51 protein-coding genes (1 of these 51 running past the window's edge) are annotated in these 57,671 nt (G+C 61.7%); 21 read left to right on the forward strand and 30 right to left on the reverse strand.

Features of this window, described 5'->3' with window-relative positions; all coding sequences use genetic code 11:
• Window positions 1-5,043: VCBS domain-containing protein (locus tag Q9Q94_RS00005; protein WP_305977964.1), on the forward strand; the 5,043-nt coding region annotated here is incomplete at its 5' end.
• Between the two features lie 225 nt (window positions 5,044-5,268).
• On the opposite strand, the gene Q9Q94_RS00010 is transcribed toward Q9Q94_RS00005, so the two are convergent.
• Window positions 5,269-6,249 carry a phospholipase A gene (locus Q9Q94_RS00010; protein ID WP_305977965.1) on the reverse strand — a complete coding sequence of 327 codons (981 nt, stop codon included), beginning with the start codon at window positions 6,247-6,249 and terminating at the stop codon, window positions 5,269-5,271.
• 264 nt (window positions 6,250-6,513) lie between these two features.
• Between Q9Q94_RS00010 and Q9Q94_RS00015 the strand changes: the two genes are divergently transcribed.
• Both Q9Q94_RS00015 and Q9Q94_RS00020 read left to right on the forward strand, forming a co-directional pair.
• A complete protein-coding gene (locus tag Q9Q94_RS00015; protein WP_305977966.1) occupies window positions 6,514-11,649 on the forward strand; it encodes an alpha-2-macroglobulin in 5,136 nt (1,711 codons plus the stop codon).
• A 69-nt stretch (window positions 11,650-11,718) separates the two neighbouring features.
• A complete protein-coding gene (locus Q9Q94_RS00020; RefSeq protein WP_305977967.1) occupies window positions 11,719-12,312 on the forward strand; it encodes a PleD family two-component system response regulator in 594 nt (197 codons plus the stop codon).
• Window positions 12,313-12,381: 69 nt separating this feature from the next.
• On the opposite strand, the gene pgeF is transcribed toward Q9Q94_RS00020, so the two are convergent.
• From pgeF to Q9Q94_RS00085, 13 genes are all read right to left on the reverse strand, one after another.
• Entirely contained in the window at window positions 12,382-13,119 is a 738-nt protein-coding gene (gene pgeF / locus Q9Q94_RS00025) for a peptidoglycan editing factor PgeF (protein ID WP_305977968.1), read from the reverse strand.
• Window positions 13,120-13,236: 117 nt separating this feature from the next.
• On the reverse strand, window positions 13,237-14,541 hold the full coding sequence (gene hisD / locus Q9Q94_RS00030; RefSeq protein WP_305977969.1) for a histidinol dehydrogenase: 1,305 nt from the start codon (window positions 14,539-14,541) through the stop codon (window positions 13,237-13,239).
• A complete protein-coding gene (gene hisG, locus Q9Q94_RS00035) occupies window positions 14,538-15,191 on the reverse strand; it encodes an ATP phosphoribosyltransferase (protein WP_371929802.1) in 654 nt (217 codons plus the stop codon). Before hisG ends, hisD begins: the two co-directional genes overlap by 4 nt.
• 11 nt (window positions 15,192-15,202) lie before the next feature.
• A complete protein-coding gene (gene murA, locus Q9Q94_RS00040; RefSeq protein ID WP_305977971.1) occupies window positions 15,203-16,453 on the reverse strand; it encodes a UDP-N-acetylglucosamine 1-carboxyvinyltransferase in 1,251 nt (416 codons plus the stop codon).
• 10 nt (window positions 16,454-16,463) lie between these two features.
• Window positions 16,464-16,715, reverse strand: a complete 252-nt coding sequence (locus Q9Q94_RS00045; RefSeq protein WP_305977972.1) for a BolA family protein — start codon at window positions 16,713-16,715, stop codon at window positions 16,464-16,466.
• Window positions 16,716-16,717: 2 nt separating this feature from the next.
• The gene (locus Q9Q94_RS00050) at window positions 16,718-17,476 is read right to left on the reverse strand and encodes an ABC transporter permease (RefSeq protein ID WP_305977973.1); all 759 of its coding nucleotides are present in this window, start codon (window positions 17,474-17,476) and stop codon (window positions 16,718-16,720) included.
• Window positions 17,473-18,384 carry an ABC transporter ATP-binding protein gene (locus Q9Q94_RS00055; RefSeq protein WP_305979456.1) on the reverse strand — a complete coding sequence of 304 codons (912 nt, stop codon included), beginning with the start codon at window positions 18,382-18,384 and terminating at the stop codon, window positions 17,473-17,475. The genes Q9Q94_RS00050 and Q9Q94_RS00055 overlap by 4 nt, the downstream gene beginning before the upstream one ends.
• On the reverse strand, window positions 18,380-18,688 hold the full coding sequence (locus Q9Q94_RS00060) for a lipid asymmetry maintenance protein MlaB (RefSeq protein ID WP_305977974.1): 309 nt from the start codon (window positions 18,686-18,688) through the stop codon (window positions 18,380-18,382). Before Q9Q94_RS00060 ends, Q9Q94_RS00055 begins: the two co-directional genes overlap by 5 nt.
• A 21-nt stretch (window positions 18,689-18,709) precedes the next feature.
• Complete coding sequence (locus Q9Q94_RS00065; RefSeq protein WP_305977975.1) at window positions 18,710-19,318, reverse strand: phospholipid-binding protein MlaC; 609 nt, start codon at window positions 19,316-19,318, stop codon at window positions 18,710-18,712.
• A 20-nt stretch (window positions 19,319-19,338) separates the two neighbouring features.
• Window positions 19,339-20,151, reverse strand: coding sequence for a VacJ family lipoprotein (locus Q9Q94_RS00070; protein WP_305977976.1), 813 nt, complete (start codon window positions 20,149-20,151; stop codon window positions 19,339-19,341).
• 16 nt (window positions 20,152-20,167) lie between these two features.
• Window positions 20,168-20,641 (reverse strand): outer membrane lipid asymmetry maintenance protein MlaD, encoded by a 474-nt coding sequence (mlaD, locus tag Q9Q94_RS00075; protein ID WP_305977977.1) that lies wholly within the window; start codon window positions 20,639-20,641, stop codon window positions 20,168-20,170.
• A gap of 1 nt (window position 20,642) precedes the next feature.
• Complete coding sequence (mlaE, locus tag Q9Q94_RS00080) at window positions 20,643-21,461, reverse strand: lipid asymmetry maintenance ABC transporter permease subunit MlaE (RefSeq protein ID WP_305977978.1); 819 nt, start codon at window positions 21,459-21,461, stop codon at window positions 20,643-20,645.
• Window positions 21,427-22,248, reverse strand: a complete 822-nt coding sequence (locus Q9Q94_RS00085; RefSeq protein ID WP_371929803.1) for an ABC transporter ATP-binding protein — start codon at window positions 22,246-22,248, stop codon at window positions 21,427-21,429. The genes mlaE and Q9Q94_RS00085 overlap by 35 nt, the downstream gene beginning before the upstream one ends.
• Before the next feature lie 336 nt (window positions 22,249-22,584).
• Between Q9Q94_RS00085 and Q9Q94_RS00090 the strand changes: the two genes are divergently transcribed.
• Window positions 22,585-24,048 (forward strand): sigma-54 dependent transcriptional regulator, encoded by a 1,464-nt coding sequence (locus Q9Q94_RS00090; RefSeq protein ID WP_305977979.1) that lies wholly within the window; start codon window positions 22,585-22,587, stop codon window positions 24,046-24,048.
• A 10-nt stretch (window positions 24,049-24,058) separates the two neighbouring features.
• A complete protein-coding gene (locus tag Q9Q94_RS00095) occupies window positions 24,059-25,561 on the forward strand; it encodes an ExeA family protein (protein WP_305977980.1) in 1,503 nt (500 codons plus the stop codon).
• Window position 25,562: 1 nt separating this feature from the next.
• Here the strand turns inward: Q9Q94_RS00095 and Q9Q94_RS00100 are convergent, their stop codons facing one another.
• The 4 genes from Q9Q94_RS00100 to Q9Q94_RS00115 form a co-directional block, all read right to left on the reverse strand.
• Complete coding sequence (locus Q9Q94_RS00100) at window positions 25,563-26,117, reverse strand: C40 family peptidase (RefSeq protein WP_371929804.1); 555 nt, start codon at window positions 26,115-26,117, stop codon at window positions 25,563-25,565.
• A 202-nt stretch (window positions 26,118-26,319) separates the two neighbouring features.
• Window positions 26,320-27,741, reverse strand: a complete 1,422-nt coding sequence (locus tag Q9Q94_RS00105) for a PhoH family protein (protein WP_305977982.1) — start codon at window positions 27,739-27,741, stop codon at window positions 26,320-26,322.
• A gap of 57 nt (window positions 27,742-27,798) precedes the next feature.
• Window positions 27,799-28,257 carry a peroxiredoxin gene (locus Q9Q94_RS00110; protein WP_305977983.1) on the reverse strand — a complete coding sequence of 153 codons (459 nt, stop codon included), beginning with the start codon at window positions 28,255-28,257 and terminating at the stop codon, window positions 27,799-27,801.
• A gap of 109 nt (window positions 28,258-28,366) precedes the next feature.
• The gene (locus Q9Q94_RS00115) at window positions 28,367-28,738 is read right to left on the reverse strand and encodes an Mth938-like domain-containing protein (protein WP_305977984.1); all 372 of its coding nucleotides are present in this window, start codon (window positions 28,736-28,738) and stop codon (window positions 28,367-28,369) included.
• A 129-nt stretch (window positions 28,739-28,867) separates the two neighbouring features.
• Between Q9Q94_RS00115 and Q9Q94_RS00120 the strand changes: the two genes are divergently transcribed.
• The 4 genes from Q9Q94_RS00120 (at window position 28,868) to thrC (ending at window position 33,479) form a co-directional block, all read left to right on the forward strand.
• Window positions 28,868-30,160 (forward strand): pyridoxal phosphate-dependent aminotransferase, encoded by a 1,293-nt coding sequence (locus tag Q9Q94_RS00120; protein ID WP_305977985.1) that lies wholly within the window; start codon window positions 28,868-28,870, stop codon window positions 30,158-30,160.
• 5 nt (window positions 30,161-30,165) lie between these two features.
• Entirely contained in the window at window positions 30,166-30,624 is a 459-nt protein-coding gene (locus tag Q9Q94_RS00125; protein ID WP_305977986.1) for an N-acetyltransferase, read from the forward strand.
• Window positions 30,621-31,931 (forward strand): homoserine dehydrogenase, encoded by a 1,311-nt coding sequence (locus Q9Q94_RS00130; protein ID WP_305977987.1) that lies wholly within the window; start codon window positions 30,621-30,623, stop codon window positions 31,929-31,931. The genes Q9Q94_RS00125 and Q9Q94_RS00130 overlap by 4 nt, the downstream gene beginning before the upstream one ends.
• A 117-nt stretch (window positions 31,932-32,048) precedes the next feature.
• A complete protein-coding gene (gene thrC, locus Q9Q94_RS00135) occupies window positions 32,049-33,479 on the forward strand; it encodes a threonine synthase (protein ID WP_305977988.1) in 1,431 nt (476 codons plus the stop codon).
• 186 nt (window positions 33,480-33,665) lie between these two features.
• Here the strand turns inward: thrC and rplI are convergent, their stop codons facing one another.
• From rplI to rpsF, 4 genes are read right to left on the reverse strand one after another with little or no spacing between them, the layout of a single operon-like run.
• Entirely contained in the window at window positions 33,666-34,115 is a 450-nt protein-coding gene (rplI, locus tag Q9Q94_RS00140) for a 50S ribosomal protein L9 (protein ID WP_305977989.1), read from the reverse strand.
• A 15-nt stretch (window positions 34,116-34,130) separates the two neighbouring features.
• Window positions 34,131-34,406 carry a 30S ribosomal protein S18 gene (rpsR, locus tag Q9Q94_RS00145; protein WP_305977990.1) on the reverse strand — a complete coding sequence of 92 codons (276 nt, stop codon included), beginning with the start codon at window positions 34,404-34,406 and terminating at the stop codon, window positions 34,131-34,133.
• Window positions 34,407-34,408: 2 nt separating this feature from the next.
• Window positions 34,409-34,717, reverse strand: coding sequence for a primosomal replication protein N (gene priB, locus Q9Q94_RS00150; protein WP_305977991.1), 309 nt, complete (start codon window positions 34,715-34,717; stop codon window positions 34,409-34,411).
• Between the two features lie 5 nt (window positions 34,718-34,722).
• Window positions 34,723-35,115: a 30S ribosomal protein S6 gene (gene rpsF / locus Q9Q94_RS00155; protein WP_305977992.1), complete on the reverse strand. Its 393-nt coding sequence runs from the start codon at window positions 35,113-35,115 to the stop codon at window positions 34,723-34,725.
• A 202-nt stretch (window positions 35,116-35,317) separates the two neighbouring features.
• On the opposite strand from rpsF, the gene Q9Q94_RS00160 reads away from it, so the two are divergent.
• From Q9Q94_RS00160 to Q9Q94_RS00195, 8 genes are all read left to right on the forward strand, one after another.
• Window positions 35,318-35,896 carry an ANTAR domain-containing response regulator gene (locus Q9Q94_RS00160; protein ID WP_305977993.1) on the forward strand — a complete coding sequence of 193 codons (579 nt, stop codon included), beginning with the start codon at window positions 35,318-35,320 and terminating at the stop codon, window positions 35,894-35,896.
• Between the two features lie 316 nt (window positions 35,897-36,212).
• Complete coding sequence (locus tag Q9Q94_RS00165; protein WP_305977994.1) at window positions 36,213-37,472, forward strand: CmpA/NrtA family ABC transporter substrate-binding protein; 1,260 nt, start codon at window positions 36,213-36,215, stop codon at window positions 37,470-37,472.
• Window positions 37,473-37,530: 58 nt separating this feature from the next.
• Complete coding sequence (gene ntrB, locus Q9Q94_RS00170; protein ID WP_305977995.1) at window positions 37,531-38,472, forward strand: nitrate ABC transporter permease; 942 nt, start codon at window positions 37,531-37,533, stop codon at window positions 38,470-38,472.
• An 11-nt stretch (window positions 38,473-38,483) separates the two neighbouring features.
• Complete coding sequence (locus Q9Q94_RS00175) at window positions 38,484-39,275, forward strand: ABC transporter ATP-binding protein (RefSeq protein ID WP_305977996.1); 792 nt, start codon at window positions 38,484-38,486, stop codon at window positions 39,273-39,275.
• 2 nt (window positions 39,276-39,277) lie between these two features.
• Window positions 39,278-41,728: a nitrite reductase large subunit NirB gene (gene nirB / locus Q9Q94_RS00180; RefSeq protein ID WP_305977997.1), complete on the forward strand. Its 2,451-nt coding sequence runs from the start codon at window positions 39,278-39,280 to the stop codon at window positions 41,726-41,728.
• A 150-nt stretch (window positions 41,729-41,878) separates the two neighbouring features.
• Window positions 41,879-42,190: a nitrite reductase small subunit NirD gene (nirD, locus tag Q9Q94_RS00185; protein WP_305977998.1), complete on the forward strand. Its 312-nt coding sequence runs from the start codon at window positions 41,879-41,881 to the stop codon at window positions 42,188-42,190.
• A 99-nt stretch (window positions 42,191-42,289) separates the two neighbouring features.
• The gene (locus Q9Q94_RS00190) at window positions 42,290-43,111 is read left to right on the forward strand and encodes a type IV pili methyl-accepting chemotaxis transducer N-terminal domain-containing protein (RefSeq protein ID WP_305977999.1); all 822 of its coding nucleotides are present in this window, start codon (window positions 42,290-42,292) and stop codon (window positions 43,109-43,111) included.
• Between the two features lie 11 nt (window positions 43,112-43,122).
• A complete protein-coding gene (locus Q9Q94_RS00195; RefSeq protein ID WP_305978000.1) occupies window positions 43,123-45,849 on the forward strand; it encodes a nitrate reductase in 2,727 nt (908 codons plus the stop codon).
• Between the two features lie 95 nt (window positions 45,850-45,944).
• Here the strand turns inward: Q9Q94_RS00195 and Q9Q94_RS00200 are convergent, their stop codons facing one another.
• From Q9Q94_RS00200 to Q9Q94_RS00210, 3 genes are read right to left on the reverse strand one after another with little or no spacing between them, the layout of a single operon-like run.
• On the reverse strand, window positions 45,945-46,967 hold the full coding sequence (locus Q9Q94_RS00200; protein ID WP_305978001.1) for a TerC family protein: 1,023 nt from the start codon (window positions 46,965-46,967) through the stop codon (window positions 45,945-45,947).
• 36 nt (window positions 46,968-47,003) lie between these two features.
• Window positions 47,004-47,519, reverse strand: a complete 516-nt coding sequence (locus Q9Q94_RS00205) for a hypothetical protein (protein ID WP_305978002.1) — start codon at window positions 47,517-47,519, stop codon at window positions 47,004-47,006.
• A 35-nt stretch (window positions 47,520-47,554) separates the two neighbouring features.
• On the reverse strand, window positions 47,555-47,911 hold the full coding sequence (locus Q9Q94_RS00210; RefSeq protein ID WP_305978003.1) for an HPF/RaiA family ribosome-associated protein: 357 nt from the start codon (window positions 47,909-47,911) through the stop codon (window positions 47,555-47,557).
• Between the two features lie 116 nt (window positions 47,912-48,027).
• On the opposite strand from Q9Q94_RS00210, the gene nhaR reads away from it, so the two are divergent.
• Complete coding sequence (gene nhaR, locus Q9Q94_RS00215; RefSeq protein WP_305978004.1) at window positions 48,028-48,930, forward strand: transcriptional activator NhaR; 903 nt, start codon at window positions 48,028-48,030, stop codon at window positions 48,928-48,930.
• A 323-nt stretch (window positions 48,931-49,253) separates the two neighbouring features.
• On the opposite strand, the gene Q9Q94_RS00220 is transcribed toward nhaR, so the two are convergent.
• Together Q9Q94_RS00220 and Q9Q94_RS00225 are read right to left on the reverse strand one after the other, a co-directional pair.
• Window positions 49,254-49,646: a hypothetical protein gene (locus Q9Q94_RS00220; protein WP_305978005.1), complete on the reverse strand. Its 393-nt coding sequence runs from the start codon at window positions 49,644-49,646 to the stop codon at window positions 49,254-49,256.
• A gap of 22 nt (window positions 49,647-49,668) precedes the next feature.
• Entirely contained in the window at window positions 49,669-51,447 is a 1,779-nt protein-coding gene (locus Q9Q94_RS00225) for a M61 family metallopeptidase (protein ID WP_305978006.1), read from the reverse strand.
• A gap of 227 nt (window positions 51,448-51,674) precedes the next feature.
• Between Q9Q94_RS00225 and pelA the strand changes: the two genes are divergently transcribed.
• Window positions 51,675-53,267, forward strand: a complete 1,593-nt coding sequence (pelA, locus tag Q9Q94_RS00230) for a pectate lyase (RefSeq protein WP_305978007.1) — start codon at window positions 51,675-51,677, stop codon at window positions 53,265-53,267.
• A gap of 107 nt (window positions 53,268-53,374) precedes the next feature.
• Here pelA and Q9Q94_RS00235 read toward each other — a convergent pair whose 3' ends face one another.
• Complete coding sequence (locus Q9Q94_RS00235; RefSeq protein WP_305978008.1) at window positions 53,375-54,700, reverse strand: chloride channel protein; 1,326 nt, start codon at window positions 54,698-54,700, stop codon at window positions 53,375-53,377.
• A gap of 111 nt (window positions 54,701-54,811) precedes the next feature.
• Here Q9Q94_RS00235 and Q9Q94_RS00240 point away from each other — a divergent pair, with 111 nt between their 5' ends.
• Together Q9Q94_RS00240 and Q9Q94_RS00245 are read left to right on the forward strand one after the other, a co-directional pair.
• Entirely contained in the window at window positions 54,812-55,492 is a 681-nt protein-coding gene (locus tag Q9Q94_RS00240; protein ID WP_305978009.1) for a glutathione S-transferase N-terminal domain-containing protein, read from the forward strand.
• 136 nt (window positions 55,493-55,628) lie between these two features.
• Window positions 55,629-56,564, forward strand: a complete 936-nt coding sequence (locus Q9Q94_RS00245; protein ID WP_305978010.1) for a dihydroorotate oxidase — start codon at window positions 55,629-55,631, stop codon at window positions 56,562-56,564.
• Window positions 56,565-56,729: 165 nt separating this feature from the next.
• Here Q9Q94_RS00245 and ispF read toward each other — a convergent pair whose 3' ends face one another.
• Window positions 56,730-57,221, reverse strand: coding sequence for a 2-C-methyl-D-erythritol 2,4-cyclodiphosphate synthase (gene ispF, locus Q9Q94_RS00250; protein ID WP_305978011.1), 492 nt, complete (start codon window positions 57,219-57,221; stop codon window positions 56,730-56,732).
• Window positions 57,218-57,671, reverse strand: partial view of a 2-C-methyl-D-erythritol 4-phosphate cytidylyltransferase gene (gene ispD, locus Q9Q94_RS00255; protein ID WP_305978012.1) — the 3' portion only. It continues 239 nt past the right edge of the window; 454 of the gene's 693 nt are visible here — the last part of the coding sequence; its start codon lies off the right edge, out of view; its stop codon occupies window positions 57,218-57,220. The genes ispF and ispD overlap by 4 nt, the downstream gene beginning before the upstream one ends.

Raw genomic sequence — 57,671 nt, forward strand, 5'->3', positions numbered from 1 at the left:
AATGGCACGGATTTCACCGGCACCACCACCGTCACCATCCCGGCCGGCGCAAGCTCTGCGGCGTTCTCCATCCCGGCTATTCAGGACAGCCTTGGAGAGGGCAACGAGAGCTTCAATGTCTCGATCACCTCTGCGAGCGGTGGCTACTTCGAAAATCTGGCCGTAGCAAGCAGCAATTCGGTCACAACCACGATCATTGACGACGACATTCCGGTCGTCTCTTCCGTGAGCTCAGGTTCAGTGGCTGAAGGTAGCTACAACACTTTCACTGTCACGCTGTCCAATGCGTCAACCACCACTACGACAACCACACTGGCCCTGACTTCGGGCACCGCCACTGTCGGCACGGACACCAGTACGGTCGAGTACTCCACGAATGGCGGTACGAGCTGGAACACCTATTCCACAGGGGTGTCGGTTCCTGCAGGCGCGACCTCCTTCCTGGTACGTGTAGCCACTGTTGCCGACTTCATTCATGAGGGCAATGAAAGCTATACGCTTACCGCGACGGCCAACAGCGGCTCGGCCGTTGGCGGCGGTACGATCACCAACGTCAACCATGCTCCGACGGCGCTTGCCGATACGGTGCCGGTGAATGAAAACGCAAGCGTCACCGCAACGGCGACAACCGGCGTACTAGCCAATGACACGGATGTCGACATCGGCGACAGCAAGACGGTTTCGGCGGTGAGCTTCGGCGCTACAACTGGCACAGTCGGGTCGGCGCTCACCGGCACCTACGGCACCCTCACGCTCAACGCCAATGGTTCGTACAGTTATTCGGCCAACACTGCCGCCGCGGAAGCTCTTGGCAGCGGCGTAACCGCTACCGACAACTTCAGCTACACGGTTCGCGACGCCTCTGGTGCAACATCGACCACCACGCTGGGCTTCACCGTAACCGGAGTGAATGATGCACCGAGCACTACAGGTGCTTCTGTGACCAGCAGCGAAGATACGGCGAAAACCCTGAGCTGGGCCAACTTCAACATCACTGACGTGGACGGCGGCCCATCCCAGGCCATCGTCATCACTTCGCTACCTGCCAACGGAACCCTGCAGTACTCCACCAACGGCGTAACCTGGACCACCATCAGCGTCGCCGGGCAAACCGTCCTGAAGTCCAACATCGACGCAGGCTATCTGCGTTTCGTCCCTGCCAGCAACGAGTCGGGCATCGACGCTTATGGCGGTACCGGCACGGGCAACAAGCAGGCCGACTACGCCAGCTTCACCTATCAGCCCGTCGACGGTGCCAGCAGCAACGGCACCGGCAATACCGGAACGATGACCATCGACATCACTCCGGTCGCCGATGCGCCCAACCTCTCGCTGGCCGTCGGCACGCCGGCCTACACCCAGACCTCGACCTCCTCCGGCACGTCTATCGGCTACGACACCTACTCGGTGAAACTCAGCTCCGCACTGACCGACACGGATGGCAGCGAAACTCTTTCGAGCATCACCCTGACCGGCGTGCCCTCGGCTGTCAGCTTCAGCGCCGGCACCAAGCAGGCAGATGGCTCCTGGACCCTGACGCAATCCCAATTGTCTGGTCTGACCATGACAGTCGCCAGTGGCACGCCCGCTTTCGACCTGACAGCCAGGGTCACCAGCGCGGAAACCGCCAATCCCGGCAGCACATCCACCAGCACAAGCACGCTTCATGTCGACACGAATCACGCCCCCGTCGCGGTTGCCGATACGGCTATTGCTGTCGAAGCTGGAGGCACAGGCAATGGCACTGCGGGGACCAATCCGAGCGGCAACGTCCTCACCAATGACCTGATCATCGACACAGGCGAGGCCAAGGCGGTCGCCAGTGTCGCCTACGGCAGTACAACCGGCTCTGTCGGCAGTGCGCTCACAGGCGCTTATGGCTCACTGGTTCTGAATGCAGACGGCACGTACACCTACACGGTAGATAACACCAACACGACGGTTCAGGCCCTGCGCACCAGCAGCAACACACTGACCGACACCTTCACGTACACCGCCAAGGATGCGTCCGGCACGACTTCGGCTCCTGTGTCTTTGACGGTCACCATTCAGGGGGCCAATGACGCACCGGTTGCTAATCCAGACGTCAACCTGGTCACCCGAACCGGTTCAACCAATGTCTCCGTCGCTACCACAGTCGCCACGGGAGTACTGGCTAACGACACTGATGTGGATAACGGTGATACCGAGCGTGTCTCGGCCATTACCAAGGGAGCCACGACCCAGGCCATCAGCGCAGGAGGCTCCACGACAATTGCCGGCACTTACGGCAATTTGACGATCTATTCGGACGGGCATTACACCTATACAACGACAGGATCAAGGCCCAGTTCCAACGTTCAGGACACGTTCACCTACACCGTACGGGATTCAGGAAATCTGGAATCTCAAGCCAATCTGGTCATCACCGTGGACCGCGCCAACGCTGCGCCAACAGCGACCGCGGGAGTTGTGACAGGCACGGAGGACACCGCACTGGTCTTCAGCTGGAGCAACTTCAACATCAACGATGCCGACGGAGTGAGTTCCGCTCTGGGCGTCAGCATCCGATCCGTACCCACGGACGGGCTCCTTCAGACGTCCACGGATGGTGTGACCTGGACCACGATCACCGCCGCGAGCGACGGTTCTCCTGTCACTGTGTCCAAGAGCACTATCGATGCTGGTTATTTCCGCTTCGTGCCGGATACCAATGAATCCGGCAGCGATGCGTATGCAAACAGCGGAACTGGAAACATGCTGAAGGACTATGCGACCTTCAACTATCGGGGCACGGACGGAATCACCACCAATGGCACGAACGTGAGTATGAGCATCAACATCACGCCTGTGGCCGACGACCCGATCATCAAGGTCGGCGGCGTATCGGTGATCGACGGCACCGTGCAGATTGCCACGCCACCAGCAAGCGAAGGTCTGACAGTACGCCAATACAACAACGTCAGCACGGTCTCGACAGGAGACGTCGATACGGCCACAGAAGTCCTGAGCTTGCTGACCAGGCTCGATAGTGCCACCGTAACTTCGAGCACTGTTTCAACGGCGCCCCAGAATTACACGGCGGGCAGCGGCTCTCCATCAGGCATTCCGACCGATGGAGCCTATCGCACAACGGGCCTGATCTACATGGAGGCAGGCCACACCTACACCTTCAGCTCCTATCAGGACGACACGGCCTTGCTGAGCATCGGCGGCACGGTCGTGCTGGCCAAGGCCTACAACAGCTGGGGCAACATCACTGCCTCCACTTACTCTCCGACGGTCAGCGGCTACTACACCATTGACTGGGCGGTCTATAACGGGGACAGCGTCGGTGCATTCAAGCCTTACCTGAGCGTCGACGGCGCCACGGCGCAGGATCTCACCGCCGGCAATTTCAAGATTTACGGCTCGATCGCCTCGCTCGAAGCGGCGGGCGGCACGCTGCACGGCGACTATTTCGCCGTCAGCGGTTCGGGCGGCTACTATCCGGTCAACAACACTTCGGTCGAAGACACCGTCATCAAGCTGTCGCCGATCACCGTCACGTTGGCTGACTCCGATGGGTCGGAAGTGCTGGCCAGCGTGGTCGCCCAGAATCTTCTCGTCGGGAGCGTCCTGTCGGATGGCACGAACAGCTTCACAGCCACCGCCGGCACGACCTCGGTGGACATCACCAGCTGGAATCTGGCTACGCTGACGATCAAACCACCGCTGAACTTCTCCGGCGATTACGCTTTGAGCCTGGTGGCGACGAGTCGGGAGACTGCTACCAACGCCACGTCCAGCAATACAACCACGATCACCATTCCGGTCGCGGGGGTGGCGGATGCCCCGACCGCCGTTGCAGATACCGCGAGCCTGACCGAAGACTCGGGGACTTACCTGGCCAGCGGTAATGTGCTGGCCAACGACAGCGATCCGGATGGTGACGCGATCAGCCTCAGCGCGGTCAACAACCAGACCGCCCTGCTAGGAGTCGATGTCGCTGGCGCCTACGGCTACTTCCATCTGAATGCCAACGGCAGCTATACCTACTCCTTGCTCAACGACAACGCCCGCGTCAATTCGCTGAACAGCGGCGAAAGCCTGACCGACCAGGTCAGCTACACAGTGACCGATGCCACAGGCCTGAGCAGCAGTTCGACACTGACCGTGACGATCATTGGCAGCACTGACAGCTACACCACCGCCAATACCATCACCGGCACCATCGGCGCAGACAGTCTCACCGGCACGAGCAGCGCGGACCTGATCCACAGTCTGGCAGGCAATGATTATGTCGAAGCCGGTGCCGGCAACGACGTGGTTCGCTCCGGAGACGCGGCCACAACCGCGACACAGGCTCAGCTGGCTGCATCCACATTCATGACCACCGCCGATGCCGGCATGACCAGCAGCACCGGTCTGCTGAACGTCGCCGACGCAAGCAACAAGGGGCACGGTGATCTGGTCAACGGCGGGGACGGCAACGACGCGCTGATCGGAACCGGCAGCGGCAGCCATCTGTTCTATGGTGGCGCCGGCGACGATTATCTGATCGGGGGCAGCGCCAGCGATGCGTTACGTGGCGGCGCCGGCAGCGATCGCATTGACGGCGGCGCGGGCAGCGACGTGATGCGCGGCGATCTGGGCGCGGACGTATTCGCCTGGTCGCTGGGCACGCAGGCGGCTACGGCCGGGACCACATTGGCAGGCGCCGGCAACATCTACGGCGTGGCAGACGGCGTCAATCTCGCCGGCACGTCCGATCTGGTCACCGACTTCAGCAAGGCGGAAGGCGATGCGCTGGATCTGCGCGATCTGCTCGTCGGCGAAAGTCATCTGGGGCTGGACACCGGCAACCTCAGCAACTACCTGCACTTCGAAGTATCGAACGGCAACACGGTGGTTCATGTCAGCACGAGTGGCGGCTTTGCGAACGGCAACTACGACGCCACCCGGGAAGATCAGACCATCGTGCTGCAAGGCGTCAACCTGCTCAACGACGGCGCGGCGACCCTGCTCAACGACAACGCAGTCATTCAGGACATGCTGAAAAACAACCGTCTGATCGTTGATTGACGCTAACGCCCCTTCTCTCAAACCCGGCCTTGTGCCGGGCTTTTTTCTGGCGTGAACAGCAACTCACACAAACAGACTGAAAGACCATGACCTTGAAGACCCGCATGCAGACTTGATCTTCAGGCATACGTCCCGTTAACGCCCACCCAGCATGGCTTTCAGGCAAGCATGGCTGAAGATTCAATCCACAAGCGGCTCTTCAGGCAGGCATTCTCTGACCCGCAATCACCAGTCTGCCAGCTGCACGCCGACGCCCAGCGTATTCTGGTGAATGTTGTAATCCATCAGGCTCTCCCCGTAGCCGTTGAACCACTGCACGTACCCACGCATGCGTGGCGAATTCGGCAGCGGAAAACTCCAGCCGAGCTGGATCGCCCCCCGGTTGTCACGGCCCTGCAGGTTGTTGCGCAGGAGCAGATCCAGGCTGTGGCGACCAAATTTTCGGCCGATGGAAAGGTCGAAATTCCCCATATAGTGGTTGATGTCAGGGTTGTCGTCGGTGCCCGGGTCCTCCTTGATGCGCAGCCAGGGACGCAGCATCGCGGCATACTCGCCGCGTTCGAACACCAGCCCGCCCATCACCCGGTTCCAGCTGCGTGAAAATTCCTGGCCACGGCCATTCGACTGATGATTCAGGCCGACGCTGGCACCCACCAGATTCCAGCCCAGCACGGATTTGTTCACGGGATACTGATACCAGAGTTCCGGCTCGTAATTGGTCTCGCGAAACGGCTTCGAGGCCGGAGCGTTGTAGAGTTGCCAGAACGAGCGCTGGGTATAGCCCGCCATCAGGTCTCCATCGGAACCGAAGGCATCCAGCAGCAGGGGAAACTTGAAGCTCAGCTGAAACTTGGCTTCAACTTTCTGTGCATGGTCGCCCGACGCATCGACATCCTGACTGAACGGGGCGCTGCTCGGCCGACGCTGATCGTAACTGAGCGGCAGCAGGTAATTGATCCGGTGCGGAGTCAGTGCGTAGCGCTTGCCATAGCCGCTTTCCTCCTCCTGCAGACGTCGTGTGACGACGGCAGGTGGCTGTGCCGGAGCAGTCGCCGGCACTTTCTCCGCACAGGCCGCCTTGATCTCACCCACCGTGGTTGCCTCACTGGACGTAGCCAGATGTTCCAGCAAACACCGCTCCCTCGTGTCATCCGCAGTCGCCAGGCTCGTCACCAGCAACAAGCCAAGCCCCAGCCAATATTTCATGTTCACTCCTGTTCCTAGTCGATGTCCGGTCCATCCACCCGCTCCTGGCGAAGCGTCTTGCTGCTGCCGTGCAGACAGCCTCCGCTGCGACCCCAAACCACAGCGTGATGGATGTCACACTGCCCGAACCGTCCGTCCCGGCCTGCTGCCGCTGCCCTTCCGGCCCGCGATTATTACGTAACGAACTGGCAGAATTTCGGGATTGAGATAAAAGTCGGTAAAACAGGCAGGCACTGTTTTCTTCGACCGCACCGGGGATTGGTCATGTCAGCAAGCAAGAAAATACTCGTCGCTGCCGCAGCAGCTGTCATTGGCTTGGCCGCAGCAGGTGGCTGGTGGTGGAAAAGCCATCATGCCAGCACCTCGAGCGCAGGGGGCGATGCCGTCATCGCTCAGGCTGACGGCCCCTTTTCCGCCACTGCATGCCAGCCCCGCCTGTTTGAAGATCAACCTGCGCTGGCCGTTGTGTTCTCCGAACCACTTGAACGCGGCCAGTCCTTCGACAAGATCCTGCAGGTGGTGGATCTGGGCCGCATTGATGGTGGCAAGGACAGCAGCGAAGAAAGCGCCACCAGCAAGATTGATACCGGCAAGAATGCCGCCCAGCCGGGTGACAAAATCGTGCAGGGCAGCTGGGTCATTGGCGACAACCCGCGCGTGCTGGTCTTCCCTTACATAAAGCCCCAGCGCAATTACCGCATCAAGGTTGCCGACAGCCTGAAGGCAGCCAGCGGCGCCAGGCTCGCCGAGGCCAGAGATTGTCAGGTGGCCACCGAAGAGATGCCTCCGTCCTACTACTTCGCCAGCAAGGGCACCATCCTGCCAGCGAAGCAGAACGGCGGCCTGCCGGTAGTGACCGTCAACGTGCCGGAGGTAGACGTCCAGTTCCTGCGCGTGGAGCCGGCACAACTGCCCCGCTTCATCGAAACCGTCGTTGGCAGCCGTTCCAGGCCAAGCGACGAGGAGAGCGAAAACAATGGCGAGGGCGAATATGAAGGCGACTACTGTTACGACTGCTACGGCAGCGACAACAAGAAACTGCAAGGCCAGACCTACAACTGGCAGCTGGACAAGCTGCGCGAGCTATCCAGCAGCGTTTATGCCGGCCGTTTCCTGACCAGCGACAAGCAGAATGCACGCAAGGTCACGCATCTGCCGGTGGAAAGCATCAAGGAACTGCAGGAGCCGGGCATCTACATCGCCGTGATGAGCCAGCCGGGCCGTTTCCGCAATGATTATCAGGTCACCTACTTCTACGTGACCGACATCGGATTGCATGCTCACCGCAATGGCCAGCAGATGGATGTGTTCGCCACCTCCCTGACCAGCGGCAAGGCAATCGGCGATGCCGAAATCGAGGTCATCGACGCCAATGCCAAGAGCCTCGCCAAGGGCAAGCTCGACGGCGATGGCCATGCCCTGCTGAGCGGCGTGGCGGACAGTGCCCACCTGCTACTGGCGCGGCGTGGCAAGGAACTGGCCATCGTAGCCCTGCAGGCTCCAGCGCTGGACCTTTCCGAATTCGACATCGGCGGGCATCTGCCGCGCGATGCAAAGCTCTTCCTGTACTCCGGGCGCGATCTGTACCGCCCCGGCGAGAAGTTTGAGGTTTCCCTGCTGGCCCGCGATGCCGCCGGCCACGTGCTGCCCCCCGCACCAATCCAGGCCATGCTCAAGCGCCCGGACGGCAAGAACGTCGCCACCATGAGCTGGTCTGCCGACAGCAAGATCCCTGGCTACGTGCGCCGCACCATCAGCCTTCCCGCCGATGCCCAGACCGGACGCTGGTCAATCGAACTGCGTGCCGACCCTGCCGCAAAAGCGGCCGACACGGTATGGACCTTCCAGGTCGAGGAGTTCCTGCCCGAGCGCATGAAACTGGACTTGAAAACCGACAAGGGGCCGCTGACCGGCACGGCGGAGTTCAGCGTCAAGGTTCAGGGAGACTATCTGTTCGGCTCGCCTGCGGCGGGCAACCGCCTGCTTGGCAGCGTGGCGGTTGAGCGCGCAATCAATCCACTGGCCAGCCAGTGGCCGGGCTTCATCTTCGGTGATTTCGCTGATGACAGCCGCAAGGGACGCAGCGAAATGGAGGAGACCGCCCTCGATGAACAGGGCCGAACCAGCGTCGCCATCCCCTTTGACGCCAAGGGAGCGCGCTCCCCATTGAACATTCGTGCAGCCCTGAGCCTGCTCGAGTCCGGTGGCCGGCCGGTAGTGCGCTCCATCGAACGCGTGTGGTGGCCGGCTACACAGCTGATTGGCGTGCGCCCCGAATTCGATAGTCATGTCGCACGGGAAAACGCCCCTGCCAGCTTCGAGCTGATCCGTGTCGGCACGGACGGCAAGCTTGCCCCACTGAATGAGGCCGCCTTCCGCCTGTATCGTGAAGACCGCCAGTACTACTGGCGCTTTGATGATCAGAAAGGCTGGAATTCCGGCTTCACGGAAACCGAGGAACTGGTGCAGTCCGGCAAGGTGGCACTGAAGCAACGTGGCAAGCTCGCCCTGCCCGTGGGATGGGGGCGCTACCGCCTCGAAATTGCCGACGCGCAGACCGGCCAGACCCTGCGTTACCGCTTCTACGCGGGCTGGAACGCGCAGGATGCCGAGAGTGTCGGCAATCGCCCGGATCGTGTACAGGTCAAGCTCGAAGGGGCCCCGGTCAAACCGGGTGACAGCGTCAAACTCAACATCGTGCCACCGCATGACGGTGAAGCGCTGGTTGTGGTCGAAGCCGACAAGGTGCTGTGGACCAAGCGCATTTCCGTTTCCACGTCCGGCACCAGCGTGACGATCCCGGTCGACAAGAGCTGGAACCGCGCCGACATGTACATCTCGACGCTGGTGTTCCGTCCCGGCAGCCAGGGCGACCGCGTCACTCCAGCACGCGCGCTGGGCCTGGTGCATCTGCCGCTGCAACGTGAGGATCGTCGCCTGAAGGTACAGGTCACAGCACCCGACAAGGTCCTGCCCGAGAAGAAAACCACGGTGAAGGTGAAAGTCGACAACATCGCCGGCAAGCAGGCCATTGTCACTCTCTCGGCGGTAGATGTCGGCATTCTCAATATCACCCGTTTCAAGACGCCCGACCCGTTTGACTTCTTCTTCGGCAAGCATCGCTACGCACCGGAACTGGTCGACCTCTATGGCAAGCTCATCGAGAAGATGGAAGGCGACAAGGGCAAGCTCAAGTGGGGTGGCGACGCCGGCATGCGCGACAGCAAGAGCATGCCCAAGAAGGTCAAACTGGTCGACCTGTTCTCTGGCCCGGTCGCCCTGAACGACAAGGGTGAAGCCGAAATCACGCTGGACATCCCGGACTTCAACGGCACCCTGCGTCTGATGGCTGTCGCCTCGACACCGGACAACTACGGCGCCGGAGATCGCGAAATGGTCGTCGCGGCCCCCATCGTAGCGGAACTGGCAATGCCACGTTTCATCGCGCCGGGCGATCAGGCCACCATCGCGCTGGACGTGACCAATCTCTCGGGAAGCCCGCAGGAAATCAGCATCCGGCTCTCAGCGGAAGATCCGCTGAAGATCCGTGATGGTGAGCGCACCGTATCGCTCAAGGACAAGCAACGCAGTACCCTGCGCTTCACCGCCGAGCCGACCGATGCCTATGGTCTGGCACGCATCCGTCTGGAGGTGAAGGGCAGCGGCGCCAAACCGGTCAGCATCGTGCGCGAATCGGCCCTGCAGGTACAGCCGCCAATCCCGCTGGCCCGTGAAGTACGCCGGGCAAAGATTGAAGCAGATGGCAGCTTTAAACTTGATCCGACCTTGGCTGACAAGTACTTCAAGGCCTCCAGCACGGTGTCGGTCACCGTCTCCAATAAACCGCCGCTGAATGTGAACAGCATCGTCAAAGGGCTGCTCAACTATCCCTACGGCTGCCTGGAGCAGACCACCAGTGCGGCCTATCCGCACATCTACATTGATGAGGCCGCCGCCAAGGCCATGGGTTTCGAGGGGCGCACGCGTGAGCAACGCGCCCAGTTCATCGAAGGAGCCATCGGCCGTATCGCCGGCATGCAGGGCGCCAAGGGCGGCTTCATGCTGTGGGGAAGCGGCTCCTACGAAACCTGGCTGACGCCGTATGTAACCGGTTTTCTGATGGATGCCCGCGCACAGGGCTTCAACGTACCGGATGCCATGGTCAAGCGCTCACAGGAATGGATGCTGGCCACACTGCAAACCGCCCCCAACAGCTTCCCCAGCGTGCCCGCCACGCTAAAGCCGGATGAGCAGGGCCGCTACAAGTATCAGGATGCCGATCTGCTGCGCAACGGCCATCAGCGCTTTGCCGAGATGGCTTACCTGGGCTTCATGCTCGCCCGCGACCAGAAGGCGCCTCTGGCTACGTTGCGCATCCTCCATGACCAGTTCCGGAATCGCGCCAGATCGCCACTTCCCCTGGTGCACCTCTCGCTGGCCCTGCAGATGATGGGAGACTCGGCCCGCGCCAAGGTGGCGCTGGAAGACGCCATGACCCGCCATTACGGTATCCAGCCCGAGGGCAGCTATTACTGGGGCGAATGGCTGGGCGACTACGGCAGCCGTACACGCGATCTGGCCTTGTCCTACGCCCTGCTGACCCAGTACAAGGTCAAGCATCCGCGTGTTGAAAATCTGCTTTTCGAACTGGCCGACGGGCTGGGCAATCGCTCATGGCTGTCCACACAGGAGCGCCTGAGCCTGTTCCTCGCTGCCAATGCGCAGGGCGTGGGGGATGCCAAGGCAGAATGGACGGCAATCCTTAAACAGGGAGAAACCGCTGCCACCCTGACTTCACGCAGTAGCGAGATCCGCAGCATCAGCGTCGCAGCATTGGCCAAGGGTGTCAGTCTCGACAACAAGAGCGGCATCCCGCTCTTCGTCGAGATCGAAACCAGCGGCTACCCGCTCAAGCCGCCGGTACCGAAAAACGACGTGATCGAACTCTCGCGCGACTGGTTCAATACTGATGGTTCGGCCTGGCGCGGCGGGCCGCTGAAGGTCGGTGACATGCTGATCGCCCGCGTCACCGCCACGGCCAAGCAGGCCATTGAAGACGGCATGATCGTCGACCACATCCCGGCCGGGCTGGAAGTCGAAAACCTGAACCTGTCGCAAGGTCCGCAAGCCGGCGAATTCACGATTGGCAACGTCAATGTCGGTCAGGCCATGAGCGACGAACGCATCAAGCACCGCGAGTACCGCGATGACCGTTTCGTGGTGGCAGCCAAGCTCGGGCCACAAAAACTGACCCTGTTCTACATGCTGCGCGTCGTCACGCCAGGCACATTCACAGTGCCAGCCAGTTTCGCAGAAGACATGTACCGCCCGGAATTGCGCGGCGTAGGTAGCCTCCCGTCGCCTATAACGGTTGTAGACCCCAAGGGCACAGGAAAATAAAATCCATGATTACGGAATGGGCTTTTACTCTTGAACGCCCTTCCGTCTCTCTGCAGAAGGAAGAATGAAATGGGAATCCTTGACCAACTTCGCGCCATTCTCGGCAAAAATGATGCGGCTTCAATTGAAGCAGACATCACACCACTGCCACTGGAACGCCGCGCACGACCGCGCGTGAATGCACGCGAAGGAACACGCGTACTGGTGATCGACGACTCTCCGACTATCGTCGCGGTATTCCGCAAGATCCTGCGTACCGCCGGTTACGTCACGCTGGAAGCCATGGATGCCGAGCGCGGAGTGGAAATGGCGCGCACCGAGCGGCCAGACCTGATTTTCCTGGACATCGTGCTACCCGGCATGAATGGTTTTGCCGCCCTGCGCCATCTGCGCCGCGACCCGCAAACCCGCGACATTCCAATCATCATGATCAGTGGCAACGAGCAGGCAACCGAACAGTTCTTCGGCACCCGCATCGGTGCGGATGACTTCATGAAGAAGCCCTTCTCACGTTTCGAGATTTTCGCCCGCATCGAACGTCTACTGGATGAAAACCAGATCCCGCGCCGCATGCCGATGAATCACGACGCTCCGCCCCCAACACCGGCAGGTGCTCCCTCGCCCGCCCCGGCCAGCGCCGACTTCAAACAACAAAGCGCCTGAAACCAGGCAGACGAACAGACCGTGCAAAGCGGGGCGACGAGCCCCGCTTTTGCGTTCACGCGAGAGGAATCATTCCAGCCAGATCAGTGACGCCTGTCGGCCGGTCTGTGTGCCATCGCGCCGCGCCGAGAAGAAATCAGCCGTCTCAGTAAAGGTGCAGCGATCTCCACCATACACTTGGGTCACTCCAATGGCCGCCAGACGCTGGCGCGCCAGCAGATAAAGATCCGCCTGCCATTTGCCCGGCGCCTTGCCGGAAACGAAGGCTGCCTCGGCTTCGGGCAGATGCGCCACGAAAGCTGTGCGCACTTCCTCACCCACCTCGAAAGCAGGCTGCGAAATGGCCGGGCCAAGCCAAGCCATGAGCGTATCGGCTCGCGCCTGCATGGCTTTGACTGAATTTTCCAGCACACCTGCGGCCAGACCCTTCCAGCCTGCATGGGTAGCTGCCACAGCCGTGCCCTGCGTATCGCAGAACAGCACCGGCAGGCAGTCCGCCGTCATCACCGTGCAGATCCGGTAAGGCATGCGCGCCACGGCCGCATCGGCCTGCGCATCAGGGCAGGTACACGCGGCGTTGACCACCGTCGCACCATGCACCTGCTCCAGCCACAAGGGCTCCATCGGCAACTGTTCGGCGAGCAAGGCGCGATTCTTCAGCACAAGCGCCAGATCATCACCGACATGCTTGGCGAGGTTCAGCGCGGCATATGCGCCGGTGCTGACACCGCCGTGACGGGTCGTGAAAATCGCCCGCACATTCTTGGGCGCGGGCCAGTCGGGGGTGATGAGTTGCAGATCGGGCATGAGACCAATCCCCTGTGATTGGGTCTGTGGGAGCGACGTCCTCGTCGCGAAGCAGTCTTTCGCGACGAGGACGTCGCTCCCACACAAGACGGATCGCGGCCAGAGGCCGCTCCTGCATTATTTGCGGTACTCAGCCGAGCGCGCGTGCGCCTGCAGGCCTTCACCATAAGCCAGCGTGGCCGCCACCGGTGCCAGTGCTGCGGCGCCGAGAGGCGACATATGAATGATGCTGGTGCGTTTCTGGAAGTCGTAAACCCCCAGCGGCGAGGAGAAACGCGCGCTACGCATGGTCGGCAGCACATGGTTAGGCCCGGCACAGTAATCGCCCAACGATTCGACCGAGCAGTGCCCGACGAAGATCGCGCCTGCGTGGCGGATTTTGTCAGCCCAAGGTCCGGCGTCTTCGATGGCCAGTTCAAGGTGTTCCGGCGCGATGTGATTGGCAATCGCGCAGGCCTCATCCAGATCGGCCACCTTGATCAGCGCGCCGCGGTTGGCCAGCGAGGCGGCGATGATGTCGCGGCGCTGCATCTCCGGCAGCAGCTTGATGATGGAAGCCAGCACCGCATCAATGAAAGATTGGCTGGTGCACAACAGGATGGACTGGGCGATTTCGTCGTGCTCGGCCTGAGCAAAGAGATCCATCGCCACCCAGTCCGGATTGCCCGTGCCGTCCGAGATGATCAGCACTTCGGATGGGCCGGCCACCATGTCGATACCCACCGTGCCGAACACGCGGCGCTTGGCTTCGGCCACATAGGCGTTGCCGGGGCCGACGATCTTGTCGACCTGCGGAATCGTCTGCGTGCCGTAGGCCAGCGCGGCGACGGCCTGCGCGCCGCCGATGGTGAACACGCGATCCACGCCGGTAATTGCCGCAGCAGCCAGCACCAGCGGGTTACGTTCGCCCCACGGCGTCGGCGTGACCATGATCAGCTCGCTCACACCCGCCACCTTGGCGGGAATCGCGTTCATCAGCACCGAGCTTGGGTAGCTCGCCTTGCCCCCGGGCACGTATAGCCCTGCGCGATCCAGCGGAGTGACTTTCTGACCCAAGCGCGTGCCGTTGGCTTCGGTGAAGCTCCATGACTCCAGCACCTGGCGCTGATGATAGCTGCGCACCCGATCGGCCGCACACTCAAGTGCAGCGCGGCTTTCGGAAGGGAGGCCGTCGAGAGCGGCTTGCAGCGCGGCTCTCGGAAGCTCCAGCGCGGAAACATCCGCCACGCCCAGCTGATCGAAACGATTGGTGTAGCTCACCACGGCCTGATCGCCATGCGTACGCACTTCACGCAGGATCTCCATGACGGCCTGTTGCACATCGTTTGAAGTACTCGTGTCGTAACGCAGCAGCGCGTTGAGCGCTTCACCGAAGTCCGGCGCGCCCGCATTCATGAAGCGAATGGTATTGGCCTGGCTCATGGCTTCACGGCCCCCGCGAAGGCCTCGATCACGGGCTGCAGCAGTTCGCGTTTCATCTTCAACGCGGCCTGATTCACGATCAGGCGCGAGCTGATCTGCATGATTTCTTCTACTTCCACCAGCTTGTTGGCGCGCAGCGTACCGCCAGTCGACACCAGATCGACAATCGCATCCGCCAGCCCAACCAGCGGCGCCAGCTCCATCGAACCGTAGAGCTTGATCAGGTCGACGTGCATGCCCTTGGCGGCAAAGTGCTCGCGGGCGATCTTGATGTACTTCGAGGCCACGCGGATGCGCGCACCGCGCTGCACGGCGGCGCTGTAATCGAAATCAGCCCGCACGGCCACACTCATCCGGCACTTGGCAATGTTCAGGTCCACCGGCTGATACAGGCCGGCACCGCCATGCTCGATCAGGGTGTCCTTACCGGCAATGCCCAGGTCGGCCGCACCGTATTGCACATAGGTCGGCGTATCCGAGGCGCGCACGATCACCAGCCGCACTTCCGGGCGATTGGTGTCGATGATCAGCTTGCGCGAGGACTCCGGATTCTCGGCCGGTTCGATCCCCGCAGCCGCCAGCAGCGGAATGGTTTCTTCAAAGATGCGGCCTTTCGACAGGGCCAGGGTAATGCCGTTGAAAGTACTCACGCTCGCCATCCTCAGTTCATGCGACGCACACGGGCGCCCAGTGCTGCGAGTTTCTCTTCCAGCTTCTCGTAACCACGATCCAGATGGTAGATCCGATCCACAATGGTTTCGCCTTCCGCCACCAGCCCGGCGATCACCAGACTGGCCGACGCGCGCAGGTCGGTGGCCATCACCGTGGCGCCCTGCAGCTTGGCCACGCCGGTCACGAAAGCGGTGTTGCCGTCGATCTTGATGTCCGCGCCCAGGCGCTGCAGCTCCACCGCATGCATGTAGCGGTTTTCGAAAATGGTTTCGCGGATGATCGCCGAACCCTCGGCCACACAATTGAGCGCCATGAACTGGGCCTGCATGTCGGTCGGGAAGGCAGGATACGGCGATGTGCGCAGGCTCACCGCCTTCAGCTTCGCCGGCGCCTTAATGTGAATGGCATGACGCTCGGAAACGATGTCACATCCGGCGTCCATCAGCTTGTCGATCACTGCATCCAGATAGGCGGATGAGGTATCCACCAGACGCACGTCACCGCCCGTCACGGCCGCAGCGCAAAGATAGGTTCCGGTCTCGATCCGGTCGGGCATGATGCGATGCGTCGTGCCGTGCAGGTGATCAACGCCCTTGATGCGGATCACGTCGGTACCGGCACCGGAGATCTGCGCACCCATGGCGACGAGGCAGTTGGCCAGATCGACCACCTCCGGCTCACGCGCGGCGTTCTCGATCACCGTCACGCCCTCGGCCAGACAGGCCGCCATCATCAGGTTCTCGGTGCCGGTCACGGTCACCATGTCGGTAAACAGACGCACGCCCTTCAGGCGCGGCGACTTGGCCAGCACGTAACCATGCTCGACCGACACTTCCGCGCCCATCGCCTGCAAGCCCTTGATATGCTGATCCACCGGGCGCGCGCCGATGGCGCAGCCGCCGGGCAGGCTTACCTTGGTTTCGCCGCAGCGCGCCACCAGCGGGCCGAGCACGAGGATGGCTGCGCGCATGGTCTTCACCAGCTCGTAGCTCGCCACCGGATTGCTGATCTCGGCCGCGTGCAGCGTCACCGTATCGGCATTGCGCTCAACCTTCACACCCATGTCGGCCAGCAGATGCAGCAAGGTAGCGATATCCTTGAGTTGCGGCACATTGGTGAAAGTCACCGGCTCGGCCGTCAGCAAGGCGGCACACAGGATTGGCAAGGCCGCATTCTTGGCACCGGAAATGCTGACTTCACCACTCAGGCGGGCACCGCCTGCAATCAAAAGCTTATCCATGACGACTCAATCAAAGGGTTTTCTGGAACTCGGCCCATTGGGCCGGGGTATAGGTGGTGAGCTGCAGCGCGTGAATCTCGTTACCCATCAGGCTGCCAAGCGTGGCATACACGGCCTGATGCTGGCGCACGCGCAGCTTGCCTTCAAATTCTGGACTGACGACGATGCCGGAGAAATGCACACCATCCTCGCCTTCGATGATCACCGTCTCACAAGGCAGCCCCTGCTCGATCAAACGCTGGATTTCACTGGCCTGAAACATTTTCAACCTCTCAATTTGTAACCGCGCCGCAGCATCTGCAGGCTCAACACGGTCAGCGCCAGCCAGGCGCAGCCGACGATGGCAAGACTCAGCCAGGGTGAGGCATCGGACTGACCGAAGATGCCATAGCGGAAGCCGTCAATCATGAAGAAAAACGGATTGATGTGCGACACCTGCTGCCAGAACACCGGCAGCGAGTTGATCGAATAGAACACGCCGGAGAGCATGGTCAGCGGCATGATCAGGAAATTCTGGAAGGCCCCGAGCTGATCGAACTTGTCGGCCCAGATGCCGGCCACCAGACCCAGCGAACCCAGGATTGCCGCCCCCATCAGCACGAAGGCCAGCGCCCACAGCGGATGGGCGACGCCAGACCAGCTGAAGAACAGCGAGGCCAGCCACACGCCAAAACCCACGACCAGCCCGCGCACGATGGAAGCCAGCACGTAGGCGGCGTAGAACTCGCGATACGAGATCGGCGGCAGCAGCACGAAAATGATGTTGCCGTTGATCTTGCTCTGGATCAGCGACGAGGAACTGTTGGCAAACGCGTTCTGCAGCACGCTCATCATCACCAGTCCGGGGATCAGGAAGCTGGTGTAGCTCACGCCCTCGAAGGGCTGCAGGCGCCCTTCCAGCACGTGGCCGAAAATCATCAGATACAGCACCGAACTGAGCACCGGCGCAGCTACGGTCTGGAAGCTGACCTTCCAGAAACGCAGCATTTCCTTGTACAGCAAGGTCAGAAACGCCGTGCTCATGCGCCTTCTCCCTCCATGATCTCGATGAAAGCCTGCTCCAGATCGGGCTTGGCGATCTCGACCTCAAGGATTTCAGCGCCCGCTTCACGCACCGTAGCCAAGAGGCCTTCGACCTGAGAGTGGCTTGCGAAGGGAATCTCCAGCCCCCCTGCCTGAAGAACCGCATCCCGCGCGGCGAGCGAGGCAGGCAGGCTGGAGAGGCCCGCTACGCGCAGCTTCAGGGCATGGTGGCTGACGCGACTCAATAGGTTGGGCGTGGAGTCCAACGCCACGACGCGACCGGCCTTGAGCATGGCGATGCGCCCGCACAACTCTTCAGCCTCTTCAAGGTAATGGGTGGTCAGCACAATGGTGTGCCCCGCCTCGTTGAGCTTGCGGATGAAGGCCCACAGGGTCTGGCGCAGCTCGACATCGACGCCGGCGGTAGGCTCGTCGAGCACGATCACCGGCGGCTTGTGCACCAGCGCCTGCGCCACCAGCACGCGGCGCTTCATGCCGCCGGAGAGCTGGCGCATGTTGGTATCAGCCTTGGTGGTCAGATCGAGGCTGGCGAGCAGTTCGTCGATCCAGTCGTCGTTCTTGCGGATGCCGAAGTAGCCGGACTGGATGCGCAGCAGCTCGCGCACCGAGAAGAAGGGGTCAAACACCAGCTCTTGCGGCACCACCCCGAGGGCGCGACGCGCCTCACGGTAATCGGCGATCACGTCGTGACCCATCACTTGGATCGAGCCTGCGGTCAGACGCTGCAGGCCGGCCAGGCCGGAGATGAGCGTGGTCTTGCCGGCGCCGTTGGGGCCCAGCAGACCAAAGAATTCGCCCTGCCGGATTTCGAGGTCTACACCAGCCAGAGCCTGCAGCGAGCCAAATTGCTTGACCGCCCCGCGCACCTGGATGGCGGGGGTATCAATGCTCGGCACTTGCTGCGTTTCCGGCTTCAGGGAAGAGAAGAGGCGTTACCCCATACAGGCTGGCCAGGCTGACGAAGGCTGTCGGAGCGTCGGCAATCTGCAGCGTCTTGCCGGCAGAGCGGGCCGCCCGCATCCAGCCCAGCACGACCGCCAGCGCAGAAGAGTCCACGGCCTCGATGCCCCCAAGATTGATGACGCGATCCGCCGCACTCACCCACGGCTCCCCCTCCAGCAGCAGCGCGGCGGCTGTCTGCTGGTTCATGGTGCCACTGACGAAAAGTTGGCCATCGCGTTCGCTGATCATCCTGAAATGCCTGTCAAATACTTACTTCTTGCCAGCTTCGAGCTGCTTGTTCTTCTCGCGCAGGCTCTTGATCAAGCCATCAATGCCACCGGCCTTGATTTCCTGCGAAAAGGTTTCACGGTAATTGGTCACCAGGCTTACGCCTGCCACCATCACGTCGTAAACCTTCCAGCCATCGGCCTTCTTTTCCATGTCGTAATCGATCGCCACCGGCTTGGCCCCGGGCTGCTTGATCTCGGTACGCACGATCACATCGGTGTCGGCCGCTTGCATGCGCAGGGGCTTGAAATCGATGGTCTGGTTCTTGTACTGCGCCAGCGCGTTGGAATAGCTGCGCACCAGCAGGGTCTGGAACTCGGCCGCCAAGGCGGTTTTCTGCTCCGCCGACGCACTCCGCCATTCACGCCCCACCGCCAGTGCAGTCATGTGCTGGAAGTCGAAGTGCTTGACCACCTTGGCTTCTACCAGATCGATGATGCGTTTCTGGTCGCCCGCCTGAATGGCCTTGTCGGTCTTGACGATCTCCAGCACATCCGTCATGACGCTGCGTGCCAGCACGTCCGGCGCTTCCTGCGCCATCGCCTGCACCGCAAACACACTCAACACCACGCACAACAGGGACTTGAACATTGCAACTCCTCTTTCAGGTTTCATTCGCCGTCGACCGGCATCGGTGACGAGGCATCCACCAGCACCAGATCAAACAGCCCGCGTTGACTGAGCATGCCCGGACCTTGTGGCTCCACCAGCGGGGCGGCACTGAAATCATCCTCGCGCGGCGGGCGACCGTCGTAAATCAGACTGCGACGGCGCTGCAGGTGAAAATTGCGCATGAATACATATTTGTCGAGAGCCGCCTCATCCAGCGCCCGCTCGGCACCCAGCAACTGGGCGCGCAGGTTGACCACCTTGGTTGCAGTCAGCCCGTTACGCACGGGGATGCGCTTGATCAGCGAATTCGGGTTATACGTCAGGCGATCCACGATCATGCCGCCGGTGTCACGCACCGTGCTCGATCCGAACAGCGGCAACACCATATAAGGACCGTCGCCCACGCCCCAACGGCCCAGAGTCTGGCCGAAATCCTCGTCGTGCTTCTCCAGTCCGATCTCGCTGGCAATATCAAAGAAACCGAGAATGCCAATGGTCGAATTCACCGCAAAACGGCCGAAATCACTGGCGCCATCCTTGGGTTTGCCTTGCAGCAGATTGTTCACGCCGATCCACACATCTTCGACATTGCCGAAAAAGTTGGAAATATTGGTGCGTGCCGGCAAGGGAGTCACGGCCTGATAGCCCTGCGCCACAGGCTTGAGGGCATATGTGTCAAGCTTGTCGTTGAAGACGAAAACCTTGCGGTTAACGCCCTCCCAAGGATCTGTCGGGTTGCCGCCCGTCGAAGCGCAACCGCTCAGCACCAGCAGCAAGCTCAGCAACAGGAAACCCGATTCACGAATTTTCACGTACCTATCCTCTGTATTACTTGTCGCCAGCGTTGCCTTTTTCGGCAGCGCTGAACATGAACTGACTGATCAGCTTTTCCAGAACAACGGCTGACTGGGTCTTCTTGATGACACCACCCGGCTCGATATTCTCCGGATCACCGCCGGGCTCAAGACCGATGTATTGCTCACCGAGCAGACCGGAGGTGTTGATGGTGGCAAACGTATCCTTGGGGAAGCGATAGCGGTCGTCCATTTTCATGGTGACCAGCGCCTGATAGTTCTGCGAATCCAGTGCAATCGAGTCGATACGCCCGACCACCACGCCAGCGCTCTTGATCGGCGCACGGACCTTGAGACCACCGATATTATCGAAGCGAGCCTGAAGGACATAAGGGCTCTGCAGCTTGCTGCTGCCGAGATTACCCACGCGCAGAGACAGGAAAAGCAGGGCCAGAACCCCGATCACCACAAAAATACCAACCCAGATATCAATGGTTGTGCGACGCATATCAGCCCCTGAACATGAGCGAGGTCAAAATGAAATCCAGCCCGAGAATGGCCAGAGAAGAAGTCACCACGGTTCGTGTGGTGGCACGCGACACACCTTCGGCGGTCGCATCGGAGTCATAACCTTCAAATACCGCAACCCAGGACACGGCGATCCCGAACACCATGCTCTTGATCACGCCATTGAGAATGTCGCGCTGAAAATCCACCGAAGCCTGCATCTGGCCCCAGAAACTGCCCGAGTCGGTGCCAATCATCACCACTCCAACCAGATAGCCGCCCAGCACGCCCATGGCCGAGAACAGCGCAGCCAGCAGCGGCATCGAGATCACCCCTCCCCAGAAACGCGGCGCGACCACACGGGCAATCGGATTCACCGCCATCATGTCCATCGCGTCGAGTTGCTCGGTCGCCTTCATCAGGCCGATTTCAGCCGTGATCGCCGAACCGGCCCGGCTCGCAAAGAGCAGCCCGGCCACCACCGGGCCCAGTTCGCGCACCAGTGACAGAGCCACCAGCACGCCCAGCGCCTCCTCCGAACCATAGCGTGCCAGCGTGTCATAGCCCTGCAGGCCCAGCACCATGCCGACGAACAGGCCGGAGACCAGAATGATGATCAGCGACATCACCCCGGAAAAATAGATTTCGCGCAGGGTCAGGTTGATGCGCCGGAAACTGCTGCCCGACAGCAGAATCAGCATGCCGAAGAATCGCGCCGCAAACCCCAAGCGCCATACGGCACTGATCGTACGGGAACCGATGAAACTGAAAAAGGACAACAGACCGTCAAGCACCCTGAGCTCCCAGCAAAGCTTCTTCATAAGGGTTCGCCGGCACCTGGAAGGGCACCGGGCCATCGGTTTCGCCCCACACGAACTGGTGCACCCAAGGGTCACGCGAAGCACGGATTTCATCCGGCGTGCCCTCGGCCACGACTTTGCCCTCGGACAGGAAATAGATGTAATCAACGATCTTCAGGGATTCCTGCACATCGTGAGTCACCACGATGGAGCTGGCCCCCAGTGCGTCGTTGAGCTTGCGGATCAGCTGACCGATCACGCCAAGCGAGATCGGGTCAAGGCCGGCGAAAGGCTCATCAAACAGCATCAGTTCAGGATCCAGAGCAATCGCCCGGGCCAGCGCCACGCGCCGCGCCATGCCGCCGGAGAGTTCGCTGGGCATCAACTGCGCCGAACCACGCAAACCAACCGCATGCAACTTCATCAACACCAGATCGCGGATGATGACTTCCGGCAACTCCGTATGTTCGCGCATCGGAAAAGCCACGTTGTCGAACACCGACATGTCGGTAAACAGCGCGCCAAACTGGAACAGCATGCTCATGCGCCGGCGCAAGGCATACAGCCCGGTACGATCAAGCTCTGGCACACTTTCGCCACACACCTTGAGCAGCCCGCTCTTGGGCTTGAGCTGGCCACCAATCAGGCGCATCAGGGTCGTCTTGCCACAGCCCGAGCCACCCATGATGGCCACGACCTTGCCCCGCGGCACATTCAGGGTCACGCCGTGCAGGACATCTGTCGCACCATAGCCGAAGCGCAGATCGCGCAAATCCACCAGGGAAGAGACATTGCTTGGGGTATTCAAGATTTTTCTTATTCCGGCAAACACCACTTGATTGGAGGCGGATTTTAGCATGCCATCACTACGTCAATGACGGGCACGTCGCGCGTGCGGCGGCCTGACGAGGCCTGCTGTGAATCAAAATATACATACATTCGTGCATGTATGTAAATCCCTTTGACCAAATTTGACCCCAGCGAGGAAATGGCACTCAAGAGGTCCGACCATTCCAGACACCGCCTCTCCAATATCTCATCCGGACGCGCGCGTCTGACGCCCGACCGGCACAGCAAGACCACGGCGGGATGCGCTACACTGCGCTGCAAGCCCTGAAAAACCGATGGAACCGCACGCTGCCGCATGACCACCGCCTCGCGCCCGAGCCTGCTCATTGTTGACGACGACCTGCTGATCCAGAGCACCCTGGCCTACCTGCTGGGCCAGGATTTCGAGCTGCTGATCGCGGGGAATCGCCCGCAAGCCCTTGCCTTGCTCCAGCAGCACCCACGCCCGCCCGATCTGGCCTTGCTGGATCTGGGGCTGCCACCGCACGTCAACCGTGCAGATGAAGGCCTGGCGCTGATCAGCGAGCTGCTGGCCATCGACCCGCTGTGCAAGATCATCGTGCTTTCCGGGCAGGACGAAGAGGCGCACGCCCGACACGCCCGCACCCTCGGTGCACTTGAGTTTCTTGCCAAGCCCGCGCCCCCCGAACAACTGCGCGCAGCACTGAACCGCGCCCTTGAGCTGCGCCGGCAGGAAAGCTCCGAGCACGCAGCAGGCGCCGCACTGCCGCGCATTCTGGGCAACAGTCCCCCCATCCAGGCTGCTCGCGAACAATTGCAGCACTATGCCGCCACACGTTTCCCGGTACTGATCGAAGGCGAATCCGGCACCGGCAAGGAAATTGCCGCCCGTGCCCTGCACGAACTTGGCCCCGGCAAGGACAAGCCCTTTGTTGCCCTCAACTGCGCCGCGATAGCGGCAGGCCTGATCGAAGCCACTCTGTTCGGCCATGCACGCGGCGCCTTCACGGGCGCGGTAGGGGCCCAAGCGGGCTATTTCGAGGAAGCTGGCGAGGGCAGTCTGTTCCTCGACGAAATAGGCGAATTGCCACTGGAACTGCAGCCCAAGCTGCTGCGCGTACTCGAATCCGGCGAATACCAGCGTGTCGGCGAGACCCTGACCCGCCAGACGCGTGCCCGTGTAATTGCCGCCACCAACCGGGACCTGCGCTTCGACGCCCGCAGCGGGCGCTTCCGCCCTGATCTGTTCCACCGCCTGAGCGTGCTGCGCGTGCTGATGCCCCCCCTGCGCAGCCTTGGCAATGATCGCGCCTTGCTGCTGGAGCACTTCCTCGCCGACTACGCCCGCCAGATGGGTGTCGCCCCCTGCTCGCTGGACGCCGGGGCACAAGCCTGCTGGCTGGCCTACGACTTTCCGGGCAATGTGCGCGAGTTGCGGAACATCGCCGTGCGCCTGCTCAGTCGCCATGCGGGGCGCAAAATCGGCCGCGAATCTCTCGAAGCCGAACTGGAAGCCGATCTCCTGCCCGACCGCCCCTGCGATTCCCTGTCCGCAACCAGTACGGCCCCGGAGCCAGACCTCGCTGCCAGACTGCATGCCAGCGGCGGCATCGTTCTGGACGAAACCTTGCGCCGCGTGGAGCGTGACTATATTGCTGCCGCCCTGCGCGCGGCCCGCGGCAACATGGCCCAGGCCGCTCGTCTGCTCGGTCTGAACCGCTCGACGCTGTACAACCGCATCGACACCCTGGCCCGCTTCGGCGAAGCCATCCTGCCGCCGGACAGCCCCTCCGAATAAAGGTCGAGCCATGTACCACGAACATTTCGGACTCCAGCAAGCGCCCTTCCGGATCACACCGCAAACCGAGTATTTCTATTCGGGCGCCCAACGCGGCCCCTTGCTTGAAGCCCTGCTTTTCGCAGTGGAGAACGACGAAGGCATCATCCGCGTCAGCGGCGAAGTCGGCACCGGCAAAACCATGCTGTGCCGCATGCTCATCGAGCGCCTGCCACCCGAAGCGCTGATCATCTATATCGCCAATCCGAGTCTCAGCCCGAGTGAGCTGGTCGCTACCGTGGCGCACGAACTGGAGATCGACACGGCCGACGGCCACGGCCTGCTGCGCCAGATCGAGCATCGCCTGATCGGCCTCTACGGCGAGGGCCGGCGTGTCATCGCCATCATCGACGAAGCGCATGCCATGCCACGCGAGTCACTGGATCAGGTCCGCCTGCTCTCCAATCTGGAAACAGGCACCCGCAAGCTGATGCAGATCGTGCTCTTCGGCCAGCCCGAGCTCGATGAAATCCTCGAAGAACGCGCCATGCGTTCACTGCGCGAACGCATCACCCAGAGCTTCTTCCTGACCCCGCTGGATCATCACCAGATCAGCGATTACCTGCATTTCCGTCTGCGCGCCGCCGGCTACAAAGGACCGGATCTGTTTACCGGCAGTGGCGTACTCAATCTGATCACCCGGGCCTCGAAAGGTCTCACCCGACGCGTCAACATCCTGGCCGACAAAACGCTGCTCGCCGCCTTTGCCGAAAACACCCACACCATTACCGACAAGCATGTTGTTGCGGCCATCCGCGATGCCAACTACAGCTATCGCATGCCCGGACGCGGCCTCCTGTTTGGGCTGGGCGGCGGCGCCCTGCTTCTCGCCGTCCTCCTCCTTGGCTGGCGCCTGCTGCAACCAGGAGAGGAAAAGGCTGACGTACCGATTGCGGCCATCACTCTCCCCCTGCCCGAAGACCAGCCAGCAGAAAGCCTCTCCGAGCATCCATCCGGAAAAGCCAGGAGTGCCGCGGCTCTCCGGGCAGGCTCCCCGCAAACGCCCGCCAGCAGCCCCTCTGCAGTCAGGCCGGTAAACGCACTCCCCACCGCTTCCGGTGACCCGGCACGCTTTGCGCCGATCCCCGGGCAGATCGGCCCGCTGGCCCGCGAGCGCCTTGTCGCTTCACGCGCAGACATGGAGCACATCACCGACAGCCAATGGTTCATCCAGTTGCGCTCGATCCCCGCATCGAATGCAGCAACGCTTGAAAGCTTCATCCCAAGCGCAAACAAGGTGGTCGATCCGGCCCAGCTGCGTCTGTTTGTCGTCAAGGATGATCCGAAACAGACCATCGGCGTGATCTACGGTGCCTACACGACGGCTCAGGAAGCCTACATCGATCTGGCAAAAATGCCTGCCTGGCTCAAGGCTGGCGGAGCTTTCGCCCGGCCCTACAAGGCGCTGCGCAGCGCAGACAACAAAAAGGCCACTGCAATTGCAGTGGCCTCGGGTCCGCTGGCTAACCGGTAATTTACTGCGGCACCGGCTCCGACGGCAGCGCCAGCAAGGGCGGCGGCGCCAGCGGTGCGGCCTGCGCTTCGTTGACCAGACGACGGCCACCGTTGAAACGCTTCAGCCAGTAACTCTGATCCATGGCTTCCACGCGCACCGCGCTGCCCTTGGCCGGCGCGTGCAGGAATTTGTTGTCACCCAGATAGATACCAACGTGTGAGAAGGCACGCCGCATGGTGTTGAAGAACACCAGATCGCCGGGCTTCAGATCCTGCGTGCCGACCTTGTCACCCAGCCGGGCCATTTCGGCAGCCGTACGCGGCAAGTTCAGGCCCAGCGCATCGCCAAAAACCTTGCGCACCAGCCCGCTGCAGTCAAAACCACCGGCATCCGGGCCATTGCCGCCAAAGCGGTAACGCACACCAAGGAAGCCAAAACCCTTGTCGATCAGGGTCGTGACCTTGTTGGAAGTCGTCTCGGCGGGCTGCGTGGCAGCCACGTCGTCAGCCTGGGCAACTTGCACGGCAAGCAGCAGACAAAGCGCGGTAAGAAGACGGGAGGGGAAAAAGTGCATGGGCCGGACTATAACCTTCGTATCGTCGAGCTGTAAACCGCCGCTCGCCGGGGAAGTACATCCCCTCGCAAGAACCGCTGCCAGACTGGCTCTTCAGAAATATCGTCCGCCAAGCAAGCGCTGAAGCCATTTTACAGACGGTCGGCTCGAAAACTGTTTATTGGCGCGGCACAGCGAGGACTCCCGCTGCGCCGCCCGAGCATCAAAGGATCTCAGCCGCGTAATCGGCGAGGCGCGAACGCTCGCCACGCTGCAAGGTGATGTGGCCGCTGTGCTCCCAGCCCTTGAAACGATCGACCACATAAGTCAGACCCGAATTGCCCTCGGTGAGGTAAGGCGTATCGATCTGGGCAATATTGCCCAGACAGACCACCTTGGTGCCGGGGCCGGCACGCGTGATCAGGGTCTTCATCTGTTTCGAGGTCAGATTCTGCGCCTCGTCGATGATCAGGAACTTGTTGAGGAAGGTACGCCCGCGCATGAAGTTCAGGCTCTTGACCTTGATTCGCGTGCGGATCAGGTCGCGCGTGGTCTGCCGCCCCCACTCGCCACCGTAGCCGCCGTCATCCGGATTGCCATTGAGCACTTCAAGATTGTCCTCCAGCGCGCCCATCCACGGCGCCATTTTCTCTTCCTCGGTGCCGGGCAGGAAGCCGATATCCTCACCCACTGGCACGGTCACCCGGGTCATGATGATTTCAGCGTAGCGCTTGGTCTCCAGCACCTGCGTAAGCGCAGCCGCCAGGGTCAGCAGGGTCTTGCCGGTACCCGCCTGCCCCAGCAGGGAGACAAAATCGATCTCCGGGTTCATCAGCAGGTTCAGGGCAAAATTCTGCTCGCGATTGCGCGCCACGATGCCCCACACATTGTTCTTCTGGTGCGCGTAGTCGATCAGCGATTCGAACACCGCAACCGGGCCATCCTTCTGCTTGACGATGGCGTAGAGTGGCTTGTCGCCCTCCTGATAGACCAGCTCGTTAACCAGCAACTCATTGCACAGCGGGCCACGCACCTTGTAATAGGTGCGCCCGGCTTCCTTCCAGGATTCCATGTCCTTGCCATGGGTATCCCAGAAATCGGCGGGCAACTCGCGCATGCCGGTGTAGAGAAGATCGGTATCCTCCAGCACCTTGTCGTTGAAGTAATCCTGCGCCTCCAGCCCGAGCGCGCGGGCCTTGATGCGCATGTTGATGTCCTTCGACACCAGGATCACATGGCGGTCCTTGCGCAGCTCGGTGAGGAACATCACCACCGAGAGGATCAGGTTGTCTGCCTTGGCGGTCGGCACACTGGCCGGCAAGGTGGCGTTGATGGCCTGGGTCTGCAGGAACAGGCGTCCGGAAGCCTGTCCACGCGAGGGCTCCGCCAGCGGAATGCCCTGCTCGATGTGGTGTTCGCAGGTCGAGACGACATCGTCCATCGTCCGGCTGGCCTGGCGCGCGTTGCGCGAGACTTCGGACATTCCCTTCTTGTTGTTGTCGAGTTCTTCGAGGGTCATCATCGGCACGAAAATGTCGTGCTCCTCGAAGCGGAACAGGCTGGTCGGATCGTGCATCAGCACGTTGGTGTCGAGAACAAACAGCTTGGTGGATGGCGGCGTGACTTCTTTTTTGCGGGTGACCATGTCTGCTTTCGAGAGTCGAAGGGGTAAGGGTCCTGCGAGGCGGCAAACCGCCCGAACTCAAGTCAACGTGCGAACGAACTCCAGCACGTCCTGCGCGTGGCCATCGACCTTGACCCCACGCCATTCACGCAGCAGCTTGCCCGTAGCATCGAACACGAATGTGCTGCGCTCAATGCCACGAACCTGCTTGCCGTACATGTTCTTCATCTTGATCACGCCAAAGGCTTCGCAAAGTTGCTCATCCGCATCCGAGATCAGTTCGAAGGGAAACTCGAATTTGCACTTGAAGCCATCATGGGATTTCACGCTGTCGCGTGACACGCCGAACACCACCGCACCTGCCGCCGCAAAGTCCGCATGCAGACGCGCGAAATCAATGCCTTCCGTGGTGCAGCCAGGCGTGTTGTCCTTGGGGTAAAAATACACAACGACCTTCTTGCCTTGTTGCGCGGCGAGGGATACCGGCGCTCCGCCCGTGGCGGGCAGGCTCAGATCGGGGGCGAGCATTGCTGTCATTCTTATGGCTCCGGATCGATGGGGCAAAACAAGCTACGACTCCAGCGTATCGGCATTTTTCGGCCATCGCAACAGCCCTGCCGACCAGCGCGGCCAAGCCATTGATTCCTCAAGCGTCGAGCAATAGAGCAGCGGCCACGCTGCGGCCCTCGCCAGCGAGCAGGTTGTAGGTGCGGCAGGCGGAGCCCGTATCCATGATTTCGAAACCGATACGCGCCTCGATCAGCGGGCGCAGCACGGCGGGGGCAGGAAAATGCTGGCGCGTGCCTGTGCCGATCAGCACCAGCGCGGGCTTGAGCGCACATACGGCGTCGAGGCTCTGCGCAGTCAACGCAGCGAAACCTCTGACGGGCCAGGCCTGGACGGTTTCGGGCGTGACGATCAAGCTGCTCTCGTGACGCTTGCCGTCAAGGGTGAAAGATCCAGCATCGTAGGACGCAATCAGCAGCAGATTGGAAGAGATTTCGCGGTTCAGCTTCATACAGGAAAGTGTATCGGCAAATGAACCACGCCAGTCCTTTGGGCTTGCCCCTTCGGGGAATCGCGCGGTTTCGTTATCATAGAGGTTTACGGGGGATTTTCCCCGCCACCGGAGCATTGGAGCACCATCATGAAACACGGCCACAGCCTGCACATCGCGACCCCTGACACGCCAAAGACTTCTGCCGAAGCCTCCGCGCGCGCCATCGCGAAGTCGGCCAAGCTGGCCAATGTGTGCTACGAAATCCGTGGTCCGGTGCTGGAACGCGCGCGCCAGATGGAAGAAGAAGGCCATCGCATCATCAAGCTGAACACCGGCAACCCGGCAGCCTTCGGCTTCGAGGCGCCCGAAGAAATCACCCAGGACATGATCCGCAACATGAGCAATGCAGCCGGCTATGTCGATTCCAAGGGGATCTTCCCGGCGCGCAAAGCGATCATGCATTACACGCAGGAAAAGAAGATCGCCGACGTCGCGGTCAACGACATCTACATCGGCAACGGCGCCTCCGAGTTGATCGTGATGGCCATGCAGGCGCTCCTGAACAACGACGATGAAGTGCTGGTCCCGGCGCCCGACTATCCGCTGTGGACCGCCGCCGTGAATCTCGCTGGCGGTCGCGCCCGTCACTACCTGTGCGACCCGGACAATGGCTGGCTGCCTGCAATTGATGACATCAAGGCCAAGATCACCAAACGCACCAAGGCGATTGTCGTCATCAACCCGAACAACCCGACCGGTGCGGTGTATCCGGACGACGTGCTGCTGGAAATCATTGAACTCGCCCGCCAGCACAACCTGATCGTCTGTTCGGACGAGATTTACGACAAGGTCCTCTACGACGGCACCACTCACACCTCGATGGCTTCGCTGGCCAACGACGTGCTGTTCCTCACCTTCAACGGCCTCTCGAAGAACTATCGCGCCTGCGGCTACCGTGCAGGCTGGATGGTTGTTTCCGGCGAGAAACGCAACGCCAGCGATTACATCGAAGGTCTCAACATCCTCGCCACCATGCGCCTGTGTGCCAACGTGCCGGCCCAGTTCGGCATCCAGACCGCACTCGGTGGCTATCAGTCGATCAACGATCTGGTCAAACCCGGCGGCCGCCTCACCCGCCAGCGCGACATCGCCTATGAAGCCCTGAGTGCCATGCCCGGCGTGTCGGTGGTCAAGCCCAAGGGCGCCCTGTACATGTTCCCGCGCTTCGATCCGAAAATGTACCCGATCGTCGACGACCAGCAATTCGTGCTCGAAATGCTCGAAGCCGAGCGCGTGCTGATGGTGCAGGGGACCGGCTTCAACTGGGCCACGCCAGACCGCATCCGCGTGGTCTTCCTGCCAAACTCCGACGACCTCACCGAGGTGATGGGACGCATCGCCCGCTTCCTTGACGGCTATCGCAAGCGCCACGGAAGGTAAGAATCATGGGCGAGCACGTACCACTTTCTCTTGTGGATATCTGCAATGAAGCCGGAGAAGTGGCCGAGCCAGCGTGGCTCGCCCGCGCAGAAAAGGTGCATCGTCAGTTGCGCCCGGCCCTGCCGGCCGACTACACAGCCAAGATGAGGCGCGTGTTCGCGGGCGGTGCGCGCATGACCCTGGCCACGCGTGGCGACGCCGTTTGCGGCTTGGCCGTATGGCGCTGGCACGAGAACACGTTCGACGGCATCAAGTTTTACATCGATGATCTGGTCACCGATGCAGCACTACGTTCCCAAGGCGTGGGAAAATCCTTGGTTGCCCGGCTTGCAATGGAAGCACATCAACACGGCGCCGACGCTCTGGTACTGGATTCCGGTACTCAGCGCCAGCAAGCACACCGCTTCTATTTCCGCGAAGGCTTCGTAATCACCTCGTTCAACTTCAAGAAACAATTCGTATGAAACCGATGAATGTAGGCCTGCTGGGCATTGGCACCGTAGGCGGTGGCACCTGGACCGTTCTCTCCCGCAATGCCGAGGAAATCACCCGGCGCGCCGGTCGCCCGATCCGCATCACGGCCGTGGCAGACAAGAATGTCGAGCTGGCGACCAAGGTCACCGGTGGCGCCGCGCGCGTCACCAACGACGCCTTCGCTCTGGTCAAAGACCCGGAAATCGACATCATCGTCGAACTGATCGGCGGCTACGGCGTCGCCAGGGAGTTGGTGCTGGCCGCCATCGAGAATGGCAAACACGTCGTCACCGCCAACAAGGCCCTGCTCGCCGTGCATGGCAAGGAAATCTTCGCCGCCGCGCAGGCCAGGGGCGTCACCGTGGCCTTCGAAGCAGCGGTGGCTGGTGGCATCCCGATCATCAAGGCTCTGCGCGAGGGTCTCTCGGCCAACCGCATCGAATGGATCGCCGGCATCATCAACGGCACCACCAATTTCATCCTCTCCGAGATGCGCGACAAGGACCTGCCCTTCGCCGAAGTATTGAAGGAAGCGCAAGCGCTGGGTTACGCCGAAGCCGACCCGACCTTCGACATAGAAGGCATCGACGCCGCCCACAAGGCCACCATCATGTCGGCCATCGCCTTCGGCATCCCGGTGCAATTCGACAAGGCTTACGTCGAGGGCATCACCAAGCTCGAAGCCATCGACATCAAGTACGCCGAACAGCTTGGCTATCGCATCAAACTGCTGGGCATCGCCCGTCGCCGCGAACAAGGCGTCGAGTTGCGCGTGCACCCGACCCTGATCCCGGCCAAGCGCCTGATCGCCAATGTCGAAGGCGCGATGAACGCCGTACTGGTGCAAGCCGATGCCGTCGGCTCCACGCTCTACTACGGCAAGGGCGCCGGTGCCGAACCAACCGCCTCGGCGGTGATCGCCGACCTCGTCGACGTCACCCGTCTGGCCACCGCCGATGCAGCTCACCGCGTGCCGCACCTGGCCTTCCAGGCCGACCAGCTGGTCGATCTGCCGATCCTGCCGATCGAGGACGTGCAGACCGCCTACTACCTGCGTTTGCGGGTGGAAGACAAGACCGGTGTGCTCGCCGACATCACCCGCATTCTTGCGGACGGCGGCATCTCCATCGACGCCATCCTGCAGAAAGAGCCGAATGAGGGCGAATCGCAGACCGACCTGATCCTGCTGACCCATATCGCAATAGAAGGCCAGGTCAATGCCGCGATTGCGCGCATGGAAGCCCTGCCGACCGTAGTCGGCAAGGTGACCAAGATCCGCCTTGAAGAGCTGAACTAATATTGCCGTCATTCCGGCGAAAGCCGGAATCCAGAGCTCTCGGGCACGCCTGGATCCCGGCCTTCGCCGGGATGACGCCAGTCACACACGTCTGCCCGCCGGAGTCACAAGAAAACCATGCAATACATTTCCACCCGCGGCCAGTCGCCGCAACTCGGTTTCTCCGACATCCTGCTCGGCGGCCTGATGGTCGATGGCGGTCTCTCGCTGCCGGCTGAATACCCGCGAGTCACCGACGCCGAACTGAGCGCGATGCGCTCGATGAGCTACGCGGAGCTGGCCTTCACGATCCTGTCGAAGTTCGCCACCGACATCCCGGCTGACGACCTGCGCGCGCTGACCGCCAAGACCTACACGGAGCAGGTCTACTGCAACGGCCGTCCGGACTCCGACGCGAGCCAGATCACGCCACTGCGCAAGCTGGAAAACAACCTCTACCTGCAGGAGCTCTCGAACGGCCCGACGCTCGCTTTCAAGGACATGGCGATGCAGCTCCTGGGCAACCTGTTCGAGTACGTGCTCGCCAAGCGCGGTGAGGAGATCAACATCCTCGGCGCGACCTCGGGCGACACCGGCTCGGCGGCCGAGTACGCGATGCGTGGCAAGCGCGGCGTGCGCGTCTTCATGCTCTCGCCGCGCGAGAACATGAGCGCCTTCCAGCGCGCCCAGATGTATTCGCTGCAGGACGCCAACATCTTCAACATCGCCGTGCGCGGCATGTTCGACGACGCGCAGGACATCGTCAAAGCCGTCTCCAACGATCTGGACTTCAAGGCGCAGTACAAGATCGGCGCGGTGAATTCGATCAACTGGGGCCGCGTGGCCGCGCAGGTGATCTACTACTTCAAGGGCTGGCTGGCCGCGACGACCAGCAACGATCAGGAAGTGAATTTTGCGGTGCCTTCGGGCAACTTCGGCAACATCTGCGCCGGCCACATCGCGCGCATGATGGGTCTGCCGATCCGCAAGCTGATCCTCGCCACCAACGAGAACAATGTGCTCGACGAGTTCTTCCGCACCGGCGCCTACAAGCCGCGCAAGACCGCCGACGTGAAGGTCACGAGCAGCCCGTCGATGGATATCTCCAAGGCCTCGAATTTCGAGCGCTTCGTCTTCGATCTGGTCGGCCGCGACCCGAAGGTGGTGGCCGAACTGTGGAAGGCAGTCGACTCGGGCGGCTACTTCGATCTCGCCGCCACGCCCTACTGGGCGCGCATGGACGAGTTCGGCTTCGTCTCGGGTTCCAGCTCCCACGCCGACCGTCTCGCCACGATCCGCCGCGTCTACAAGGACTACGGCCTGATGATCGACACCCACACAGCCGACGGCATCAAGGTGGCGCTGGAACACCGCGACGCGGACATCCCGACCATCGTGCTGGAAACCGCCCTGCCGGCGAAGTTCGAGGAGACCATCATCGAAGCGCTCGGCGAGAAACCCTGGCGCCCGGCCAGCATGCAGAACATCGAAGCCCTGCCGCAGCGCGTCGAGGTGATGGATGTGAACGTGCAGGCGGTGAAGGATTTCGTGGTCAGACACACGGCCTGAAGAGCCGCATCCAGCGGGCCTCTTCAAAGACGCCTGCCGGAAACGTCCGCCCCGCGCGGATCTTGAAACCATCTGCCCGAATACGCCCGCCACAAGAGGCTTTCCGGACAGGCTCTCAGACGAAGACAAACAAAAAGGGCTGCATCTGCAGCCCTTTTTTATGCAAAGCCCTTCCGGGCCTTGATCTTAGTGCTCGCCGAGAACGGCGACCGTCACCGGCACAACCACATCGGTGTGCAGCGCGACTTCGATCTGATGGTCGCCCACCAGCTTGATCGCACCGTTCGGCAGGCGCACGCCAGCCTTTTCGACCGGGTGGCCCAGTGCCACCAGCGCTTCGGCGATGTCGCCGGTGCTGACAGAACCGAACAGACGACCATCGACACCGGCCTTGCGGACGATCTGAACGGTCACGCCTTCCACCTTGGTGGCTGCGGCTTGCGCCGTAGCCAGCTTCTCGGCAGCAACCTTTTCCAGCTCAGCGCGGCGAGCTTCGAACTCGGCCAGGCTGGCAGTGGTAGCACGCTTGGCGCGACCAGTCGGGATCAGGAAGTTACGGGCGTAGCCTTCCTTCACATTGACGACATCGCCGAGGTTGCCGAGGTTGACGACTTTTTCAAGCAGAATGATTTGCATCGTTTATCCCCCGGATTACTGGTGCAGGTCGGTGTACGGCATCAGCGCGAGGAAACGTGCGCGCTTGATGGCGGTCGACAGCTGACGCTGATAGCCGGACTTGGTGCCGGTGATACGCGCCGGCATGATCTTGCCGTGTTCGGTGATGAAATCCTTGAGGATTTCGATGTCCTTGTAGTCGATCTCTTCGATCTTCTCAGCGGAGAAACGGCAGAATTTGCGGCGCTTGAACAAGCCACCACCGCGATTGCCGCCCTTCTTTTCGTCTTTCTTGCCAGGCTTGAATGCCATGATCAATTTCCTTCCAACAATTCAAATGTTCTGACGTGCAACACAGGGGCCCGGTTTTTCGCGCTTTTCGCGGCGATGAAACCTTCGATCAACATCGTGGAACCCAGTGCTACCACCTCAATCTGCTGTGCTGCGGGGCCAAGAGCCCTGATGGTCAGTTCGCAGGAAACTTCGCGTTCAGTACCGGCTTCCATCTGCCGGGAGAGATGCTCGATGCGGAACTCCAGCACCGGCACTCTGGCGGGCGTCCATCGCAGCGATTCCTTTGCGACAAGCGACCCGGTTATCCGAAGCGTGTTCTCTGCGCTCACCCCAATCAGGCTTCGGGCTGGGCAGGCGCTTCAGTCTTGGCTTCTTCAGCCGGAGCAGCAGACGTCAGCGAGCGGGACTTTTCTTCCTTCATCATCGGCGACGGAGTGGTCACGGCCTTCTTCGTCTTGATGGTGAGGTGGCGCAGCACGGCGTCGTTGAACTTGAACGCGTGCTCGATTTCGTCCAGGGTTTCCTGGTCGACTTCGATGTTCATCAGAACATAGTGGGCCTTGTGGATCTTCTGGATCGGGTAAGCCAGCTGACGGCGGCCCCAGTCTTCCAGACGATGGATCTGTCCATTGCGTGCAGCCACGGTGGCTTTGTAGCGCTCGATCATGGCGGGCACTTGCTCGCTCTGATCCGGATGGACAATGAATACGATTTCGTAATGTCGCATGCAGACTCCTTACGGGTTGATGACAGCCCCCCGGCATGCGTACCGGTGGAGCAAGGGAACCCGTGATTCTATAGGCTTAACACCGACAGAGCAAGCGAATGCACCATTGGCTTCTTCCTGCTGATCTGGTGGAAACTCTCGGCATGGCGCAACTTTTGCTCAATGCCTTGCATACATACACAACCCCGACTCCCCTGCCCCCATGCTCAAGATCCTTGTTATCGACGAAATCCAGGAACGCGCGCTTGATATCTGCGAAGGTCTGACACGTGCCGGCCACATGGTCGCAGCAGTCCTGCCGGACGCACTGGATCTGCACGACAAGGTCTGCAACCTGCACCCCGATGTCGTGTTGATTCACACGGACTCGCCAAGCCGTGACACGCTCGAAAATCTTGCTGCGCTGGATCGCTGCCTGCCCAAACCCGTACTGATGTTTGCTGAAGACGATGCTGATGAGGTGATTCGCCAGGCCATGCGTGCCGGCGTTTCCTCCTATGTCGTCGATGGGCTGGCACCCTCGCGTCTGGCCTCCCTGCTCAGGGTCGCCACGGCCCGCTTCGACGAATACCAGGCGTTGCGTGAAGAGCGCGACACGGCTCAACGCCGACTCTCGGAGCGCGTCACGGTCGATCGCGCCAAAGGAATCCTGATGAAGTCCCGCAGCATGAGCGAAGACGAGGCTTATCACGCGCTGCGCAAGATGGCCATGGAGCGCAAGCTGAAACTGGGGGATGCAGCGGCGCAAGTCGTCTCGGCAGCCGAACTCCTTCTCGGCTAAAACCCTGAATACCCACACTTAAAACATGGATTTTGATCCAGATCAAACTGGTGCATGAGTTCCAATTCCGCACAGTGGCAGTGCGCCACCACCGCGCCAGCCCGACCGCCGGCCTCTCTCCAAAAACGCACAGCCTACTGTTTTAAAACAAATTTCTGACACTGGCACACAGCCTGCTATGTAGTCCGTGAAGTCAAGCCAACGACGGCTTGCATGGACAACGGCGTCCAGCTCTTCCTGCTCTGCATGGCACGGAAAGCTGCGACGCCGTTTTGTTTTTCAGCCCCCTAGATAGACCTGTCCCCTGGAGAGAACCATGACGGAGAAATTCGATGCTCAACTCAGCCGACGCAGCTTCCTCAAGCAAGGTGTTGCCATGAGCAGCGCCGCAGCCGTGGCCGCAAGCGGCTTGTTACCTGCCAGCACCGCTTGGGCTGCCGGCAGCGACAAGCCCGAGCTTGCGGAAGTGAATATCGGTTTCATCCCGCTGACGGACTGTTCCTCCATCGTCATGGCCAGCGTGCTGGGGCTGGACAAGAAATACGGCATCAAGATCAACGCTACCAAGGAAGCTTCATGGGCGGGTGTTCGCGACAAGCTGGCCAACGGCGAACTGCATGCTGCCCACGTTCTCTATGGCTTGGTCTACGGCTTGCACCTTGGCGTAGGTGGTCCCAAAAAAGACATGGCCGTTCTGATGACGCTGAACAACAACGGTCAGGCCATCACCCTTTCCAACGAGCTGCGTGACAAGGGCGCCACGGATGGCGCGTCGCTGGCAAAACTGATTGCGAAGAAAGACAAGGAATACACCTTCGCCCAGACCTTCCCCACCGGCACTCATGCCATGTGGCTGTACTACTGGCTGGCTGCGCATGGCATCAACCCGATGAAGGATGTGAAGACCATCGTGGTGCCGCCGCCGCAGATGGTCGCCAACATGCGCGTCGGCAACATGGACGGCTATTGCGTGGGCGAACCCTGGAACCAGCGCGCCATTATCGACAAGATCGGCTTCACCGCCGTCACTACTCAGGACATCTGGACCGACCATCCGGAAAAAGTGCTGGGGACCACTGCCGAGTTCGCCGCCAAGTATCCGAACACGGCGCGCGCCATGATCTGCGCCATCCTCGAAGCTTCGATGTGGATCGACGCCAGCGCGGCCAACCGCAGCAAGACAGCGGAAACCGTGTCGGCCAAGGCCTACATCAACACGGATACCGATGTGATCCGCAGCCGCATGATCGGCCAGTATGAAAACGGTCTGGGCAAGACCTGGTCGGAAAAGAACTACATGAAGTTCTACAACGACGGCCTGGTGAATTTCCCATACCTCTCGGACGGCATGTGGTTCCTGACCCAGCACAAGCGCTGGGGCCTGCTCAAGGGCGACGTCGACTACCTCGGCACCGCCAGGAAGATCAACCAGATCGAGCTTTACAAGCAGGCCGCAGCCATCGTCAAGGCACCGGTTCCGAAGTCCGACATGCGCTCGTCAAAACTCATCGACGGCGTGGTGTGGGACGGCAAGGACCCAGCCAAGTACGCCGCCAGTTTCAAGGTGAAGGCCTGATCAGCATGCAACCGCTGCAGGCCACAAGGCCTGCAGCCTGTATATCCCGGAGCCAATCATGACTTCTGCATCCATCAGCATTCCCTTGGGCGAGCAGGCCAGTTCAGACACGCCCGAGTCTGCTTCCGGAAAATCCAGCAATACGAGCGACAAAATGAGCACAACAGCCACCGTCACGCCCGCCGCCGGCCTCGCAGCCCGCAAGCCATCCGCCTTTGGCGATTTCGCCGGCCGCGCTTTCAAGACCATCCTGCCCCCCTTGATCGGCTTCGCCCTGCTGATCGGCATCTGGGCCATTGTCTCCATGAAAAACAAGGGCATTCCGACACCGGAAGTCGTCTGGAAAGCCGCCATCGCTCTGTTTTCAGACCCCTTTTACAGCAATGGCCCGAATGATCAGGGCATTGGCTGGAACATCCTGTCCTCGCTCAAGCGCGTTGCCATCGGCTTCGGCTTCGCCGCCGCAGTGGGCATCCCGCTGGGCTTCCTGCTCGGACGCTTCCAGTTCCTCGCCAAGGCGCTGGACCCGATAATCTCACTGCTGCGCCCGGTCTCCCCGCTGGCCTGGCTTCCAATCGGTCTGCTGGTCTTCAAACGCGCTGATCCTGCCGCGACCTGGACCATCTTCATCTGCTCGATCTGGCCAATGATCCTCAACACGGCTCAAGGCGTGCAGCGTGTACCGCAGGACTACATGAACGTAGCCCGCGTACTGAACCTTTCGGAAATGAAGATCATCACCAAGATCCTCTTCCCCTCGGTCCTGCCCTACATGCTCACCGGCATCCGTCTGTCGATCGGCACAGCCTGGCTGGTCATCGTTGCCGCCGAAATGCTCACCGGTGGGGTCGGCATCGGTTTCTGGGTGTGGGACGAGTGGAACAACCTCAAGGTCGAACACATCATCATCGCCATCTTCGTGATCGGTCTGGTCGGCCTGATGCTTGAACAGCTCCTGATCGCCATCGCCAGAAAATTCAGCTACGAAGCCAACAGCTGAGGAGAACAAACATGAAATCACTGGTCCAGATCGAAAACGTCGGCATGTCTTTCGACACCAAGAAAGGCAAGTTCATCGCCCTGCGCGACATCAACCTGCAGATCAACGAAGGTGAAGTCGTCTCGCTGATCGGCCACTCCGGCTGCGGGAAATCCACATTGCTGAACCTGATCGCCGGCCTGACCCAGCCCACCGACGGGGCACTCATCTGCGGCGGGCGCGAAATCGCCGGCCCCGGCCCGGAACGCGCCGTGGTGTTCCAGAACCACTCGCTGCTGCCCTGGCTCACCTGCTTCGAGAACGTGTATCTCGGTGTGGAGCGCGTGTTCGGCGCCAAGGAAGGCAAAGCCAAGCTAAAAGCCCGCACCATGGCCGCCATCGAGATGGTTCACATGGCCCACGCTGCCGACAAACACCCGGGCGAGATCTCCGGAGGCATGAAACAGCGTATCGGCATTGCCAGGGCGTTTGCGATGGAGCCGAAGATCCTGCTGATGGACGAGCCCTTCGGTGCGCTGGATGCGCTGACCCGCGCCGCCTTGCAGGACGAGCTGATCGGCGTGATGGAAAAGACCGGCGCCACAGTAGTAATGGTCACGCACGACGTGGATGAAGCCGTGTTGCTGTCGGACCGCGTAGTGATGCTCACCAACGGTCCGGCGGCAAGCATCGGCGAGATCCTCGAAGTCAATCTCGCCAAGCCGCGCAACCGGCTGACCCTGGCCAACGATGCGGAATACACACGTTGCCGCGCCGCCATCATCGAGTTTCTCTATCAAAAGCAAGTCAAGAAGGCAGCCTGACCATGGAAAAGATGAAACTGGTTCTCGTGGGAAATGGCATGGCTGGCGTGCGTACGCTCGAAGAGCTGCGCAAGATCGCTCCGGACATGTACGACATCACGGTCTTCGGCGCCGAGCCGCACCCCAACTACAACCGCATCCTCCTCTCCCCGGTGCTCGCCGGCGAGATGACCATTCAGGACATCATCCTCAACGATCTTGACTGGTATAAGGACAACGGCATCGCCCTGCACACCGGCAAGAAGATCACCAAGATCGACCGCAAGGCGCGCAAGGTGATCGCCGACGACGGCACCGAGGCCGAATACGACCGCCTGCTGCTGGCCACCGGCTCGAATCCCTTCATCCTGCCCGTGCCGGGCAAGGATCTGCCAGGCGTGATCTCCTACCGCGACATCGCCGACACCGACGCGATGATCGAAGCGGCCAAGGCCCACAAGCATGCCGTCGTCATTGGTGCCGGCCTGCTCGGTCTGGAAGCCGCCAACGGCCTGATCCTGCGCGGCATGAGCGTGACCGTGGTGCACCTGGGCGAATGGATCATGGAGCGCCAGCTCGACAAGACCGCCGCCAACATGATGCAGAAGGCGCTCGAAGCCAAGGGCATGCAGTTCCGCCTCTCCGCCAGCACCACCGAACTGGTGCAGGGTGAAAGTGGCCGCGTGTGTGCGCTCAAGCTCAAGAGCGGCGAAACCCTGCCGGCCGATCTGGTGGTGATGGCCGCGGGCATCCGCCCCAATACCACGCTGGCCGAATCCGCCGGCCTGCACTGCAACCGCGGCATCGTGGTCAACGACACCCTGCAGACCTATGACCCGCGCGTGTATGCCGTCGGCGAATGCGCCAACCACCGTGGCACCGCTTACGGTCTGGTCGCCCCGCTGTTCGAGCAGGCCAAGGTTGCCGCCAACCACCTCGCCATGTACGGCATCGGCCGCTACCAGGGCTCGGTGACCTCCACCAAGCTCAAGGTCACCGGCATCGACGTGTTCTCGGCCGGCGACTTCTCGGGCGGCGAAGGCACCGAAGACATCGTCCTGTCCGATCCGGGTGCCGGCGTGTACAAGCGCGTCGTCATCAAGGATGACAAGATCGTGGGTGCCGTGGCCTACGGTGACACCGCCGATGGTTCCTGGTATTTCCAGATGCTCAAGGACGGCCAGAACATCGCCGACATCCGCGACCACCTGCTCTTCGGCAAGAGCCATCTTGGCGACGCCGGACACAAGGGCCAGAACCAGGCAGCCAGCCTGCCGGATACCGCCGAGATCTGCGGCTGCAACGGCGTGTGCAAGGGCACCATCGTCAAGGCCATCAAGGAAAACGGTCTCTTCACGCTGGACGACGTGCGTAAGCACACGAAGGCCTCGAGTTCCTGCGGCTCCTGTACCGGTCTTGTGGAGCAGATCATCGCCTCCACCGTCGGCGGCGCCTACACCCCGGCGGACTCCAACAACAAGGCCGTGTGCGGCTGCACCGAGCATTCGCACGGTGAAGTGCGCAAGGCGATCCGCGAGCAGCACCTGATCGACATCCCCTCGGTGCAGCACGCCATGGGCTGGAAGACACCGAACGGCTGCTCCTCCTGCCGCCCCGCGCTGAACTACTACCTGATCTCGACCTGGCCGCACGAAGCCAAGGATGATCCGCAGAGCCGTTTCATCAACGAGCGCGCGCACGCCAACATCCAGAAGGATGGCACCTACTCGGTGGTGCCGCGCATGCTCGGCGGCCTGACCACGCCGGACGAGCTGCGTGCAATCGCCGATGCGGCCGACAAGTTCAAGGTGCCGACCGTCAAGGTCACCGGCGGTCAGCGTATCGACCTGCTCGGCGTGAAGAAGGACGACCTGCCCAAGATCTGGGCGGATCTGTCGAAAGCCGGCATGGTCTCCGGCCATGCTTATGGCAAGAGCATCCGCACGGTGAAGACCTGCGTCGGCGCCGAACACTGCCGCTTCGGCACCCAACGCTCGATGGACATGGGCGTGAAGCTCGAGAAGATGCTCTTCGGCATGTGGAGCCCGCACAAGGTCAAGCTCGCCGTCTCCGGCTGCCCGCGCAACTGCGCCGAGGCCGGCATCAAGGACGTCGGCGTGATCGGTGTGGATTCCGGCTATGAGCTGTACGTGGCCGGCAACGGCGGCATCAAGACCGAAGTCGCCGAGTTCTTCTGCAAGGTCAAGACCGACGAGGAAGTCATGGAGTACTCCGGCGCCTTCCTCCAGCTCTACCGCGAAGAAGGCTTCTACCTGGAGCGCACGGTGCACTACGTGCAGCGCGTCGGCCTGGAGTACGTGAAGAGCAAGATCGTCGAGAACGCCACGCTGCGCCGCGAACTCTACGAACGCCTGCTCTACGCGCTGCAGGACTACACCGACCCGTGGCTGGAACGCAGCGAACTGGCCGACAAGGGCACGCTGCGCGCCGCCTACGAAGACTTCAGCGCCTGAGGAGCCACGCCATGAGCGAATGGGAACACGACTTCGGCTTCGATGAAGAAGACACGCACGCCTGACCAGTAAGCAGGAGGCGGGAGGGGGAACACACCCCGCCCCGCGCCTGCGGCCTGGCCCCCAACTTCCTACTCCCGAGAAAACACCATGTCCGACTTGAAAAAAATCTGCGCCCTCACCGAGATCCCGCAACTGGGCTCCCGCGTCGTGAAGACCGAAAAGCACGGCGACATCGCCATCTTCCGCACCTCCGACGACGAAGTCTTCGCCGTGCATGACAAGTGCCCGCACAAGCAGGGCCCGCTGTCGCAAGGCATCGTGCATGGCAAGCAGGTCACCTGCCCGCTGCACAGCTGGAAGATCAACCTCGACACCGGCGAGGCCCAGGCGCCCGACGTGGGCTGCACCAAGTCCTTCGCCGCCAGGCTCGAGAACGGCGAGGTTTACCTGTCCATCTAGTTCCAGGCAGCCGGCGCAGCAGCCCCCGCTGCGCCGGAGCCCGCCCCACGGCTGTATCGATTGATCGCGCCCCGCCTCAACCCAGAGAGAAACCGAAAAATGAATAGCGCCTTCAGCCCCAAGCGTCGTCACCTGCTCATGTTCATGAGCAGCCTCCCCCTGGCCGCCAGCGCGCTGGCAGCCTCCACCAAGCCGGCGGAGATCGGCATGCTGGAGGCCATCAACCTCGCCGGGCGGCAGCGCATGCTGTCGCAACGCATGGCCAAACTCTATGCCCAGCAGATCCGCGGCATCCGCGAATCGGATGCGCGCGACCTGATGGCCAACTCGATCAATCTTTTCGAGACCCAGCTCAACAGCCTGCGCAGCCTGGCCAGCAGCAAGAATGCCGCTGACATCGTGCAGACCTACGACCTGCTCGCCGCGCGCTGGATGGACTACAAGCGCGTGGTCGGCAGTCCGATCACCAAGGACGGCCTCAAGAGCGTCGCCGCCCTCAACGAGCAGGTGCTCGCCACCGCCCACGAGGGCACCGTGCAGCTCGAGAAGCTCAATGGCAGCTCGCTGGGCAAGCTGGTCAACGTCGCCGGGCGCCAGCGCATGCTGTCGCAGCGCATGTCCAAGTTCTACTTCTTCATCGCTGACGGCATGGACACGCCGGAGGCGCGCAAGGGTCTCGACACCGCACGCAAGGAGTTCATTGCCGCGCTGCAAGTTCTCAAGGCCGCGCCGGAGAACACCAAGGACACCCTGTCCTGGATCGGTCTGGCCGAGACCCAGTGGATGTTCTTCGACGATGCGCTGCGCGGCACCAGCAGCAAGACCCAGCAGGAGTATCTGGACAACAATGTGGCCGTCAGTTCAGAGAACATTCTGCAGGTCATGGATAAACTGACCGGCCTCTACGCAACCCTGAGCTGAACCGAGCGAACATGGCTGAAACCAAGGCAACCTGCCCCTACTGCGGCGTCGGCTGCGGCGTCATCATTCAGCATGATGGCGAGCGCGTGATCGAAGTGCGTGGCGACCCGGATCACCCGGCCAATTTCGGCCGGCTATGTACCAAGGGTTCCACGCTGCATTTCACGGCCCGCCCGGAAACCCGTCTGCTCTTTCCCGAGCTGCGTCAGAATCGCGCCGAACCGCGCGCCCGGGTGAGCTGGGATCAGGCACTGGACACGGCGGCGGACAAGTTCGCCAGCGTGATTCATACTCACGGGCCGGATGCAGTCGGTTTCTACCTCTCCGGCCAGTTGCTGACCGAGGACTACTACGTCTTCAACAAGCTGGCCAAAGGCCTGATCGGCAGCAACAATGTCGACACTAACTCGCGCCTGTGCATGAGCAGTGCGGTGGCCGCTTACAAGCAGACCCTTGGTGCCGACGCACCGCCCTGCTCCTATGAGGACTTCGATCATGCGGATTGCCTGCTGATCGCCGGCGCCAACCCGGCCTTCGCGCATCCGATTGCCTTCCGCCGCATCGAGGCCGCCAAAGCCGCGCGGCCCGGCATGAAGATCATTGTCGTTGATCCACGCCGCACAGACACGGCTGCCAGTGCCGACCTGCATCTGGCGATCCTGCCCGGCACCGACATCTGGCTGTTCAACGCCATGCTCCACGTGTTGCTGTGGGACGGCTACGTCAACATGCCCTGGATACGCGAGCATACCGAAGGCTTTGAAGCCTTGCGCGAAGCCGTACGCGAAGCCACGCCTGTGGTGGCCTCCGGCATATGCGGTGTCAGCGCCGATGACATCGTCACGGCAGCCAGATGGTGGGGCGAAGCGCAGACCCCGCTGTCCCTGTGGTGCATGGGGCTGAACCAGAGCCATCACGGCACTCACAACGGCACCGCCCTGATCGCCCTGTCGCTCGCAGTCGGCAAGATCGGCCAGCCCGGCTGCGGCCCCTTCTCGCTCACCGGGCAGCCGAACGCCATGGGCGGACGCGAAGTCGGTGGCCTGTCCAACCTGCTCTCCGCTCACCGCGATCTGGCCAATCCGGCACATCGCGCCGAAGTCGCCGCGCTGTGGGGCGTCGAATCCGTCCCGGAGAAGCCAGGCTTGTCGGCAATCGAGATGTTTGAAGCGGTGCGCGCCGGCCAGATCAAGGCGCTATGGATCGCCTGCACCAACCCGGCCCACTCGATGCCGCAGCAAGCGCTGATCCGCGAAGCACTGGAGAAGTGCGAATTCGTGGTGCTGCAGGAAGCCTATGCCACGACCGAGACCGCGCCCTACGCCGACCTGCTGTTGCCAGCGCTGAGCTGGGCCGAAAAGGAAGGGACTGTCACCAACTCCGAGCGGCGCATCACCCACGTGAATGCCGCCGTTCCCGGCCCTGGCGAAACCCGCGCAGACTGGGTGATTGCGCGCGATTTCGCACTGAAGCTCGGCGAAAAACTCGGTCGCGCCGACACAGCACGCCTGTTCGACTACCCAACGGTGGAATCGATATTCAAAGAACATGCCGATACTACCCGCGGCCGCGACCTGGACATCACCGGACTTTCCTACGCCGTGCTGGACGAACTCGGCCCGCAGCAATGGCCTTTCCCCGAAGGAGTTCAACAGGGCGTCAGCCACCTTTATGCGGACGGAAAATTTGAAACCACAACGGGCAAGGCGCAGTTCATCGTGCCCGCGACCAGCCTTACTTCGGAGAGCATTGACGCGCGATACCCGCTGCGTCTGACCACCGGCCGCTTGCGTGACCAGTGGCACGGCATGAGCCGCACCGGCAAGACAGCCCGGCTCTACGCCCATGTCGATGAACCACGTATTGAACTGAACAAGGCTGACATCGGCCGGCGTGGCCTGCGCGACGGAGATCTGGTACGCGTCAGGAGCCGGCGCGGCAGCATCATCCTGCGCGCGCATGCCACCGAAGAAGTGCGCCCCGGCCACGCCTTCATTGCCATGCACTGGGGACGCAATGTATTGAGTTCTGCGGGCGTGAATGAGCTGACACTCAACAACATTGATCCCTACTCGAAGCAACCCGAACTCAAACACGCCGCCGTGCAGATCGAGAAGATCGAACTGCCCCATCAGGCCTTGTTGATGAGGAGCGCGGTATATGCCGAGGTGGCCAACGGCCTTGCCCTGGAGCGCGCCGCCGCGCTGGAACCCTGGCTCCGGAAATTCGACTACGCCGCCGTATCGCTGGCCGGACGCGACTTCGCCATCGTGGTGCTGCGCATTGCCCACAGCACGCCCATCCCGGCAGAGTGGCTGGAGCAGCTGGATGTGCTGATGGATCTGCAAGGCGAGCACTGCATGGCGTATGCCGACGCACGTCGCGGCGTCAGCAAGAAAGCACTGGTTGAAGAAGGCATGCTCACCGGCTTGCGCCTCACTGGCGAAACGGCAGCAGGAGGCTGGCTCAAGGAACTGATGATCGAGCGTGCCTCGATCGACACCGTGCGCCGCTGGCTCTTTGCGCCGCTGCCCAAAGCCCCGGTTTCCAGCATCGGGCGGGGCCGCATCGTGTGCAACTGCCTGAATGTCTCCGAGAACGAAATCCGCTCCGCCGTGGCGGACGGAAAGGATCTCGCCGCCCTGCAAGACGCACTCAAGTGCGGCACCTCCTGCGGCTCCTGCGTGCCGGAACTCAAGCGCCTGGTGGCCGAGGGCAATAAAGCCGTCGTCCAGTGACATGCCCGAAGAGCCGCGCACAGCGGACCTCTCCGGGCAAGCATGCTGCAAAGGCAGGCGGGGTGCGGCTCTTCGGGCATGCTCTCAGGCGCCATTCAGGACCTTTCATCTGCGGAGACCGGTGTTTTCTTGCCCGCAAACGGGTAGGCGCTGCCAGCCTTGCCCTTGGGCGGAATAAAGAGCGACAACAGCATGGTGATGGCCAGAGTGCTGAAGGTGACAGACAGCGACAGGACCACGGGGATCTTGTAGAAGTCGACAATCAGCATCTTGACGCCGATGAAGGCCAGCACCAGCGCCAGACCATAGCTGAGCAGATGGAAACGGTCATGCGCGCCGGCCAGCAGGAAATACATTGCCCGCAGGCCAAGGATGGCGAAAACGTTCGACGTCAGCACGATGAACGGGTCGGTGGTGATGGCGAAGATCGCGGGGATTGAATCCACCGCAAAGACCACGTCCACAATGCCGATCAACGCAACCACGACGGCCAGCGGAGTGACCATGCGCACGCCCTTCACGACAGTAAAGAACTTCTCGGCGTCATAATCCGGAGCGATCCGCACGCGGCGACGAATCCAGTTGAGCGCGGGGTTATTGTCGAGGTCAGGTTCCTGGCCGGCGGCCCACCACATCTTGATGCCGGTGAAGAGCAGGAATGCGCCAAACACGTAGAGGATCCAGTGAAACTGGGCGATCAACCAGGCGCCGACGAGAATCATCACCGCACGCAGAACCAGTGCCCCCATCACCCCGATCATCAGCACGCGCTTCTGGAACTCGGCGGGCACGGCGAAATAGGTAAACAGCATCAGGAACACGAAGACGTTATCCACCGCCAGCGCCTTTTCTATCAGGTAGCCGGTGATGAATTCGATGGACTTGGTGTTGGCCAGCTCGCGCGCGGCGGCGTCACTGCCGAGGCCGCCCAGATACCACCACAGCCAGCCCACAAACAGGAATGAAACCGCCACCCACACCAGCGACCAGACACCCGCTTCGCGCATCGAAACCTTGTGAGCCCCCTGACGATTGAGGGCGAAGAAATCGAGCGCGATCGCAGCCAGGACAAACAGGATGAACAACGCCCACATCAAAGGCGTACCAACGGTCAGCATGATTTTTTAATCCAGTTCAAAAGGGGCTTGATCTACTCAGTACGGCGACCTGGCCGGACGGACAGTCTTGTCCGGCAGGAAGCTCGGAATGAATGCTTTCGGGCTGCGTAATACATTGGCCAACTGCAGATCCCAAGCGTCCAGCGCCGCCCACAACAGGATGGCTTCGCCAGAATGTACGCGCTGATCTGCACCGATAACACTCAGCGCCGCGCGACAGAGACTGCGCTGAAAATCCGGTCGGTCAATCTCTGCCAGCAGACGGGCAATATCGCCAGGCCTGAATTCAAGCTTGCGATCCGCATCAACCTGCTGGCTGCGTCGGGCGTCTTCGCAAAAATCCACCAACACGGCATCCACCAAATCTCGATCAAGCCCTAATTTCCTCAAGGCCGGAAAATGCTCCAGAGCACCCAGCTCGAGTCTGTCCAGCTCACCATCCGCCAGAGCTGCCAGCACCAGAAATCGGGCAGCAGCCTGAGGACTGTTCTTCGCATAACTACGCATCACATTCTCCTGTTCGCCTGCCGGTCCGGCAGGCAACGAATTCATCGGTCATTTCAGGCCTTCTTGAGGATCAATCCCGTTCAGGCCAGTTCGGCTTCAGCCGGCATGCGTTCGCCCCGCGCGGCGTAGCGCTGCCGCGCCTGCCGCTCGATGCGCCGTACAACCGTACGGCCCGCCCTGGCCAGGCTCCGATCAAGCACCTGATACAAATCAGCCCCCTGCTCCTCGATCACGACCACCCCCGGCTGCTGCAGACTGACCTGCACCGTGCAGGATTTGTCTTCCCCGCCTTTGGGGCCATTGATATCCACGAGACTGATGCTCACGCGCGCGATCCGCCCACCCAGCCGTGCCAGCGTGAAACGCGCACGCCGTTCGGCGTGTTCGCGCAAAGCCGGGCTGACATCCACTCCGCGAAACTGAACATCGATATGCATGATCTGGCTCCTTTGCAAGGCGTGTCGTGATTGACAAGCCCTACTCTAGACGCCGAAACTTTTATTGAAAATTCGGATTATCAAAACATAAACTACGAAAAAGACGGAGTATTCACATGACCAACTACAAGCACCTGCATTACTTCTGGATGGTGGCCAAATCCGGGGGCTTGCTCCGGGCGAGCGAGCAGCTTCACGCCTCGCAGCAGACGCTCAGCGGGCAGATCAAACTGCTGGAAGAGCGACTCGGAAAACCCTTGTTCCAGAAACGCGGGCGCAAGCTGGAGCTCACCGAAGCCGGCAAGACAGTTTTCAGCTATGCGGATGAAATTTTTTCTCTCGGTGCCGAAATGGAGCAGGCGCTGCGCACCGAAAACCAGCCTGGCCGGGCCATCGAATTCCGGGTCGGCGTGGCCGATGCACTGCCCAAAGCCATCGCCTACCGTCTGCTGGAGCCGGCCATGCGCCTGCCCAGTCCTGTACGCATCGTGTGCCGGGAATGGAAACTGGACAGCCTGATGGCCGAGCTTGCCACCCACCGGCTGGATCTGGTGATTGCCGACAGCCCGATCCCCTCAGGGCTTTCAGTCAAGGCCTACAACCACAAGCTGGGTCGCTCAGGCCAGAGCTTTTTTGCCGCCCCCAGCCTCGCCGAACGTTGCCTGGGGGCCTTCCCGACGATGCTGACGGGCATGCCCATGCTCATGCACAGCGAAGATTCCGATGTGCAAAAGCAGCTCAACCGCTGGCTTGAGCATGAACATATCTATCCCGAAGTGGTCGGCGTATTCGACGACAGTGCCCTGCTCAAAGCCTTCGGCCGCGAAGGCCAGGGCGTCTTTGCTGCGCCCACCGTACTCGAAGCAGAAATCGTCAAACAATTCGACGTCCGCGTGCTGGGCCGTACCGCGGCGGTATGGCAGGAGTTCTACGCCATCTCGATAGAACGGCGCATCACGCACCCCTGTGTGCTGGCGATCTGCAACGCTGCGCGTGGCGCTCTTTTTGCCAGCCCCTGAGTCGCTTGCTTCTCCGACCGGTCTTGCTGCCTGATCGCCCAAGGCAGCAAGACCGTCGTCTGAAGACATGCCTGAAAAGCCGCATGTAGCGGACTTCTCCGGCATGCCGTGCCGGAAAGGCAATCCACAAGCGGATCCCGGGCATGCCTGCCTGCAGAATGCCGCCCGAAGCGGCTCTGCAGCTCACTAACAGGCAGACCTCAAAGCCACAGGATTGCCCCCGAAAAGCGTGGCCGCGGCTCGTCTGCCACGCACCGCTCATGCCATCCGATCCCAGAGCGTGTTCACAGTAGGCTAGGAGTTGCGCTTACTATGAACACGCCCTAGCGCTGCTGACGTTCGGCCTCTATCCGGCGACGCTCCATTTCAATACGCCGACGGTCCTCTTCCACCTGCGCGCGTTGGCTTTGCACCTCGGCCTGCTGGCGATCCAGCTCGGCACGCTGGCGCGTCCGCTCCTCGTGGCGCCGGGCCCGCTCTTCGTGGATCTGCTGCTGGCGCCGGCGCTGCTGATCCAGATCAGCCTCGCGACGAATGCGCTCGCGATCCAGCTCCGTCCGGCGCCGGTCTTCATCGGCAATCGCCCGCTGCCGCAAGACTTCCGCCTCCTGAGGCGTCAGGGCGTGAAGCGGCAGACTCAGGAAGGCCAGCAGGACGAACAGGTAACGCGGCAAGACCGCGCGCTTGATCACATTCGCCCCGGACGGCACAGCCATTGCACTCCTCATGACATCCCCCTCATCCCGGCAACCACGCATCCCGCATGCCTGCGCTCACCCGTGCCGTCTTGTCCACCAGCGCGAGCGTGCATTCCTCGATGCGTGGCGCGTCCAGCTTCACATCAAAGCGCCGCAACTCGTCACGCCGGAACACCAGAATTTCCAGCACATCGCCCGCAGAGGCGCGCCCGACAAGGCTCTCCAGATTGCCTGCCGTAACACGCAAGCCATTCAAGGCGATCAGCTCGTCCCCTGCGGAGAGGCCTGCCAGCTGTGCGTTTCCACCATCCAGCACATGGGCCAGCCTGAGCGTGTTGCCCTCGGTCCTGGTGCGGATACCCAGCCCGGTGATACGCGCGCCAGCCTTGCGTTCGAGCGTGACACCGAAGGGCTTGAGCAGCTTTGCCAGCGGCACGTCTTCGCAGCCCTCGGCCCAGCGCGCAAGCTCGCGGCGCACATCCACGCCTGTGGCCGCCTTGATGATCGCGGGCATCGCCCCTTCCGGCACGCCGCCGGAGCCTTCGCCGTAGTGCTGCCACAGGTGGCGCATCACGTCGTCGAGCGACTTCTTGCCAGCGGTTTTGGCGCGGATCGTCAGGTCCAGCCCCAGCGCCACCAGCGAACCCTTCTGGTAGTAGCTGACGATGGCATTCGGGCTGTTCTCGTCCTGACGGTAATACTTGGTCCATGCGTCAAACGAGGACTCAGCCACGCTCTGCTTCAGGCGCCCGGCGCTGCGCTCCACAGCGGTCACCGTTTTGGCGAGCAGGCCGAGGTATTCCTCGCGTGAAATCAGTCCCGCGCGCAACAGGGCCAGATCGTCGTAATAGGACGTGAAGCCCTCGAAGACCCACAGCAGCTGCGTGTAGTTTTCTTCATCCAGACGGTAGGGCACGAAGGCGGCCGGCTTGATGCGCTTCACATTCCAGGCGTGGAAATATTCGTGACTGCACAGGCCGAGAAAGGTCCGGTAGGCCTCGCTGCGCGTTTTCTCGCCCAGGGCAGGCAGATCGTTGCGCGAGCAGATCAGCGCCGTGCTGTCGCGGTGCTCCAGCCCGCCATAGCCCTCGCCTACCGCCATTGTCTGAAACAGGTAGCGCGCGAACGGCGGCTTCTTGCCGAAGATCGCGATCACCGCTTCGCAGGCTTTCTTCAAGTCTGCCGCCAGGCGCTTCGCATCAAAGCTGACCCGGCCGGTAATGACCATCTCGTGCGGCACTCCGGCGGCATCAAATTTCACCGAAGTCCAGGTCCCCATTTCCACCGGATGATCGATCAGGGTGGCGTAATCCGGCGCCAGCCGCAAGCCGAAGCCGGCCTTGTCCACACTGCGCCGGCCAGCCGCCGGCAAGGTGGTCGCCACTTTCCAGTCCGCGTAATCCGCTCCTTCCGGACGGCGGATGTCGACCCGATGCGGCTGATCTTCACGCCCTACGACCTGCAGGAAGAGCTGGGTGCCGTTGAAGAAACCGTGGCTCTGGTCCAGATGCGCGCAACGTACCGAGAGATCCCAGGCGTAAATCACCGCCTCCACCACCAGCGCCTGCTTTGCGTCCAGCTTTCCGGTCGCCCAGGAATGCTTGTCCAGTTTCGTCAGGGCGATGCCTGAAGAGCCTTGCTGCGCGCGGATCTCCACGATGTTTTTGGCGAACTCGCGGATCATGTAGCTGCCCGGAATCCACGCCGGCAAGCGCAGAATTTCCCCGGCGGCATCGGGCGCAGGAATCGTCAGGGTGACGCGGAACAGGTGGGCCTGCGGGTTGCAGGCTTCAACGCGGTATTCGATAGGCAGGGTCATGATGGCGCTCAGAAGTCGGAATTCAGGGCAATCGTAGCCGATGCGCAGTCTTCTGCGGCAAACTGCTACTCACTGAAAGAGCCGCACACCCTGCATGGCAGCGGCGTTCCTCTCGTCGGAAGTAAGTTGTTTTGAAATACAAATAGGCTAGGGTTAACCCCTAAGTTGTTTGCGCAGACAAACGACATCTTCGATTCCTTCTTCCTCCATCTGAAAAGAGAGAACCCATGCGCAGCCTGTGCCGCACAACCTGCCTGATCATCTCCAGCCTGTTGCTGGGGAATGCCATTGCCCAGACACCTGCCATCATTCCCACCAACATGCCGGCCCCGCCCTCAGGCAGCTCGCCCAGCCGCGCCGACAGCGTGCTGCGGACAGTGGCCCTGATCATGGGCGAACCGAACTATTCCATCGACGGCGGCTACCAGGAGCTTGAAGAGGGCACCTATTCCCAGCCCGAACTGCTGCCGGGCGAGCGCATGTTCGCCCCGATCAGCGAAATCCTGCCCAATCTGGGTGGCGAAGTCGCGCTCGACGCAGACCAGCAGGCCGCGACCTTCAGCCTCGCCGGCAAGACCCTGCGTCTGGTGGCCGGGCAACGCGAAGCCCTGCTCAACGGTCAGCCGGTACAGACCGACATTGCTCCGCAATGGCGCAATGGCAATCTGTGGGTCTCGCTGTACTGGGTCTTCGATCAGTTCGGCGCCTACACGAAGTGGGACAAAACCCGCCAGCGCTTCACGGCTTCGCTGATTCTGCCGGCCAGCAAGAAAACCGCTGGACTCACCAAGGGCGGCTCTGTCGTCGAAGCCTCGCTGGACAAGCAGAGCACCAGCTTCTGGGCCAGCAGCGAAGGACGCAAGGTCGCCGAAGTGGTGCTGGGTTACCAGAACGAAGACGGTGGCTGGCCGAAACTGGACCGCGACACCAGCCTGAGCGTGCCGGTCAATCGCAGCGCGCTGGGCGGCTTCAAGATCAAGTCGACCATCGACAACGATTCCACCACCAAGCAGATCAAGGCACTGGCCAGCGCCTATCTGGCCAGCCGCGATGACCGCTTCCGCGCCGGCATCGACAAGGGGCTGGACTACCTGCTTGCCGCTCAGCTGCCCAATGGTGGCTGGCAGCAGTTCTGGCCGAACCCACAGGGCTACAAGGCACGCATTACCTTCAACGACGACGCCATCGCCAATGTGCTGGATGTTCTGCGCGATGTCGCCGGGCGCCGTGGCGACTTCAGCTTCGTCAGTCAGCGCCAGGCACAGCGGGCAGCAGCAGCCTACGACGCAGGTCTGGCCCTGATCCTCAAGACCCAGATCCGCGTGGCGGGCAAGCGCACCGGCTGGTGCGGCCAGTACGACGAAACCACCCTGGCTCCGGCTATGGGTCGCGCCTTCGAACTGCCCTCGATCAGCGGCGGAGAAAGCGTCAACGTGGTGCGTTTCCTGATGAGCATCGACAAACCCTCCGCTGAAGTCATTCAGGCCGTGCAGGATGCGGTGAGCTGGCTGGACAGCGCGAAGATCAGCGGCCTCAAGCGGGCTCGCCGCGAAGATCGCACCCTGGAATACGGTTTCGATTTCGTCATGGAAAAGGCCGATGCACGCGACGTTACCTGGGCACGTTTCTACAATCTGGAAACCGGGCGTCCCCTGTTCTCGGCACGTGACAGCCAGCCGCGCGACCGGTTCGAGGAAGTCAGCTACGAGCGCCGCGTGAAATACAACTGGTACACCACCGAAGCCACACCGCTGCTGGCCGAAGACTACCCGGCATGGGTCAAACGCCTTGGACTCAAATCGGTGCTCGGCAAAATTTGATCCCAACCGGATCTGCGCAGAATCCCCGATCAGGATTCAGTCTCGGGCCCCGGCCTGAGCCGCTCAGGCGCCGCAGACACACAAATACGGTTCCCCAAACGAACCGTTCAATCTGGGGTCTGCGCGCGCACTTTCTGCAATTGCAGGCTGCTCAGTGAGTGATACAGCGGCGGCGAAATCAGGCGTGAGATCAGCGCCGACACCAGCGCCGTGGCCATCAGACTGAGCACCATGGTGTGGCCGTCGATCATCTCCATGACGATGATGAAGGAGGTGATCGGCGCCTGCGTGACAGCAGCCAGAAAGCCAACCATTCCCAGCGCGACAAGGGTAGGCATTGCGACACTATCCATGAGCATCGCCACGTCGTGCCCCAAGCCCGCACCAATCGCCAGCGAGGGTGCAAAGATGCCACCCGGCACGCCGCTCCAGTAGGACAGCCAGGTCGCCACGAACTTGACGCCCGCATACATGCCGGTCATCCCGTCATTTCCGCCCAGCCCGCCTTCGGTGTAGCTGAAGCCACTGCCGTGCGCCGCGCCCTGGCTGACCAGGCCGAGCAACGCCACACCCAGGCCACAGACTCCGGCAAAGATCACCGGCCGTGTTGCGCGCAGACGTGAAAACCAGTCCCGCCCGCCCATGGATGACACGATCAGCAGACGAGAGAACAATCCACCTGCCAGCCCGCTCACCAGCGTGCACGCCAATGCCGGGATCGCCATCGCCAGCGAGACCGAAGGCATCTCCAGGCCACGAAAATACGTGCCGTTGCCGAACACCGACACCGACACCAGCCCGGCCAGCACGATGGCGGTGACGATCAGGCCGCTGGAGCGCTGCTCGAAACGCCTCGTCAGCTCTTCAATCGCGAACACCACCCCAGCCAGCGGTGCGTTGAAGGCGGCCGCGATCCCGGCCGCTCCGCCTGCAAGCATCAGATCATTCGCGGTGATGTGTGATTTGACGCTGAACCCGCGCTGGAAACTGGCCATCACCCCGGCTGCGATCTGCACCGAGGGGCCTTCGCGTCCGCTCGAAAAGCCGCCCCCCAGCGCCAGCGCACCGAGCACGGCCTTGGCCACCGCCACCCGCAGCGATACGAATCGCCCGAGCATGCTGCCTGGCACTTCGCCGCTCATCGCCGTGATCACCTGCGGAATGCCGCTGCCCGCCGAGCCCTCTGCATAGCGCCGCACCAGCCACACCACGAGCATGCCGGCAAGCGGCGTGAGAATCAGCGGCAGCCAGACGCATCCCGTACGCAAATGCATGAACCACCCACTCGCCCACTCCGTCATGAAGGTGAAGGCCACCACGCAGAGTCCGGCACACAGGGCCGCCAGCCACATCAGCAAGCGATCACGCCAGGCCAGCGGATCAGTAAAAACACGATGGTCGATGCCCTCGCGCAAGGATTTCAGGTTCAGCATCGGAGTCAGGGTCGGGGTCGGAACGCGTCAGAAAAAATCGGCATTGCGGTGCAATGAGGCACAAGCCAGAATTGTGCCTCATCCACTGCCCTCTGCCCGCCCGGAGCCATCATGATCGACCTTTTCTACGCCCCCACACCCAACGGCCACAAGATCACCATCCTGCTCGAAGAGCTGGGCCTGCCTTACCGCATCATCCCGATCAACATCCGCAAGAACGACCAGTTCCTGCCGAGCTTTCTGGCAGTGGCGCCGAACAACCGCATCCCGGCGATCACCGATCACGACTTCCCCGGCGGCCCGCTGAACCTGATGGAGTCCGGCGCGATCCTCACCGTGCTGGCCGAACGCCACGGCCACCGCTTCCTGCCCACCAGCGGCCACGCCCGCGCCCAGGTATTCCAATGGCTGAACTGGCAGATGGGCGGACTCGGCCCGATGGCCGGGCAGAACCACCACTTCAATCAGTTCGCGCCAGAGAAGATTCCGTATGCGATGAAGCGCTACACGGACGAAACCGCGCGACTCTACGGGGTACTGAACAAACAGCTTGAAGGTCGCGATTACGTGGCCGGCGAGTATTCGATTGCCGACATGGCGATCTACCCCTGGGTGCTGCTGCACGAGCGCCAGCAGATGGACATGACGAAATTCCCGAACATCGTCGCCTACCTCGCGCGCATCGGCGCCCGCCCGGCGGTGCAACGCGCCTATGCCGAAGGGGCAAAGTTCGATTTCGAGCGCAGCCTGACCGAGGACGAGCTCCAAGGCCTGCTGAAGAGCCGCGCCTGACGGACCTCTTCAGCCAGGCATGCCGGACAGCGGGGCAACACGCCCCTCTTCGGGCATGCCTTGATGTGGGCCAGACCGGGGGCGGCGCTTCACGGGCTAGAATTGCGCCATCCCCCATAAAATCAAGCCCGTCACCATGAGCCTGCTGTCCGCCACCCTCCTCGGCACCCACTTCGCCAACCCGTTGCTCAACGCTTCAGGCGTGCACTGCCGTTTCAATACCGAACTCGACGAACTCGCTGCCAGCGCCGCCGGCAGCCTCGTCACCAAGAGCTGCACCGTCCTCGCACGCGACGGCAACCCGGAACCCCGCTACTTCGCCACGCCGCTAGGCAGCATCAACTCGATGGGCCTGCCCAACGCGGGTTATCAGTACTACCTCGATTACGCCAAGGCCTACGACTACGCGGCGGGCAAGCCGCTGCTGTTCTCGGTGGCCGGCCTGTCGCTGGAAGACAACCTGACGATGCTCGCGGCGATCAAGGCCGCCGCCACGCCAGCGATTGTCGAACTGAATCTCTCCTGCCCCAACGTGCCCGGCAAGCCGCAGATCGCCTACGACTTCGCCGCCATGGACCGCATGCTGGACGCGGTGAGCCGCGACTACGCCCTGCCCTTCGGCGTGAAGATGCCACCCTACTTCGACATCGCCCATTTCGACGAAGCCGCCGCGATCCTCAACAAGTATCCGCTGGTGGCGTTTGTCACCTGCATCAACTCTATCGGCAACGCGCTGGTCATCGACACCGAAACCGAGAGCGTGGTCATCAAGCCCAAGGATGGTTTCGGCGGCATCGGCGGCGACTACGTGCTGCCTACTGCGCTGGCCAACGTGAATGCCTTTTATCGTCGCTGCCCGGCCAAGCAGATCATCGGCTGCGGCGGCGTGAAAACCGGCGAACACGTGTTCATGCACCTGCTCGCCGGCGCCTCGCTGGTGCAGGTCGGCACCGCGCTATACGAAGAAGGCCCCGGCATCTTCACGCGGCTCAACGCCGAACTGACGACAATCCTGCAGCGCAAGGGTTACCAGAGCCTGGACGAAGTACGCGGCAAGCTGCGCACGCTGTAACAGCAGTCGTCTGCAGAGCCGCATGTGGCGGACTTCTTCAGCACGGCATCGCGAAGAATCCCGCCATGCATGGCTGTGCCGGCATGCCCGCCTGAGAACAAGGCGGGAAGCGGCTTTTCAGGCATGTCATGCAATGAAAAGGGCGCCCCAGCTCACGCCAGAAGCTCAGCCCGCACAGCGCGCGAGCAAGGCCACGGCCTGGGTCGCAATCCCCTCGCCGCGCCCCAGATGACCGAGCTTCTCGTTGGTCTTGCCCTTGACATTGATACACGCCGGCTCAACGCCCAGATCCGCCGCAATGTTGGCCACCATTGCCGCCGCATGCGGCGCAATCTTCGGCGCCTGCGCGATGATCGTGGCATCCACGTTCACCACCTGCCAGCCGGCTTCACGCACGCGGCGCATGGCTTCGCGCAGCAGCACGCGGCTGTCGGCACCGGCATGTGCCGGATCGGTGTCGGGAAACAGCCGGCCGATGTCGCCCAGCCCCACGGCGCCAAGAATCGCATCGGTAATCGCATGCAGGAGCGCATCCGCATCCGAATGCCCCAGCAAGCCCTTCTCGTACGGAATTTCGACGCCACCGAGGATCAGCTTGCGGCCTTCAACCAGACGATGCACGTCCAGCCCTTGCCCGATACGGAAGGAAACACTCATTGCACACTCCTTGCGTGCAGGATCTGCGCAGCCAGCGCCAGATCCTGCGGATAAGTAACCTTGAAATTGGTGGCGTCTGCCGCCACCAGCCGCGGCGCAAGGCCCAGCGCTTCGACCGCACCGGCCTCGTCCGTCACGCCAGGAGCCGCCGCCAGCGCCCGGCTCAGCAAACCGTGGCGGAACATCTGCGGCGTCTGCGCCTGCCACATTGCTTCGCGCGACACGGTCATCAGCACACGCCCATCGACATCCGCCCGCTTGAGCGTGTCAGCCACCGGCAAGGCCAGCAAACCACCCACCGGATCATCCGCCAGCGCGTCGATCAACGCATCCACCTGCGCCACGGAGAGACAGGCACGCGCGGCATCATGCACCAGTACCCAGTCTTCCGGATGTACCTCGGCTGCAACCGCCTGCAAGGCATTCGTCACACTCGCCGCACGCGTCGCG

It is taken from the genome of Uliginosibacterium sp. 31-16 (assembly GCF_030730865.1).
Taxonomy (GTDB): domain Bacteria; phylum Pseudomonadota; class Gammaproteobacteria; order Burkholderiales; family Rhodocyclaceae; genus Uliginosibacterium.

What these genes read in the sequence shown, in the direction of transcription:
- Q9Q94_RS00010 (WP_305977965.1), bottom strand. Translation starts at nt 6,249, where the DNA reads ATGAAATATTGGCTGGGGCTTGGCTTGTTGCTGGTGACGAGCCTGGCG.
- Q9Q94_RS00015 (WP_305977966.1), top strand. Translation starts at nt 6,514, where the DNA reads ATGTCAGCAAGCAAGAAAATACTCGTCGCTGCCGCAGCAGCTGTCATT.
- Q9Q94_RS00020 (WP_305977967.1), top strand. Translation starts at nt 11,719, where the DNA reads ATGGGAATCCTTGACCAACTTCGCGCCATTCTCGGCAAAAATGATGCG.
- pgeF (WP_305977968.1), bottom strand. Translation starts at nt 13,119, where the DNA reads ATGCCCGATCTGCAACTCATCACCCCCGACTGGCCCGCGCCCAAGAAT.
- hisD (WP_305977969.1), bottom strand. Translation starts at nt 14,541, where the DNA reads ATGAGCCAGGCCAATACCATTCGCTTCATGAATGCGGGCGCGCCGGAC.
- murA (WP_305977971.1), bottom strand. Translation starts at nt 16,453, where the DNA reads ATGGATAAGCTTTTGATTGCAGGCGGTGCCCGCCTGAGTGGTGAAGTC.
- Q9Q94_RS00045 (WP_305977972.1), bottom strand. Translation starts at nt 16,715, where the DNA reads ATGTTTCAGGCCAGTGAAATCCAGCGTTTGATCGAGCAGGGGCTGCCT.
- Q9Q94_RS00050 (WP_305977973.1), bottom strand. Translation starts at nt 17,476, where the DNA reads ATGAGCACGGCGTTTCTGACCTTGCTGTACAAGGAAATGCTGCGTTTC.
- Q9Q94_RS00060 (WP_305977974.1), bottom strand. Translation starts at nt 18,688, where the DNA reads ATGATCAGCGAACGCGATGGCCAACTTTTCGTCAGTGGCACCATGAAC.
- Q9Q94_RS00065 (WP_305977975.1), bottom strand. Translation starts at nt 19,318, where the DNA reads ATGTTCAAGTCCCTGTTGTGCGTGGTGTTGAGTGTGTTTGCGGTGCAG.
- mlaD (WP_305977977.1), bottom strand. Translation starts at nt 20,641, where the DNA reads ATGCGTCGCACAACCATTGATATCTGGGTTGGTATTTTTGTGGTGATC.
- mlaE (WP_305977978.1), bottom strand. Translation starts at nt 21,461, where the DNA reads ATGAAGAAGCTTTGCTGGGAGCTCAGGGTGCTTGACGGTCTGTTGTCC.
- Q9Q94_RS00090 (WP_305977979.1), top strand. Translation starts at nt 22,585, where the DNA reads ATGACCACCGCCTCGCGCCCGAGCCTGCTCATTGTTGACGACGACCTG.
- Q9Q94_RS00095 (WP_305977980.1), top strand. Translation starts at nt 24,059, where the DNA reads ATGTACCACGAACATTTCGGACTCCAGCAAGCGCCCTTCCGGATCACA.
- Q9Q94_RS00100 (WP_371929804.1), bottom strand. Translation starts at nt 26,117, where the DNA reads ATGCACTTTTTCCCCTCCCGTCTTCTTACCGCGCTTTGTCTGCTGCTT.
- Q9Q94_RS00105 (WP_305977982.1), bottom strand. Translation starts at nt 27,741, where the DNA reads ATGGTCACCCGCAAAAAAGAAGTCACGCCGCCATCCACCAAGCTGTTT.
- Q9Q94_RS00110 (WP_305977983.1), bottom strand. Translation starts at nt 28,257, where the DNA reads ATGACAGCAATGCTCGCCCCCGATCTGAGCCTGCCCGCCACGGGCGGA.
- Q9Q94_RS00115 (WP_305977984.1), bottom strand. Translation starts at nt 28,738, where the DNA reads ATGAAGCTGAACCGCGAAATCTCTTCCAATCTGCTGCTGATTGCGTCC.
- Q9Q94_RS00120 (WP_305977985.1), top strand. Translation starts at nt 28,868, where the DNA reads ATGAAACACGGCCACAGCCTGCACATCGCGACCCCTGACACGCCAAAG.
- Q9Q94_RS00125 (WP_305977986.1), top strand. Translation starts at nt 30,166, where the DNA reads ATGGGCGAGCACGTACCACTTTCTCTTGTGGATATCTGCAATGAAGCC.
- Q9Q94_RS00130 (WP_305977987.1), top strand. Translation starts at nt 30,621, where the DNA reads ATGAAACCGATGAATGTAGGCCTGCTGGGCATTGGCACCGTAGGCGGT.
- thrC (WP_305977988.1), top strand. Translation starts at nt 32,049, where the DNA reads ATGCAATACATTTCCACCCGCGGCCAGTCGCCGCAACTCGGTTTCTCC.
- rplI (WP_305977989.1), bottom strand. Translation starts at nt 34,115, where the DNA reads ATGCAAATCATTCTGCTTGAAAAAGTCGTCAACCTCGGCAACCTCGGC.
- rpsR (WP_305977990.1), bottom strand. Translation starts at nt 34,406, where the DNA reads ATGGCATTCAAGCCTGGCAAGAAAGACGAAAAGAAGGGCGGCAATCGC.
- rpsF (WP_305977992.1), bottom strand. Translation starts at nt 35,115, where the DNA reads ATGCGACATTACGAAATCGTATTCATTGTCCATCCGGATCAGAGCGAG.
- Q9Q94_RS00160 (WP_305977993.1), top strand. Translation starts at nt 35,318, where the DNA reads ATGCTCAAGATCCTTGTTATCGACGAAATCCAGGAACGCGCGCTTGAT.
- Q9Q94_RS00165 (WP_305977994.1), top strand. Translation starts at nt 36,213, where the DNA reads ATGACGGAGAAATTCGATGCTCAACTCAGCCGACGCAGCTTCCTCAAG.
- ntrB (WP_305977995.1), top strand. Translation starts at nt 37,531, where the DNA reads ATGACTTCTGCATCCATCAGCATTCCCTTGGGCGAGCAGGCCAGTTCA.
- Q9Q94_RS00175 (WP_305977996.1), top strand. Translation starts at nt 38,484, where the DNA reads ATGAAATCACTGGTCCAGATCGAAAACGTCGGCATGTCTTTCGACACC.
- nirB (WP_305977997.1), top strand. Translation starts at nt 39,278, where the DNA reads ATGGAAAAGATGAAACTGGTTCTCGTGGGAAATGGCATGGCTGGCGTG.
- nirD (WP_305977998.1), top strand. Translation starts at nt 41,879, where the DNA reads ATGTCCGACTTGAAAAAAATCTGCGCCCTCACCGAGATCCCGCAACTG.
- Q9Q94_RS00190 (WP_305977999.1), top strand. Translation starts at nt 42,290, where the DNA reads ATGAATAGCGCCTTCAGCCCCAAGCGTCGTCACCTGCTCATGTTCATG.
- Q9Q94_RS00195 (WP_305978000.1), top strand. Translation starts at nt 43,123, where the DNA reads ATGGCTGAAACCAAGGCAACCTGCCCCTACTGCGGCGTCGGCTGCGGC.
- Q9Q94_RS00200 (WP_305978001.1), bottom strand. Translation starts at nt 46,967, where the DNA reads ATGCTGACCGTTGGTACGCCTTTGATGTGGGCGTTGTTCATCCTGTTT.
- Q9Q94_RS00205 (WP_305978002.1), bottom strand. Translation starts at nt 47,519, where the DNA reads ATGAATTCGTTGCCTGCCGGACCGGCAGGCGAACAGGAGAATGTGATG.
- Q9Q94_RS00210 (WP_305978003.1), bottom strand. Translation starts at nt 47,911, where the DNA reads ATGCATATCGATGTTCAGTTTCGCGGAGTGGATGTCAGCCCGGCTTTG.
- nhaR (WP_305978004.1), top strand. Translation starts at nt 48,028, where the DNA reads ATGACCAACTACAAGCACCTGCATTACTTCTGGATGGTGGCCAAATCC.
- Q9Q94_RS00220 (WP_305978005.1), bottom strand. Translation starts at nt 49,646, where the DNA reads ATGGCTGTGCCGTCCGGGGCGAATGTGATCAAGCGCGCGGTCTTGCCG.
- Q9Q94_RS00225 (WP_305978006.1), bottom strand. Translation starts at nt 51,447, where the DNA reads ATGACCCTGCCTATCGAATACCGCGTTGAAGCCTGCAACCCGCAGGCC.
- pelA (WP_305978007.1), top strand. Translation starts at nt 51,675, where the DNA reads ATGCGCAGCCTGTGCCGCACAACCTGCCTGATCATCTCCAGCCTGTTG.
- Q9Q94_RS00235 (WP_305978008.1), bottom strand. Translation starts at nt 54,700, where the DNA reads ATGCTGAACCTGAAATCCTTGCGCGAGGGCATCGACCATCGTGTTTTT.
- Q9Q94_RS00240 (WP_305978009.1), top strand. Translation starts at nt 54,812, where the DNA reads ATGATCGACCTTTTCTACGCCCCCACACCCAACGGCCACAAGATCACC.
- Q9Q94_RS00245 (WP_305978010.1), top strand. Translation starts at nt 55,629, where the DNA reads ATGAGCCTGCTGTCCGCCACCCTCCTCGGCACCCACTTCGCCAACCCG.
- ispF (WP_305978011.1), bottom strand. Translation starts at nt 57,221, where the DNA reads ATGAGTGTTTCCTTCCGTATCGGGCAAGGGCTGGACGTGCATCGTCTG.